51 protein-coding genes and 2 pseudogenes (1 of these 53 cut by a window edge) are annotated in these 56,452 nt (G+C 64.0%); 27 read left to right on the forward strand and 26 right to left on the reverse strand.

All coding sequences use genetic code 11. The features are described 5' to 3' along the window. Positions 1–1,115, forward strand: a 1,115-nt coding sequence (locus B3446_RS24315; RefSeq protein ID WP_291386256.1) for a PLP-dependent aminotransferase family protein, incomplete at its 5' end; no start/stop codon positions are given. Positions 1,116–1,136: 21 nt separating this feature from the next. On the opposite strand, the gene B3446_RS24320 is transcribed toward B3446_RS24315, so the two are convergent. Then, entirely contained in the window at positions 1,137–1,616 is a 480-nt protein-coding gene (locus B3446_RS24320) for a carboxymuconolactone decarboxylase family protein (RefSeq protein WP_191577135.1), read from the reverse strand. A gap of 241 nt (positions 1,617–1,857) precedes the next feature. Here B3446_RS24320 and chrA point away from each other — a divergent pair, with 241 nt between their 5' ends. Beyond that, positions 1,858–3,114, forward strand: a complete 1,257-nt coding sequence (gene chrA / locus B3446_RS24325; protein ID WP_191577136.1) for a chromate efflux transporter — start codon at positions 1,858–1,860, stop codon at positions 3,112–3,114. Here the strand turns inward: chrA and B3446_RS24330 are convergent. Then, complete coding sequence (locus tag B3446_RS24330; RefSeq protein ID WP_191577137.1) at positions 3,111–4,316, reverse strand: multidrug effflux MFS transporter; 1,206 nt, start codon at positions 4,314–4,316, stop codon at positions 3,111–3,113. The two genes, chrA and B3446_RS24330, sit on opposite strands and share 4 nt — an antisense overlap. Positions 4,317–4,403: 87 nt before the next feature. Between B3446_RS24330 and B3446_RS24335 the strand changes: the two genes are divergently transcribed. Together B3446_RS24335 and B3446_RS24340 are read left to right on the forward strand one after the other, a co-directional pair. Then, the gene (locus B3446_RS24335) at positions 4,404–4,724 is read left to right on the forward strand and encodes a SelT/SelW/SelH family protein (protein WP_191577138.1); all 321 of its coding nucleotides are present in this window, start codon (positions 4,404–4,406) and stop codon (positions 4,722–4,724) included. 150 nt (positions 4,725–4,874) lie between these two features. Then, a complete protein-coding gene (locus B3446_RS24340) occupies positions 4,875–5,321 on the forward strand; it encodes a carboxymuconolactone decarboxylase family protein (RefSeq protein ID WP_191577139.1) in 447 nt (148 codons plus the stop codon). A gap of 118 nt (positions 5,322–5,439) precedes the next feature. Here the strand turns inward: B3446_RS24340 and B3446_RS24345 are convergent, their stop codons facing one another. The 4 genes from B3446_RS24345 to B3446_RS24360 all read right to left on the reverse strand — a co-directional run bounded on the left by B3446_RS24345 (position 5,440) and on the right by B3446_RS24360 (position 8,788). Continuing rightward, on the reverse strand, positions 5,440–6,966 hold the full coding sequence (locus B3446_RS24345) for a tripartite tricarboxylate transporter permease (protein WP_191577140.1): 1,527 nt from the start codon (positions 6,964–6,966) through the stop codon (positions 5,440–5,442). Between the two features lie 3 nt (positions 6,967–6,969). Continuing rightward, positions 6,970–7,440 (reverse strand): tripartite tricarboxylate transporter TctB family protein, encoded by a 471-nt coding sequence (locus tag B3446_RS24350; RefSeq protein WP_291386262.1) that lies wholly within the window; start codon positions 7,438–7,440, stop codon positions 6,970–6,972. 236 nt (positions 7,441–7,676) lie between these two features. Continuing rightward, the gene (locus tag B3446_RS24355) at positions 7,677–8,156 is read right to left on the reverse strand and encodes a DUF1348 family protein (protein WP_291386264.1); all 480 of its coding nucleotides are present in this window, start codon (positions 8,154–8,156) and stop codon (positions 7,677–7,679) included. Positions 8,157–8,209: 53 nt separating this feature from the next. Beyond that, positions 8,210–8,788, reverse strand: coding sequence for a TetR/AcrR family transcriptional regulator (locus B3446_RS24360; protein WP_291386266.1), 579 nt, complete (start codon positions 8,786–8,788; stop codon positions 8,210–8,212). Between the two features lie 331 nt (positions 8,789–9,119). On the opposite strand from B3446_RS24360, the gene B3446_RS24365 reads away from it, so the two are divergent. Beyond that, positions 9,120–9,275, forward strand: coding sequence for a hypothetical protein (locus B3446_RS24365; RefSeq protein WP_175121543.1), 156 nt, complete (start codon positions 9,120–9,122; stop codon positions 9,273–9,275). A 173-nt stretch (positions 9,276–9,448) separates the two neighbouring features. Here the strand turns inward: B3446_RS24365 and B3446_RS24370 are convergent, their stop codons facing one another. The 3 genes from B3446_RS24370 to B3446_RS24380 all read right to left on the reverse strand — a co-directional run bounded on the left by B3446_RS24370 (position 9,449) and on the right by B3446_RS24380 (position 14,197). After that, on the reverse strand, positions 9,449–11,203 hold the full coding sequence (locus tag B3446_RS24370) for a GGDEF domain-containing protein (protein WP_291386269.1): 1,755 nt from the start codon (positions 11,201–11,203) through the stop codon (positions 9,449–9,451). Positions 11,204–11,415: 212 nt separating this feature from the next. Beyond that, on the reverse strand, positions 11,416–12,966 hold the full coding sequence (locus tag B3446_RS24375) for a sensor domain-containing diguanylate cyclase (RefSeq protein WP_191577145.1): 1,551 nt from the start codon (positions 12,964–12,966) through the stop codon (positions 11,416–11,418). 112 nt (positions 12,967–13,078) lie between these two features. After that, positions 13,079–14,197, reverse strand: coding sequence for a site-specific integrase (locus B3446_RS24380; RefSeq protein WP_291386272.1), 1,119 nt, complete (start codon positions 14,195–14,197; stop codon positions 13,079–13,081). A gap of 218 nt (positions 14,198–14,415) precedes the next feature. On the opposite strand from B3446_RS24380, the gene poxB reads away from it, so the two are divergent. Together poxB and B3446_RS24390 are read left to right on the forward strand one after the other, a co-directional pair. Then, on the forward strand, positions 14,416–16,143 hold the full coding sequence (gene poxB / locus B3446_RS24385; RefSeq protein WP_291386274.1) for a ubiquinone-dependent pyruvate dehydrogenase: 1,728 nt from the start codon (positions 14,416–14,418) through the stop codon (positions 16,141–16,143). A gap of 341 nt (positions 16,144–16,484) precedes the next feature. Then, entirely contained in the window at positions 16,485–17,543 is a 1,059-nt protein-coding gene (locus B3446_RS24390) for a DNA-binding protein (RefSeq protein WP_291386275.1), read from the forward strand. Between the two features lie 180 nt (positions 17,544–17,723). On the opposite strand, the gene B3446_RS24395 is transcribed toward B3446_RS24390, so the two are convergent. The 4 genes from B3446_RS24395 to B3446_RS24410 form a co-directional block, all read right to left on the reverse strand. Then, the gene (locus B3446_RS24395; RefSeq protein ID WP_224776799.1) at positions 17,724–18,392 is read right to left on the reverse strand and encodes a response regulator transcription factor; all 669 of its coding nucleotides are present in this window, start codon (positions 18,390–18,392) and stop codon (positions 17,724–17,726) included. Between the two features lie 336 nt (positions 18,393–18,728). Continuing rightward, entirely contained in the window at positions 18,729–21,998 is a 3,270-nt protein-coding gene (locus B3446_RS24400; protein WP_291386278.1) for a hybrid sensor histidine kinase/response regulator, read from the reverse strand. 9 nt (positions 21,999–22,007) lie between these two features. Continuing rightward, positions 22,008–23,243 (reverse strand): EAL domain-containing response regulator, encoded by a 1,236-nt coding sequence (locus B3446_RS24405; protein ID WP_291386280.1) that lies wholly within the window; start codon positions 23,241–23,243, stop codon positions 22,008–22,010. After that, positions 23,240–26,056 carry an ATP-binding protein gene (locus B3446_RS24410; protein ID WP_291386282.1) on the reverse strand — a complete coding sequence of 939 codons (2,817 nt, stop codon included), beginning with the start codon at positions 26,054–26,056 and terminating at the stop codon, positions 23,240–23,242. Before B3446_RS24410 ends, B3446_RS24405 begins: the two co-directional genes overlap by 4 nt. A 137-nt stretch (positions 26,057–26,193) precedes the next feature. Here B3446_RS24410 and B3446_RS24415 point away from each other — a divergent pair, with 137 nt between their 5' ends. Both B3446_RS24415 and B3446_RS24420 read left to right on the forward strand, forming a co-directional pair. Further along, positions 26,194–26,961, forward strand: coding sequence for a hypothetical protein (locus B3446_RS24415; RefSeq protein WP_191577150.1), 768 nt, complete (start codon positions 26,194–26,196; stop codon positions 26,959–26,961). Between the two features lie 37 nt (positions 26,962–26,998). Then, positions 26,999–27,355, forward strand: coding sequence for a hypothetical protein (locus B3446_RS24420; RefSeq protein WP_191577151.1), 357 nt, complete (start codon positions 26,999–27,001; stop codon positions 27,353–27,355). A 41-nt stretch (positions 27,356–27,396) separates the two neighbouring features. Here the strand turns inward: B3446_RS24420 and B3446_RS24425 are convergent, their stop codons facing one another. After that, positions 27,397–27,585, reverse strand: a complete 189-nt coding sequence (locus B3446_RS24425; RefSeq protein ID WP_191577152.1) for a hypothetical protein — start codon at positions 27,583–27,585, stop codon at positions 27,397–27,399. A 249-nt stretch (positions 27,586–27,834) separates the two neighbouring features. Between B3446_RS24425 and ydiK the strand changes: the two genes are divergently transcribed. The 5 genes from ydiK (at position 27,835) to B3446_RS24450 (ending at position 33,264) form a co-directional block, all read left to right on the forward strand. Next, positions 27,835–28,911, forward strand: coding sequence for an AI-2E family transporter YdiK (ydiK, locus tag B3446_RS24430; protein ID WP_191577153.1), 1,077 nt, complete (start codon positions 27,835–27,837; stop codon positions 28,909–28,911). A 626-nt stretch (positions 28,912–29,537) separates the two neighbouring features. Then, entirely contained in the window at positions 29,538–30,245 is a 708-nt protein-coding gene (locus B3446_RS24435; protein WP_291386351.1) for an RNA pseudouridine synthase, read from the forward strand. A gap of 269 nt (positions 30,246–30,514) precedes the next feature. Next, positions 30,515–31,456: a S66 peptidase family protein gene (locus tag B3446_RS24440; RefSeq protein ID WP_291386287.1), complete on the forward strand. Its 942-nt coding sequence runs from the start codon at positions 30,515–30,517 to the stop codon at positions 31,454–31,456. A gap of 139 nt (positions 31,457–31,595) precedes the next feature. Next, the gene (locus B3446_RS24445; RefSeq protein WP_291386289.1) at positions 31,596–31,940 is read left to right on the forward strand and encodes a helix-turn-helix transcriptional regulator; all 345 of its coding nucleotides are present in this window, start codon (positions 31,596–31,598) and stop codon (positions 31,938–31,940) included. Positions 31,941–31,956: 16 nt separating this feature from the next. Beyond that, positions 31,957–33,264: a type II toxin-antitoxin system HipA family toxin gene (locus B3446_RS24450; RefSeq protein WP_291386291.1), complete on the forward strand. Its 1,308-nt coding sequence runs from the start codon at positions 31,957–31,959 to the stop codon at positions 33,262–33,264. 7 nt (positions 33,265–33,271) lie between these two features. Here B3446_RS24450 and B3446_RS24455 read toward each other — a convergent pair whose 3' ends face one another. The 3 genes from B3446_RS24455 to B3446_RS24465 all read right to left on the reverse strand — a co-directional run bounded on the left by B3446_RS24455 (position 33,272) and on the right by B3446_RS24465 (position 36,100). Beyond that, positions 33,272–33,736, reverse strand: a complete 465-nt coding sequence (locus B3446_RS24455) for an Rrf2 family transcriptional regulator (protein ID WP_286896287.1) — start codon at positions 33,734–33,736, stop codon at positions 33,272–33,274. Between the two features lie 89 nt (positions 33,737–33,825). After that, positions 33,826–34,710 carry a methyltransferase domain-containing protein gene (locus tag B3446_RS24460; protein ID WP_291386294.1) on the reverse strand — a complete coding sequence of 295 codons (885 nt, stop codon included), beginning with the start codon at positions 34,708–34,710 and terminating at the stop codon, positions 33,826–33,828. A 40-nt stretch (positions 34,711–34,750) separates the two neighbouring features. Further along, positions 34,751–36,100 carry an APC family permease gene (locus tag B3446_RS24465; RefSeq protein WP_291386296.1) on the reverse strand — a complete coding sequence of 450 codons (1,350 nt, stop codon included), beginning with the start codon at positions 36,098–36,100 and terminating at the stop codon, positions 34,751–34,753. A 538-nt stretch (positions 36,101–36,638) separates the two neighbouring features. On the opposite strand from B3446_RS24465, the gene B3446_RS24470 reads away from it, so the two are divergent. Together B3446_RS24470 and B3446_RS24475 are read left to right on the forward strand one after the other, a co-directional pair. After that, positions 36,639–37,025, forward strand: a complete 387-nt coding sequence (locus tag B3446_RS24470; protein ID WP_291386298.1) for a DUF6152 family protein — start codon at positions 36,639–36,641, stop codon at positions 37,023–37,025. A 13-nt stretch (positions 37,026–37,038) separates the two neighbouring features. Further along, complete coding sequence (locus B3446_RS24475) at positions 37,039–37,524, forward strand: DUF6644 family protein (protein ID WP_291386300.1); 486 nt, start codon at positions 37,039–37,041, stop codon at positions 37,522–37,524. A gap of 9 nt (positions 37,525–37,533) precedes the next feature. On the opposite strand, the gene B3446_RS24480 is transcribed toward B3446_RS24475, so the two are convergent. Both B3446_RS24480 and B3446_RS24485 read right to left on the reverse strand, forming a co-directional pair. After that, positions 37,534–38,469 (reverse strand): SMP-30/gluconolactonase/LRE family protein, encoded by a 936-nt coding sequence (locus tag B3446_RS24480; protein WP_291386302.1) that lies wholly within the window; start codon positions 38,467–38,469, stop codon positions 37,534–37,536. A 154-nt stretch (positions 38,470–38,623) separates the two neighbouring features. Then, a complete protein-coding gene (locus B3446_RS24485; protein ID WP_291386304.1) occupies positions 38,624–40,285 on the reverse strand; it encodes an arylsulfatase in 1,662 nt (553 codons plus the stop codon). A 397-nt stretch (positions 40,286–40,682) separates the two neighbouring features. Here B3446_RS24485 and B3446_RS24490 point away from each other — a divergent pair, with 397 nt between their 5' ends. The 4 genes from B3446_RS24490 to B3446_RS24505 all read left to right on the forward strand — a co-directional run bounded on the left by B3446_RS24490 (position 40,683) and on the right by B3446_RS24505 (position 45,246). Further along, on the forward strand, positions 40,683–41,486 hold the full coding sequence (locus B3446_RS24490) for a hypothetical protein (RefSeq protein ID WP_291386305.1): 804 nt from the start codon (positions 40,683–40,685) through the stop codon (positions 41,484–41,486). A 127-nt stretch (positions 41,487–41,613) separates the two neighbouring features. Continuing rightward, on the forward strand, positions 41,614–42,936 hold the full coding sequence (locus tag B3446_RS24495; protein WP_291386307.1) for a tetratricopeptide repeat protein: 1,323 nt from the start codon (positions 41,614–41,616) through the stop codon (positions 42,934–42,936). Between the two features lie 55 nt (positions 42,937–42,991). After that, entirely contained in the window at positions 42,992–44,134 is a 1,143-nt protein-coding gene (locus B3446_RS24500; protein WP_291386310.1) for a formylglycine-generating enzyme family protein, read from the forward strand. Between the two features lie 113 nt (positions 44,135–44,247). Then, a complete protein-coding gene (locus B3446_RS24505) occupies positions 44,248–45,246 on the forward strand; it encodes an HAD family hydrolase (RefSeq protein WP_291386353.1) in 999 nt (332 codons plus the stop codon). A 51-nt stretch (positions 45,247–45,297) separates the two neighbouring features. Here B3446_RS24505 and B3446_RS24510 read toward each other — a convergent pair whose 3' ends face one another. Beyond that, positions 45,298–47,316, reverse strand: coding sequence for an alkyl/aryl-sulfatase (locus B3446_RS24510; protein ID WP_291386312.1), 2,019 nt, complete (start codon positions 47,314–47,316; stop codon positions 45,298–45,300). A gap of 335 nt (positions 47,317–47,651) precedes the next feature. On the opposite strand from B3446_RS24510, the pseudogene B3446_RS24515 reads away from it, so the two are divergent. Continuing rightward, positions 47,652–47,900 (forward strand): annotated as a pseudogene (locus B3446_RS24515) (sigma factor); the annotation flags it as partial. Here the strand turns inward: B3446_RS24515 and arsC are convergent. The 4 genes and pseudogenes from arsC to B3446_RS24535 form a co-directional block, all read right to left on the reverse strand. Then, positions 47,880–48,257: pseudogene (arsC, locus tag B3446_RS24520) on the reverse strand (arsenate reductase (glutaredoxin)); the annotation flags it as partial. The pseudogenes B3446_RS24515 and arsC sit on opposite strands and share 21 nt — an antisense overlap. Positions 48,258–48,329: 72 nt before the next feature. Further along, the gene (arsB, locus tag B3446_RS24525; protein WP_291386314.1) at positions 48,330–49,409 is read right to left on the reverse strand and encodes an ACR3 family arsenite efflux transporter; all 1,080 of its coding nucleotides are present in this window, start codon (positions 49,407–49,409) and stop codon (positions 48,330–48,332) included. Between the two features lie 83 nt (positions 49,410–49,492). Next, the gene (locus B3446_RS24530; RefSeq protein WP_291386316.1) at positions 49,493–49,819 is read right to left on the reverse strand and encodes an ArsR/SmtB family transcription factor; all 327 of its coding nucleotides are present in this window, start codon (positions 49,817–49,819) and stop codon (positions 49,493–49,495) included. Between the two features lie 67 nt (positions 49,820–49,886). Continuing rightward, positions 49,887–50,795, reverse strand: coding sequence for a LysR substrate-binding domain-containing protein (locus B3446_RS24535; RefSeq protein WP_291386318.1), 909 nt, complete (start codon positions 50,793–50,795; stop codon positions 49,887–49,889). Positions 50,796–51,073: 278 nt separating this feature from the next. On the opposite strand from B3446_RS24535, the gene B3446_RS24540 reads away from it, so the two are divergent. From B3446_RS24540 to B3446_RS24550, 3 genes are all read left to right on the forward strand, one after another. Further along, a complete protein-coding gene (locus tag B3446_RS24540; RefSeq protein ID WP_291386321.1) occupies positions 51,074–51,859 on the forward strand; it encodes an SDR family oxidoreductase in 786 nt (261 codons plus the stop codon). A gap of 37 nt (positions 51,860–51,896) precedes the next feature. After that, positions 51,897–52,832: a dihydrodipicolinate synthase family protein gene (locus B3446_RS24545; protein ID WP_291386323.1), complete on the forward strand. Its 936-nt coding sequence runs from the start codon at positions 51,897–51,899 to the stop codon at positions 52,830–52,832. A 65-nt stretch (positions 52,833–52,897) separates the two neighbouring features. Next, entirely contained in the window at positions 52,898–53,602 is a 705-nt protein-coding gene (locus B3446_RS24550) for a ribonuclease activity regulator RraA (RefSeq protein WP_175121516.1), read from the forward strand. Positions 53,603–53,675: 73 nt separating this feature from the next. Here the strand turns inward: B3446_RS24550 and B3446_RS24555 are convergent, their stop codons facing one another. After that, a complete protein-coding gene (locus tag B3446_RS24555; protein WP_291386325.1) occupies positions 53,676–54,401 on the reverse strand; it encodes a type 1 glutamine amidotransferase in 726 nt (241 codons plus the stop codon). A gap of 157 nt (positions 54,402–54,558) precedes the next feature. Beyond that, positions 54,559–55,053 carry a DUF2938 domain-containing protein gene (locus tag B3446_RS24560; RefSeq protein WP_291386327.1) on the reverse strand — a complete coding sequence of 165 codons (495 nt, stop codon included), beginning with the start codon at positions 55,051–55,053 and terminating at the stop codon, positions 54,559–54,561. 80 nt (positions 55,054–55,133) lie between these two features. Here B3446_RS24560 and B3446_RS24565 point away from each other — a divergent pair, with 80 nt between their 5' ends. From B3446_RS24565 to B3446_RS24575, 3 genes are all read left to right on the forward strand, one after another. Then, positions 55,134–55,544, forward strand: a complete 411-nt coding sequence (locus tag B3446_RS24565) for a helix-turn-helix domain-containing protein (RefSeq protein ID WP_291386329.1) — start codon at positions 55,134–55,136, stop codon at positions 55,542–55,544. Positions 55,545–55,732: 188 nt separating this feature from the next. Next, on the forward strand, positions 55,733–55,948 hold the full coding sequence (locus B3446_RS24570; protein ID WP_191577172.1) for a hypothetical protein: 216 nt from the start codon (positions 55,733–55,735) through the stop codon (positions 55,946–55,948). 194 nt (positions 55,949–56,142) lie between these two features. Then, positions 56,143–56,452, forward strand: partial view of a TonB-dependent siderophore receptor gene (locus B3446_RS24575; protein ID WP_291386331.1) — the 5' portion only. 1,856 nt of this gene lie beyond the right edge of the window; only the first 310 of its 2,166 coding nucleotides appear in the window; the start codon lies at positions 56,143–56,145; its stop codon lies beyond the right edge, outside the window.

The raw sequence follows: 56,452 nt of genomic DNA on the forward strand, positions 1-56,452 counted from the left end.
TGGTCGAAGATCGCTGGCCGCGGCCGGCCGCGCCGCTGCCATTCCAGATGGGGCTGCCCGCGCTAGACGCCTTTCCGCGCAAGATCTGGGCGCGGCTGGGCGCGCGGCATCTGCGCAGCATGCAGCCGCCCGACCTCGGCTACCCGGATCCCGCCGGCTTGCCTGGGCTGCGGACCGCCACGGCGGCTTACCTGCAGGTCGCGCGCGGCATCCAGTGCACGCCGCGCCAGGTGTTCATCACGTCGGGCTACAACAACACCATGCAGCTCATCATGCAGGCGCTCTTCAAGCCCGGCGATTCGGTCTGGGTGGAAGACCCCGGCTATCCGCCCACGCGGGTGCTGCTGGCGCAGGCCGGGATGCAGGCCGTGCCCGTGCGTGTGGACGCGGAAGGTTTGGTGGTGGAGGCGGGCATCGCGCAGGAGCCGCGGGCCCGGGCGGCCGTCGTGACGCCCGCGCATCAAAGTCCGCTGAGCCTGTCGCTGTCGCTGCCCCGGCGCCAGGCCTTGCTGGACTGGGCCGAACGCAATAGCGCGTGGATCGTGGAAGACGACTACGACGGCGAGTACCGCTACGTCGGCCGCCCGCTGCCCGCGCTGAAAAGTCTGGATCGGCAGGGCCGGGTGCTGTATTCGGGCACCTTCAGCAAGGTGCTGTTCCCGGGCATGCGGCTTGCCTATCTGGTTGTGCCCGATGAGCAGGTCCCGCGTTTCGAGCGCCTGTGCATGCTGCTGGCGGGCGGCGCGCCGGCATTGACGCAGGCGGTGTTGACGTCGTTCATCAACGAAGGCCATTTCGCGCGCCATATCCAGCGCATGCGCCGCCTGTACAGCGAACGGCGCCACGCCACGGCGGCAGCGTTGTCCGATGTGATGGGTTCCCGCTTGCGCATCGATTTGCAGCCGGGCGGCATGCACCTGGTGGCGCGCCTGGAAGGCCACCAGACCGATCGCGAGCTGGCGTCGCGCATGCTGCAGCACGGCCTGTATGCGCAAGCCTTGTCGCACTGGTCGGCGGCGCCCGATGCGCGCTCCGGCCTGCTCATGAGCTTCACCAACATCGTGTCGGCCGAGCAGGCGGAGCAACTGGCCCGCCGGATCCTGCAGCTCATGTGAACCGCAGACGCAAAACGCCGTTCAGTTCAGGCCGGCCTTATCCAGGCCATAAGCCTTGTCGGCAGATCCCGGCACCGTGCGGAAGGCAACATTAAGGCGGTTCCAGCCATTGATGCTGACCACCAGGAACGTCAGGTCCGACAGCTCGCTTTCCGAGAACTGCGCGCGCACCGATTCGTAGATGTCGTCCGGCACGCCATGCGGGGGCAGGGTGGTCAGGGCCTCGGTCCATGCCAGCGCAGCGCGTTCACGCGGCGAGAAAAGCGGCGATTCGCGCCAGATGGCGACGTGGTGCAGGCGCAGCGCGCGCTCGCCCTTGATCGTGGCTTCCTTCACATGCATATCCAGGCAGAATCCGCAGCCGTTGATCTGCGAGGCGCGGATATCGACCAGGTATCCCAGCTCCTGGACGATGGCCGTCTTCTTGAGCGCCATGCTGACGTCCAGGTATTTCTTGGACAGGACTTCGGACATCTGGAAGTAATTCAAACGTTGGCTCATGGACATACCTTTCTGATGCGATGGGGTTTGGGAGGTGACCGCTCCATGATGCGGCCGATTGGCCTACCGCTGAAGTGCCATGAATCCGCTTTTGGTATGGGCCATGATCCGCCGTGAGCAAGGTCCGGCAAGCGCCAATTCCTGACATTTATCCGATTGAATCCCGGCCGTGGCCCGGCTATAAGTTTGGAACTGGGGCCCGAAAGACATCGCCGCCCCGACCCCCAAGAAGCCCGAGCCGATGCCGCACCCATCCCCCCATGACGAACATGTCGACAGCAAGCCGGCCACCGGCGCGCGCGCCCAGACAGCCCGCGGATCCTGCCTTGAAGTGTTTCTGGTGTTCCTACGTCTGGGCTTGACGTCCTTTGGCGGTCCGGTCGCGCACCTGGGCTATTTCCGCACTGAGTTCGTCGACCGGCGACGCTGGCTCGACGACTACGCGTTTTCCGATCTGGTCGCGTTGTGCCAGTTTCTACCGGGTCCCGCCAGCAGCCAGGTCGGCATGGCGATCGGCCTGCGCCGGGCCGGCTGGGCCGGCATGCTGGCCGCGTGGATCGCATTCACGCTGCCGTCGGCGCTCGCGCTGATCGGCTTTGCCATGGGACTCGCCCACTATGGCTGGCTGTCCGAATCGGCCGCCATCCATGGCTTGAAGGTGGCGGCGGTCGCTATCGTGGCGCAGGCGGTCTGGGGCATGGGCAGATCGCTCTGTCCGGACAGGCCGCGCGCCGCGCTGGCTGTCGCCGCCGCATTGCTCACCGTGGTGCTGCCCACGGCGCTGGCCCAGATCGGGGCCGTCGTACTCGGCGCGGTGATAGGCGCTGCCTTCCTGCAATTGCCGCCCCGGCCCGTCCTGTCCAATGCATCGTCGGGCGTGCCGCGCGTGGCGGGTCTGGTGTCGCTGGGCCTGTTCGCCGCGTTGATGGCGGGGTTGCCATTGTGGGCGTTGCTGTCGGACGGGGCGCTGGCCAGCCAGATCGCCGGCTTCTACCGCGCCGGCGCCCTGGTCTTCGGCGGCGGGCACGTGGTGCTGCCGCTGCTCGAAACCGCGTCCGTCTCGTCCGGAATGGTCTCCAACGCGGAATTCCTGGCCGGATACGGCGCGGCGCAGGCCATGCCCGGCCCGTTGTTCACCTTCGCGGCGTTCCTGGGCGCCATGTCGTCCGGCCCCCTGTCCGGCTGGGCAGGCGGACTGACCCTGCTGTGCGTCATCTTCGTGCCCGGGGCCTTGTTGCTTGTGGCGGCACTCCCATTCTGGGATACGCTGCGCCGCCGGCCCGGCGTGCGCAACATGGTGGCCGGCGTGAATGCCAGCGTCGTCGGCATCCTGCTCGGCGCGCTGTACGACCCCGTCTGGACAAGCGCGATTCTCGGCAAGGCCGACTTCGGTCTGGCGTTGCTGCTGTTTGCGCTGCTGGTCTACGCCCGCTGGTCGCCGGTGTGGGTGGTGCTGCTGGCCGCCGTCAGCGGCTGGTCGCTGGGCTGGCTGGTCTAGCCATTGCGCACATCAAGCCGCCGGCCCAGGGCCGGCGACAACAGCAGCAATGGCGCCACAATCACCGCGCCAATCAAGGCCATGGCCGCCTGCGGCGCCATCCCGCTATCGAGCAAGACGGTCGCGATCACGGCCGACCCGCTCATCTGGAACAGCCCGTAGACCGCTGCAGCGGTGCCCGCCCGGTCCGCGAACGGTTCCAGCGCCAGACTCAACCCAGATCCCAACGCTAGCGAGAACCCCACAGTCAGCACCGCTACCGGGAGCATGAAGATCCAGGCGGAAAGCGGCGCCCACAGCCATGCCCCCAGATGCAGCGCCGACGCCAGCAGCAGTGCCGCCATGCCGACGCGCACCATGGTGTAGCGACCATACCGGGCGATGAACGCAGGCGCCAGGAAGAACGCGGCGATGTTGATGGCCGCATTGCCACCGAACCACGCCGAAAATCCCAGCTCTGAATAGCCGAGTTGCTGCACCAGCACGACCGGCGCGGCCGACACGAACACCAGGATCATGGCCATGCCCGCCATGCCGAAGCACGCGAAGTACAGGAACCTGCCGCTGGCAACGATGGGCGCATAGCGGGGCAGGCTGTACAGCGCGCCCGGGCGGTGGGCCGGCTTGGCCCGCGTCTCCTCGAAGCGCAGCGCAAGCAGCGCCGCCAACGCCAGCGCAAACACCGCCATGAACACGAACGTGCTGCGCCAGCCCGCATGGAGCGCCAGCATGCCGCCCACCATGGGCGCCAGGGCGGGCACCGTACACAGCGCGCCGTTCAGATAGCTATAGACGCGCGCGCCGACGGCCGGACTGAAGCAATCGCGGACGGCGGCAAACGCCACCAGCGACGCGGAACACGCGCCCAGTCCCTGCACAATGCGCGCGGCGTAGAACACTTCAAGCGAAGTCGCCGCGGCACCCAACGCGGAGCCCGCCAGATACGCCAGCGCGCCGCACAGCGCCACGGGCCGCCGGCCATACCGGTCGGCAAGCGGTCCGATCACGACCTGACCCAGACCGACCGCGAAGATGAACAGGGTGATGCTGGCCTGCAGCGCGCCGATGGACTCGTCAAACGCGTGCGCCATGGCGGGCAGGGAGGGCAGGTAGATGTCGATGGCCATCGGCGTAAGCGTGACCAGTCCCATCAAAAGACCGATCAGCCAGCGCTGGCCTCGGGGCGTCAAGGCAGACTTCATTGCAGGCTCTGGGCCCATTGCAGACCCGGGAAAACCCGACATTATCCATGATCGCGCACCACCGGGCTGGCGTAGAATGCCTTTCCCATGAACCCGCCCGCCTTGCGCCCTCGCATCGTCATCCTTTACTGCACGCAGTGCCAATGGCTGCTGCGCGCCGGGTGGATGGCGCAGGAACTGCTCTCCACCTTTTCGACCGATCTGGGCGAAGTGGCGCTGCAGCCCGGCACGGGCGGCATCTTCCAGATCACCTACAACGGCGATCTGATCTGGGACCGCAAGCGCGACGGTGGTTTTCCCGAAGCCAAAGTGCTGAAGCAGCGCGTGCGCGACCGCCTGGATCCAGGCCGCCCGCTCGGGCACATTGACGGGCACACCGCTGGCGACGCATCCGCAGCCCAACGCTGAAGCCGTCCACGGGACAAACTTGGGCCATGCGTTGGTGCTGGGGCGGCGCCCGCCATCTTGGATCAGTCAATACGTCAATTCTTGGACCTGTTGCACCGGCATCCGGAAGGGTAATGTTGCGGTCATCAACCACCGCAGCAAGGAACTGGAATGACCCGCCTGAACTGGCAAGAAACCGCACCCGATGGCGCGAAAGCACTCTTTGGCATTCACCACTACGTGACACAGCGCACCGCGCTTCCGGCGGAACTCGTGCATCTCGTATTCCTGCGCGTCTCGCAGATCAATGGCTGCGCGCACTGCATCGACCTGCACACCCGTGACCTGCGAAAAACCATGTCGGTCGACAAGATCACGTTGCTGCCCGTGTGGGACGAGGTGCACCACCTGTTCTCCGACCAGGAACGCGCCGCGTTGGCGTGGGCGGAGGAAGTGACCCGCGTCAGCGAAACGCACGCCTCAGACGAAGCCTACGCCGCCGCCTCGGCCGCGTTCGCACCCAAAGACCTGGTCGACCTCACGATCGCGATCGCTGCCATGAACGCATTCAATCGGTTGGGCGTTCCCTTCCGGGTTCCCGTCGCCGCCAAGGCGTAAAGGACCATAGGACGCCAGGCGCACGTGCGCGGCGTTCCAGGTCGTACAAGGCGAGCAAAAAAAGGCCGGTCCTTGAGAGACCGGCCAAAGCAGCACTACCCCGAAACTTGCCTTGTGGTTACGCAGCAGACTCCGCGTGCTTGAGCGCTTCGCGCGCCTTGCGTGCGCGCAGTGCCGACACCGCGAGCAACGCGATCAGTCCCACGCACGCCAGGATGAAGCCCAGGCTGATGGGCCGCGTCACGAAGATCGACAGCTCGCCACGCGACAGCAGCAGAGCGCGGCGGAAGTTTTCTTCCACCATCGGCCCGAGCACAAAGCCCAGCAGCAGCGGCGCCGGTTCGAACCGCAGCCGGATCAGCGCGTAACCCGCGGCGCCGAACAAGGTCACCATCCCCACGTCGAACAGGTTGTTGTTCGTGCTGTAGACCCCCACGCAGACAAAGAACAGCGCGGCAGGGAACAGATAACGGAAGGGAACGGTCAGCAGGCGCACCCACATGCCGATCAGCGGCAGGTTCAAGAGCAGCAGCAGCACGTTGCCGACCCAGAAGCTGGCGATCAGCCCCCAGAACATGTCGGCGTGCTCGATCATCATCTGCGGACCCGGCTGGATGCCGTGGATGATGAGCGCGCCCAGCATCAGCGCCATGACGGGGTCGCCAGGGATGCCGAGGCTCATCGTCGGAATGAAGCTGGTCTGCGTCGAGGCGCTGGTGGCCGCTTCCGGACCGGCGATGCCTTCGATGGCGCCGCGGCCGAAACGGCGCGGTTCCTTTGCAACCTTCTTTTCCGTCGCGTACGAAATGAACGACGCAATCGTCGGACCCGTACCGGGCAGGATGCCGAACGCCGCGCCGATCGCCGTGCCGCGCACCAGCGCGCCGCGCGATTGCTTGATGTCGCCGGCTTCCGGACGCATGGACTTCATGCTCACCTTCGCCGACGTGACCTTGCTGTCGCCGCCGATGCGGTTGATGTTCTTCAGGAAGTCGGCCACGCCGAACAGGCCCATGGCCAGCGCCACGATCTGCAGGCCGTCGGACAGTTCCAGGATGCCAAAGTGAAAGCGCATCGTGCCCGTGTTGACGTCCGTGCCCACCACGCCCAGCAGCAGGCCGACCACGACCATCGCCACACCCTTGATCGCCGATCCCTTGGCCAGCGTGGCGCCGGCCAGCAAGCCCAGCATCATCATCGAGAAGTACTCGGCCGGACCGAACTTGAACGCGACGTCAACCAGCAGCGGCGAGAACAGGATCATCGCCAGGATGCCGACGGACGCGCCGCAGAACGACGAGAACATCAGCATGAAAAGCGCCGAGCCGGCCTTGCCGTTGCGCGCCAGCGGATTGCCGTCCAGACACGCCACCGCATGCGACGCGGTGCCGGGCAGGTTCAACATGATCGACGTGATCCCGCCGCCGTATTGCGAGCCGTAGTAGATGCCGGACAGCATCACCAGCGCCGCGGTGGGCGTCATCGTGTAGGTCAGCGGCAGCAGGATGGAAATGGCGGCCAGCACGCCCATGCCCGGCAGCACGCCGATCAGGTTGCCCATGAACACGCCGAAGATGGCCCACATCAGGTTGTCCAGCGCGAACGCGACAGAGAACCCGTGCATCAGGTTATTGAAAATTTCCATGGATCAACCCCAGCGGAACAAAGGAAACTGGAGCTGCAGGGCCCAGGAAAAAACCGCCACGCCAAGCACCGTGACACCGGCGGCAAGGATGGCTGCACTGCGCCAGGTGTGCTGGCGATCGCCCATGGCAGAGATAAAGACCAGCACGAACGTCGCGGGCACCAGGCCGCCGAACTTGCCGATCAGAATGAAGGACAACAACCCGCCGATGATGCAGCCCCAGCCGCGCCACTCGGGCGGCGCCACTTCTTCGGCATCTTCCTCGGCAACCACGGGCGAGGTCGCCGTCTTGGCAATGACCAGTCCCAGAAGGACCAGCAGCACGCCCAGAATCGCGGGGAACATGCCAGGACCCATGCGATCAAGGCTGCCCAATGTGTAGGTTGACGCCTGCGCGATGGCGCCCAGGCCCAGCACGATCATCGTGCCCGCGGCCCACGCCTCGCGCCGTACGGCGCTGCTTTTTGATTGCATGGTCTTTTCCTCCCGTTGTTGTGCTTATGTCTGACTGCGGTCTGAACAAAAGCTGACACTGCAATGAATGCGGGAGTCTAAAAATCCAAACTTCCGTTCACCTTTCAAGGCTTGCGAAAGTTGCGCGAGGGTGTGCGTATCGCAACGAAACCGGGGGAAATCCCTAGGCTGTTTGCAGACGAAAAGCGGGCTTTGCACGCATGCGGATCACATGCGCGCATGAGCAATGATGGGCACTACAGGCCCAGCTCCGACAGTCCCGGATGATCGTCGGGACGCCGTCCCAGCGGCCAATGGAACTTGCGGTCCGCTTCCTTGATCGGCATGTCGTTGATGCACGCATAGCGGTTGAACATCAGGCCGTCTTCGTTGAACTCCCAGTTCTCGTTGCCATACGAACGGAACCAGTTGCCCGAATCGTCATGCCATTCGTAGGCATAGCGCACCGCAATGCGGTTGCCGTTGTAAGCCCACAGCTCCTTGATCAGGCGGTAGTCCAGCTCGCGCGCCCATTTGCGCGCCAGAAACGCACGCGCTTCCTCGCGGTTCGTTGCGAACTCGGCGCGGTTGCGCCAGTGCGTGTCCAGACTGTAGGCCAGCGAAACCTTGTCGGGATCGCGGCTGTTCCAGCCGTCTTCGGCCAGGCGGACCTTCTGGATGGCGCTTTCGTGCGTGAAGGGGGGGAGGGGCGGGCGGACTTCGGAGGTGGTCGTCATGGCAAGGGCCTCATGGACAGTGGGGTGGAAAAAAACGAGAGGAGGACGTGGACTCAACGGTCCGCGTCTAGTAGCGCCTGGGCGGCGCGTTCGGCGCTGTCGGTGATCGACGCATCGCCCGTGACCAAGGCCACGGCAATCGCGCCATCGATGAGCACGAGCAATTGCCGCGCGCGCTCATCGGCGTGCGGCAGGCCCGCGGCCTGCACTAGCGACAGCACGTGGGCAAGCAAACGTTCCTTGTGGCGCCGGGCAACCGCGAGGATCGGGCTGTCCGCGTCGCCGATTTCGCCGGCGGCGTTGATGAACGCGCAGCCGCGAAAGCCGTCCGACGCGAACCATTCGCGCAGCGCGTCGAAGATGGACAGAAGGCGCGCACGCGGCGAGGGCGCGCGGGTGGTGGCGTCGATGAACCACTGCATCCAGCGCTCGTCGCGGGCCGTCAGTGCAGCGGCAACCAGCGCTTCCTTCGTGCCGTAGTGGTTGTAGATGGTCTTGCGGGATACGCCAGAGGTCTTGACGATGAGGTCCATGCCGGTGGCATTGATGCCTCCGCCATAGATCAGATGTTCGGTGGCGCGCAGCAGCTTTTCATGCACGTCGGAAGCGGGGGTAAGGGCGGTGTCGGACATAAGGAGAATGATCGTTCTATCTGCGATGAGCAGATGGTAGAACGATCATTCTCCAAAGTCAATCACGTGCGGTCTTTCCTTCTTGCCAGCATCGTGCAGCTTCGCCTGCACGGCGCGAACGGCCAGCACTCGGTACTCCTGCTTGCTATTTCTGTCAACTTTGGGCTAAAATCTTTTATCTATCGGCAAAAAAACAATAAAACTGCTGATGCCTCTTCCCGGCGCCGCCTGCTTTCTGAATGCTCCCCCGCACCCGCGGCATTCATGGCCCGCCAGAATCTGTGCATGGTGCTCGGCGGGGGAAGCCATGTGCCTGTCCAGGAGCATGCTTATGACTCATCAATTGACTGCCAAGAAGGGAAGCTTCGAGATCCCCCCGCTGAATTGGAAAGCGCCCGAATCCAACAAGCAGTCCGACCGTCACGACGCGCCTTCCCGTAGCGCCGAGACCTCCAAGCAGGCCGACGTTTCACGCGTCAAGTCGTAATCCGGCAAGCGGGCAATCCGCTCTGCAGGTAGCAGTCGTCAGGTAATCCGCTGAGCGCATCGCCCATCGGCCCAGAAGTCGACCGGCCAATCCGCCGCCAAGCTTCTGGGCCGCTTAGCTTCTGGGCCGCTTAGCTTCTGGGCCACCGACTTTCCGGGCCGCCAGAAACGGTGTCATCCCAGCGTGCGTCGCTGGACCTGATTGCGCCCATTCAACTTCGCCAGATACAAGAGTTCGTCAGCGGCCCGGAAAAGGCCGCTGACGGATTCCGCATGGCTCCAGGATATGCATGCCACGCCGAAACTGGCCGTCAGACCAAACGTGGCGCCGCTTTCCGACGTGACGGTGCTCGCGCCGATGCTTGCACGCATCCGTTCCGCCATCTCCAGCGCCTGCTGCGCGCCGCGCGTGCGGCACAGCACGGCAAATTCCTCTCCGCCCACGCGCGCGACCACGTCCGACTGACGCCAGACTGTGCGGCATAGATCGGCCACGGCCTTCAGCGCCAAGTCGCCGCTCGCATGGCCGTACGTGTCATTGATGGTCTTGAAGTGGTCGATATCGAACAGGATGAAGGCCAGCATCGGCTGGCTTTCGTCCCAATGGGCGCACGCCGCCTCAAACCGCTTCTCGAAGGCGCGCCGGTTCAACAGTCCCGTCAGGTAGTCCGTCTCGGCGGTATGCGCCAGGTCTGCAATCAGCCGGTCGCGCTCCGTCTCCAGGCGCTTGCGCGCCGCGGCGTTTTCCTTCAACACGCGCAGCGCATTGAAGACCTCCTCGACTTCGCCGTGGTATTTACCCGGCGGAATCTTGGCCGGCGTCGACCCGCTGGCGATGGATCCGATGATGCGCGTGGCCAGTGCAAAAGGCTGGATCACGCGCTTGCGGAATTGCACCAGCGCCACGGCCAGCGCCGCCACGAGCAAGGCGGTCGCCGCCAGGGTCACGGCAAGCAACCGGGCCGCTGACATGCGGTGCGCGTCGATGTGACGTTCCATCTCGTCCAGCAGCACGTCGCGGAACTCGGTGATGGCGCCCATCATCGGCACATACGCCGCGGCCAGATCGCCAGTTGAGACAGAGGCTTCGTCCCACTGCCGCGATGCCTGCTCGCGCACATCGTCAAGGTAGGCCAGGCCTTCGCCAAAGTAGCGCGCTTCCATCCGCGCATACACCTCGGACGCCCGCACATCCGGATGTGTCGCCATCCGTGCCCTGATCAGCGCGTGCAACTCGTCGATCCTGCCGAGCACGCGTTCGATACGGAACTGTTCTTCGGCGGACAGCTGCCGGCGCCGGCTCAACGCGGGCGTGTAGGTGGAACCGAGCAGGCCGGCCTGTTCCCGCAGCTCGCTAGCCAGCAGCGCCAGCGTCAACAGGCTGGGCGCATTGGCTTCGCTGCGCATGACCAGCCCCGCGTTGGCGGCCAGGCTCGCCTGCCATTGCGGAATGATGCGCACCATGGCGCTGACCGCGTCCCACAGCATCTGGCCGGATCGCTGATCGCGCGAGGCGGCGATCAGTCGGTCGACGTCCTGGCGCGCTTCGGCGAGCGCCAGACGTATGCGTTGGATCTCGCCGCGCTTGGCTTTGCCGTGGGGGCCGCCATGCAGCGCCAGCAGCGCCTCGATCAGGCTGTCCGTGCGTGTCCGAGCCGCGGCCAGCGATGCCATGACCTCCGGCGGCACGGGCAGGGCAGATCCCAGCGCGGCGTTCATGGGACCGCGTTCGGCCGAGGCCCGCTCCATGACGCGGATCGTCGCGCGCACCGAGGCAAATGCCTGCCGCGCCTCCGACGCCGCGCCGTACGACTGCCAGTTCTGGTACAGCAGGATGCCGGCAAGCACCGACACCAGCAACAGCACGCCTACAGCCAGCGCGATGAAATGACGTTCCAGGGATTTTGGCGCGACGGCAGGGCGCAACATCTCGGCGTGCAGGTCCAGGCAAAGTCGAAGCTGCGCAGAATACTGTAATTGCCCCTGGCCATATTGGGGTTTTGGCAGATTCCGCCTGATTTCAATTTATGCTGGCAAGAATATTTCGCTGCAATGCGGTTAATTGCGGTTTTCTGCGAAACCTTGCGCCGGGCCATTCAACTGCGGCTTGGCGCCGACACGGCGGATTCCCCCGCCGAGGTTCACGCCTCGTGCATGACGACGCGATTGCGCCCCTGCTGCTTGGCCACGTACAACGCCGCGTCGGCCGCCCGGAACGTCTCATCCACGTCCGGCCCCGTCGACGGCCACTGGGCCACGCCCGCCGATACCGTCACGCGGTTGGCGCCGTGCAATGGCCGTTCTGCAATATGCGCCCGCAGCCGCTCGGCCACATTCACCGCCTCCCGCGCCGCCACGCCGGGCAACAGGATCAGGAACTCTTCTCCGCCATTGCGGCACAGCACGTCCGACGGCCGCGAACATTCACGCATGATCTGCGCCATATCGCGAATCACCTCGTCGCCAACGTTATGACCATAGGTGTCGTTGATGCGCTTGAAATGATCGATATCCAGCGCCACCACCGAAAACGGCGTGCTGCCGGCCTGCATCTGGTCCACCGCGTCCTGCGTGCCGCGTCGGTTGCGCAGCCCGGTCAGCGGGTCCGTGATGCTTGCCAGGTTCAGTTTGCCGATCTTGTCCTGCAGGCTCGTGAAGCTGGCCATCACGGCGCGCTTGAGCCGTTCTGCCTCGAAGTACCAGGCCTTCACCGACTGCACGCGCTGCATCGCCACGGATACGTCCTGATGCTCCACGTTCGTGGCCAGTTGCGACAGCGGCAGCGAAATCATGCGGGCGCACCACCAGATGGCCAGCAGGAACGCAACCGCCAGCGGCGCGGCATATCCCAGCAATGCCCAGATCAGGTCGTGGATCGGTTCCAGCGTGACCTGGGCGGGGCGCTGCGCCACCACGCCCCAGCCGCTGATGGGCACCGGCGCGTACCCGGCCAGCATGTCGACGCCCTTGGTATTGATGACGCGCATCGCGCCCGCATTGCCCTTAATCACCGAGGCGACCACCGGATTCGTCAGCACGGTTTCGCCGACACGTGCGGGATCGGTGTGATAGAGAAGCTGTCCGTCGCCGTCGACCACATACAGATACGATCCGTCGTGGTAGTGATGCTTGCCCAGCAGCTCGTTCAACGCGCTTTCGTTACGCAGGTAGATCGTGCCCCCGACGTACCCCATGTAGGCGCCGTCGTTCGAAAAGATCGGGTGCGTGACGTTGATCAGCAGATTGCCCGCGATGGACACGTACGGCTTGCTTATCATGGGCTGGCGTTTGCTCAAGGCGGCGCGGCTGCCGGGGCTGTCGACCTGCACGCCCAGAAAGTTTCGGAAGGACGCCGTGGTGGCCAGGATGGTGCCGTCCGCGCCCACCACGCCCACCGAGTTGAAACTGTCCGTCTGTTGCTGCACGCGCATCACTTCGGCGGCCAGGCGCTCAGGCGATTCCATCATGTCGGGCATGTGCCGGGCGCTGTATCCCAGCTGCTGCTGCGCCGATCGCAGAAAACTGGACGCGCCTTCGGCCAGCTTCGTCGCGTAGACGCGGTTCGATTCGAGCGTGTTCTCGATCAATTGCTCCCGTTGCACGCGATAGCTTGCATACAGGGCATTGGCCGTGGCGGCGATGGCGCTGAAGACGGTAAGCGCAAGCACAAGCCCGCGAAGATTGATTTGCATGGGATCGGAACGGGCAGGGGACGAGCCGGGCATCCGGGCGCTTGCCTTGGATTCGAAGGATATCGGTCGGGATGAGGGCCGGAGCGCGGTGATTGTAAGGTCACCGCCACCATTACGGCAGGTTGCGCGGATCCTGTAGGTCTGGGGCCGGCGGGTCGTCCAGCAGGCGTGCGGCGGGCGATTGCGCCGCCGCGCCGGCCCGGAAGTATCCCATCACCGTCGCCACACTGGCGTGGCCAGTCATGGCCATGGTGTCGCCCAGGGGCACGTTGCGCCGACCGGCTTCTGTCACAAACCCCGAGCGCAGGCTGTGCGCCGAAAACGCGCCGTCCAGCCCTGCCAGCCGGCTGCGTTCCAGCACGATATCGCGCACGGCCGCAGCCGCCAGCGGCTCGCCCACGACATCGCCGCGCCGGACCCGCCTGAAGATCGGCCCTTGCTGCAGGCCGCTGGCTGCCAGCCAGTCGGCCAGCGCCTCGGCGGCCTTGCCCAGGATCGGCTTCTGATCCTGCGCCCGGACGGCGCCCGTCTGGTTGGTTTTGGAATGCGCCATCGTATAAAGATAGCCATCGCCCGTGCGGCGGGTGTTTTCCATCGTGGCGCGCACCACCTCCGACCGGCGGCGGCCGCCGCTGGCCCAGGCGAACAACAGCAGCGCACGGTCCCGCTTGCCGCGCAACGAGTCGTCACAGGTGTCCAGCATGGCCTCAAGCGGTTCGCGCGTCAGCGCCTCCTTGCGGGCGGGCGCCACACCGCGGCGGGCATAGGCCCGACGGGTCTTGGACACCAGCTCCCGCACAGCGGCGCCGCGACAGGGGTTCGGATGCCCCAGCAATTCATGCGCCTTCGAGAGCACGGACAAGCGCTGCAGCAGCGTGTTCAGGCTCGGCGCGCCAAGCTTGCCTTTCGCCTTCAGCCGCACCAGTTCCCGGTCCAGCGCCAGCGGCAGCTCCCACTCCAGGCCGGTCCCGGAAGACCGTTGCGCATGGTCCACCACGAATTGAATGACCGCGGCCTCGGACACGGGCAAGGCGAAAGCCTGGCCATACCGCAACCCGAACCACGCCGACCAGTATCGGATCGCCGCGCGGTAACTTGATGCCGTGTTGGCTGAACTGCCTTCGCGCAGCAGGTCGCGCACGGCGGCGTCGGCGTGGCTGTCGAGCATATCCGGATCCAGCGGCGCCAAGACGGCTGTCAGCGCCGGGGCCATGCCAGGCAAATCATTCATGTTTCCGCGCGCACGGCAATTGGCCGTCCCTTTGGTTTTGGTAATAAAACAGTCGAACAATCCCGTCATGTTAGCCGGTGAGCGTCGCGCTACCGGCGTCCGGCCGTTGCGCATGGCGCCGGGCGCGGTGCTACGATTTCCGCACGCAAGTCAACTTCCGACGCTAGGGCAAACCGTAGCGGTAAGTGTCCCGGCGGCGTTCCTTCAAGGAGCATTCCATGGCCGCGACCGTCGCAGACTATCTTGTCAAAGTGCTTGCCGAAGTTGGCGTCCGCCGCATCTGGGGCGTGACGGGCGACAGCCTCAATGGACTGAACGACAGCCTTCGCAGGATGGGCCGGATCGAGTGGATGCACACCCGCCACGAAGAGACCGCGGCTTTTGCCGCCGGCGCCGAGGCTGCCATCACCGGCACGCTGGCGGTATGCGCCGGCAGTTGCGGACCCGGCAATCTGCACCTGATCAATGGCCTGTTCGACTGCCAGCGCAGCCGCGTCCCCGTGCTGGCCATCGCCGCCCACATTCCGTCGTCGGAAATCGGGTTGGGGTATTTCCAGGAAACCCATCCGCAGGACCTGTTCAAGGAATGCGCCGAATTCGTCGAGCTTGTCTCCAACCCGGCGCAACTTCCGGGCATACTGGCCCGCGCCATCAATACGGCGGTCGGCAGGCAAGGCGTGTCGGTCCTGGTGATACCCGGCGACGTGGCGCTCGCTGCAGCGCCTTCGGACGTGCCGGCCTCGTGGCCGCTGCCTCCCGCGCCTCCTCACATCCGCCCGGACGCGACGGCGGTGAAGGAGCTGGCCCAGTTGCTGAACGGGGCAGGGAAAGTGTCGATCCTGGCCGGTAGCGGCTGCGCCGGCAGCCACGATGCGGTGATCGCGCTGGCCCAGCGGCTCAAGGCTCCTGTGATCCATGCGTTGCGCGGCAAAGAGCACGTCGAATGGGACAACCCTTGCGACGTCGGCATGACCGGCTTCATCGGCTTTTCTTCCGGTTACCACGCAATGGAGAATGCCGACCTGCTGCTGATGCTGGGCACGGACTTTCCGTATCGCCCGTTCTATCCCAAACACGCAAAGATCGTGCAGGTCGATCGGGATCCGAGCGCCCTGGGCCGGCGCGCGCCGCTGACGTTGGGTATTGCTGGCGACGTGGGCGAGACCATCGCCGCGCTGCTCGAGCAACTGGATGAGCGCCAGGACAGCGCCTTCCTCGACGCCGCGCTTCGGCACTACAGGGACTCCCGCAAAGAGCTCGACAACCTGGCCGCTCCCGCGCCCGCCGGCCGTCCGCTGCATCCCCAATATCTGGCCCGGCGCATCAACGAATTGGCCGATGACGACGCCATCTTCGCGGCGGAAGTCGGTTCGCCCACCGTCTGGGCGGCAAGATATCTCACCATGAACGGCAAGCGCCGCTTGCTGGGTTCCTTCAACCACGGCTCCATGGCCAACGCGATGCTCCAGGCGATCGGCGCGCAGGCAGCGGCGCCCGGCCGGCAGGTGATTTCCATGTCCGGCGATGGCGGGTTCACGATGATGATGGGAGACTTTCTGTCGCTGTCGCAGTTGCAGCTCCCCGTGAAGATCGTCGTGTTCAACAACGGCTCGCTCGGCTTCGTCTCCATGGAAATGAAAGCGGCCGGGTTCCTGGATACCGGCACCGACCTGCAAAACCCCAATTTCGCCGCCATGGCCGAAGCGGTCGGCGTACGGGGCATCCGGGTGGAATCGTCTGAATTCCTGGATGCGGCGCTGCAGGAAGCGCTTGCCCATCCCGGCCCGGTGCTGGTGGATGTGTTGACCTCGTCGCAAGAATTGATCGTCCCGCCCAAGATAAAGCTCGAACAGGCAAAGGGATTTGGGCTGTACATGCTGAAGGCCATCATGAACGGCAGGGGTGACGAGGTAATCGAACTGGCGAGGACAAATCTGGGGCGTTGAGGTGAACCGAGCGGGTGACATTCTGGCGACGGGCGCGGCGCGCCAGCCGTTTGGGTCTTTTGCGGAGTCGTGAGGGAAGGGGGCAGCAGCCTCCTGCCCGCGTCTGTTTTTTGTTTTGCTCAGCGACTAACCGAATTCCACCGAATATTTGCGGCCGAAGCGTCTCGAAGAGCGCGGACGTCCTGCTGACTTGCGCGCTAGCGGCATGTACACATATCTTTCGACTTGAATGTACGAAATCATACGTACGATGTAAGATATACAACATCAGATACCGATAGCTCGCGATAAGGTTCCATTATCGTGACTAATTCGACCGCCTAACTCGACAAAACATCATCATGGCCACTGGAATCACCGAATCGGATGTCTGGACCGCGGCAGACGCGCTGTTGCTAGAAGGCGCCCGGCCCACGATCGAGCGGGTGCGGCAGAAGATCGGCCGGGGCTCTCCCAACACGGTCAGCCCGCATCTCGAAACCTGGTTTCGCGCCCTTGGCGCACGCATCCAGGATCCCGGCGCTTTCGCTGCACCGCCTGCCGTGCCGGATCCAATTGCACAAGCGGCGACGCATTTTTGGGAAGCGGCGCTGGCTGCGGCCAGGGCAGAACAGGCCCAGGCTTATCAGGAGCGATGGGAAGAGCTGGCACGGGAAGGGGAACGGTTTGCGGCGCAAGCCGAGCAGCTGGAACAGCGCGAAGCGCAATTGCTTGAGCGCGAGCGCGACCTGCAGGAAGCCTTAAAAGTCGCCACGGCCCAACTGGCAACCACGGAAGCCCGCCTGCAAGCGGCAGAAGCGCAATTGCGCCAGCGAGACAAGGCACTGGCCGTCTCGCAGGACAGCCTGGAGGACGCCCGTGGCGCCAACAAGGCGCTGTTGGCTGACGCCGAACAGGATCGCGACCGCCACGCACAGGCGATTGCGGCTCTAGAAGCGCGCCACGCCACCCACGAACGGCGATGGCTCAACGAACTGGATGCGGAGCGAGGGAGCGTAAAGCGCCTGCAAACGCGCCTGGATGCGTCGCTGTCCGCCGCCCAGCAACAGGCAGATCAACTGCGCGAATCGCTCGCTGCGTCCCAAGCGCAACTTCGCGCGTCCGAACAGCAGGCAGCCGCCTTGCAGGCGCAGGGGTTGGCCGACCAGCGCCTGCAACAAACCGAAGCCGTCGCCGCGGCCAATGCGCTACAGGCCAGTCAGGCGCGCGAATCCGAACTGGCGCAACGCCTGGCCACGGCATCCGCACAGGTGAATGATCTGTTGGCGCAATTGAAGTCGCGGGACGCCCAGTTCGGTGACTTGGCGAGCCGCTTGTTGGCAATCCAGGAAACGCCAAGGCCCGCGCAGTCTTTGCAGCAAGAGGATCCGGAAGTGGCGGCGCGTCCTGAAGGACGGTGATTCAACGCGTGGTGGATGGCGCGGGGGATCTCGTATTTTTCGATTAGAGCAGCGTGCTGAGCTGGATGCGACGACGGCGGCCATCGCCAAGCTCACGCGACGGAGATGCATGGCCGTGCGAAAGATCCCGAAAAAGATGCCCCGAAAGCCGAAACTTCCGGGGCACTGCGTTCTCAACTTTCAGGAAAAACCTTGCTCATCCGCGTACCGGAGCAGTTCGGCGTTGGTCTCGATGTTCAGCTTGCGCATCGCCGACTGTTTTTGCGTGCCAATCGTTGCCACTGAACGATGAAGGCGCCGCGCGATCTCGGTAACGGATAGGCCCTGCGCAAACATCCGGACCACCTCCAGCTCTTTCGGCGACAAGCCCTTTCCCTTTCCGGCACGTCCCATGGTCACGTCGTTCTGGCTGAGCCGCTGGCTGATGCTGTGCGACAGGATCGGCCCGCTTTCGCTCAGCGCGCGCACGCAGATGGACACCAGCTCATCGATCGGCTCTTCCTTGCTGACGATCCCCGCTACGCCTACCTGGCGAAGCTGGTTCAGGATGCCGCTGTTGGACAACATCGTGAAGACCACGATGGGAATTTCCGGGAACAGGCGCTGCAACCGCTCAATCAGCCGCAAGCCGTCTTCGTCCGCAGACCGGGCGGCCATTGAAAAGTCGGTGACGATGAGATGGCAGGGATGATCCTGCACGGCCGTGACGAGTTCGAGACCCGAGCGAGCCGTGGCCACCACCGTGAAGCCGGGCACTTCGTTCAGGGAATCCGCGAGCGCGAGGGAGATGATGGGATGGTCGTCGGCGACGATGATCCGAACATCCTGATCGGACGAAAGCTTCATCATGGTCCCGCCATCGCGTTGATGATCGACTGCGCCTGGTAATCCCGGGTGTCCGGATTGCGACACGGCACGGGGAAGCCGGTCCGTGGCTGGCCCCGCCAGGCTGAGAGCGCCAGGAATTTCGGTATGTCCGTCGGTGACCATTTTATGTTCAAACTCCACTGTAAAGGCGAGGAGAAACGGTTGGGCTGCAGGCAGAAAACGCGCGAAGCAGGCGGCCAGGGCTACTGAGAAAGCCGCTGAATCTACCGCCCGATACCCACTCAATACATAGACAAGCTTCGAAAGCCAGTCGCCTTCGGCGCAATAATCGGATTATTCGGTGCCCGAAATTGACCGCTATACCTGGGCCAGCGTATCGCGCAGCAGCTCGACCACCGCATGGCTTTCCGCCAGGGCAGCCGAGTCCAGCCCGGCGCTGCGCAACTGCTCCTCCAATGCCTCCAGGCGTTCGGTGATTGCGGTCATTTGCATGACGCTCAATGCGCCGCGCATCCGGTGCAGTGTGCGGCTCAAAAGGCGTTGGTCGTTCGTTTCGAGGGCCCGGACCATCTGCGCGATATCGGCTTCCATCGTATCGACGAACAATGCGCGGTACTTTTCCGGCACGGCCGGCGCGGGCTCGGGTTGGCGCGTCGCGCGCGGCGGGGCCGTGGCGTCAGCAATGTCACCCGACGGCGCACGGCTTCCCTGAAGATGCCGTCGCAATGTGGAAAGGCTGATGGGCTTGACCAGCCAGGAGGTCATGCCCGCCGCCAGACAGCGCTCTTCTTCTTCGCGCATGGCGTTGGCGGTGACGCCAATGACGGGAACGGTGGCGCCCTGGGCCCGCAATGCCTTCACGAGTTCATAGCCATTCATGCGCGGCATGTTCACGTCGGTCAGGACCACGTCGTAACGCGTAAGCCCCCACAACATCAGCGCTTCCGCGCCGTCGGACGCCAGGGTGACCTCGCAGCCGAGTTGTTCGAGTTGATGCTGCAGCGTCGCCTGATTGATCGGATTGTCCTCCGCGACGAGGATCGACAGGCCAAGTGGGGCTAAAGCGCCGGTATCGGATTCCGGGATTACGGTATGTTCTCCGCGAACCGCGGCCAGGATGCCGGCGGCAATGTGTTCGATGCTGGCAATGACCCGGACGGTGCGCGCGGTGGGTGGCTTGGCGCTTGCGCTGGCCAGCACATGGTGACCGGGCCAGTCGTGCAGGTTGCCGCTGCCCGGATTCACGACATCCACAAGGACGTCGTCTGGCGCGCCCGCAGGCAGGGGAGAGGGCGCCGGAGCTGCCTTGGCGCCCCAGCGTTTAAGCCACTGGCTGATGTTGTCTGACAGTTCGTGATGCGGGCTTCGAACGTATACGCTCAGACCGCTCAAGTCGGGCGGGTTGAACGGCTGGCCGGCTGCCTCTTGCAGCGGTAAGTCCAGTGAAAAGCTACTGCCCAGCCCGAGTTCGCTCGTGACATTGATGCTGGTGCCCATCAGTCCGGCCAGGCGTGCGCAGATGGATAAGCCGATGCCAGCGCCGCGCACCGTATGCGAGCCGCTGTCGATCTGATAGAACGGCACAAAAAGCTGCGCCTGTCCTTCCTTGGGGATGCCAATGCCGGTGTCGACCACCTGCAACCTCAGATGCGTGCGGTCGGCCAGCACTTGCGCCACTGTCAGCCTGACGATCACATGCCCGGAGTCGCTGAACTTGATGGCGTTGCTGAGCAGGTTGCTGAGGATCTGATGGATACGCACCGCGTCGCCCGTCATCCATTCGGGCACGGCGACGTCCACGCAGCAAAAGAGCAGCAGCCCCTTCTGTTCGGCCATCGCCGAGTAGGCGTTGGTGCATTCTTCAACCAGCTCGCGCGGGTTGAACTCCGAAAACTCCAGCGCCAGTTGCCCGGCTTCGATCTTGGTGATGTCCAGAACGTCGCTGATGAGCTGCAGCAGGATCGCCGACGAGCTTTGCATGCGCTCCAGGTGCTGGCGCTGTTCGGCGTCCAAGGTGGTAAGGCTCATGAGTTGCAATGTGCCCAGCACCCCGTAGAGGGGGGTACGGATCTCGTGGCTCATCGTGGCCAGGAAGGTCGACTTTGCTTCGTTGGCTTTGTCGGCCTCGCGCTTGGCGTCCGTCAGGGCCTGCTCGATGACAGCGCGGGCGCTGATATCCGAGAAGGCGCACAGCACCACGTCCTGGTGGTTGTAGCGGGTAGGCGCATAGGCCACGTACAACGGACGTCCATCCGTGGCCTGAAAACTGGCGATCGTACCCGGGCCGGCCGCCCCGAGCACCTGCCTCAGGAACAGGTTGGTCTGCGGCGAGTTGTCCAGTTCCCGGCCGGCCTCGGCGCCCAGCCATTGAAGCGCCAGGCTGTTGCCGAATACGACTTCGCCGCCGGGCCTCGCCAATACGCACAGCGCCACGGGTGCGGTCTCGATCAATGTCCGGCTGAATTCTTCTTTTTCGACGATGTCGCGTTGCGCATTCGAGGCCGGGGCAATGACGTGGCGGCTGTACCAGCGTGACGACATGATGCCGGTCCCCAGGCTGAGCAGAAGCAGCAGGCCCGCGATGGCGGGCAGCCAGAGGTTGTCCTGGAAGAACGCGCCATAACTGACGCGATACGTGCCGGTCCATACGCCCGAAGGGTCCGAGATGCGCAGCACGATCCCTTCTGCCGTGTACTCCAGGCCGTCCTTGGTTCCGGTCGGTCCGGGCGGATCTCCGAGCAGCAGCCCCTCGCTACGGTGCGTCAGCCAGAACCCGCCATGCAGCGGCTTGCGCAGGGTCTTTTCGAAGATGTTGATCCGCTGATGATTGAACTGCGTAGCCGCGTAGACGGCAGACGTTCCGCCTCGTGCCGTGGACCAGACAGATTGCGGCATGTCGGCGTAGAGCAGGCCCAGCATGCTGCCGGAAAGCGCTTCCAACCTGAACCAATGGACGCGTCCGGATCTGGGAGGGTCGCGATGCCCGGGAAGGTCCTGATCGATAAGGCGTTGGCGGACCGTCTGCAGACGACGCAACTCCGTTCTGATGGCATCGGTGACTGTCAGAAAAGCGGCGGGACTCAGGCGCTCGTACCCCGACACGGCGCCGACGGCGGGCACGCTCATGCTGATGCTGTCCGACTGGTTGACCAGGAAGATCGTGGAGGCGGGATAGTAGGACGCCGCCCAGTAGCTTGAATAGAAGTCCGCCACGAATTCGCCCAGGTTTGCGAGGCGGCGACCCGCGGTAGGGCAGTCAGAAGCCTGCTCACACGCCAGCGAGAAAGCCATTTCCGCATAGGAATGTTGGCCTTCGAAGATCTGCATGCCGAAACGCTCTGGCACGTCGGTCGCTTGCAGGGTGATCTCTGTCGAGAGGTTTTCGGCGGGCAGAGAGGGGCTGTGGGCGCGGAGCTTTCCCAGGAATTGCTCCTGGGCCTGGATGTAGCCGACCAGAATGGAGAAGTCGAGCTTCAGTCGATCGCTCTCTTGCTCGACGATGCGGTTCAGTCCCCAATAAAGCGCGCCGACCAGGACCAGGGCAAAGGGCAGGATGCCGAAGAGGGCGAAATTCAGCCAGCGAGAGGTACGGGTGATCCGGGCAAACGGGGTATCGGGCTTTCGCATGGCCGGTTCTTACCGATGCTTAGGATTTGCCGCCCGCCGCTCGCTGGCGAGCAATTCGCTGAAGCGGTCCGAGGTGACGGCGGGTGATATGAAATACCCCTGGACGCAGTCGCAACCGATGCGGCGGAGGAACGCGAGATCGTGGGCGGTTTCCACGCCTTCGGCGGTGACCTGCAAGCCCAATTGCCGCCCAAGCTGTACCGAAGACACCAATGCCGCCGCCCGGCTTTCGTCGTGGGCCGCACCGCTGACAAAGGCACGGTCGATTTTCAGTTCGGTGAACGGCGTCGAAATCAGGCTGTACATGGAGCTGTACCCTCGGCCAAAGTCGTCCTGCGCCAACCCGAAACCTTTCAATCGCAATCGGCTGGCCCCCATATAGTATTGGCCTTGTATGGTCGGTGTCTCGTCTTCGAGTAGTTCGAAGGTGATTTCGGACGCCGCCACGCGCTTGGCCGCCACGATTTCCTCGAGGTCGTCGGGCAGATTCGGGTCGTCCAGGCACTGGGTGGGCAAATTGACGGAGAGGGGTACCCGAAAGCCCATCTGGCGCCAGTGCATGTGCGCGTTCAGCGCGGCTTCCAGGATATGTCGCAGCAGCGCCGTTTCCAGCCCGTGCCCCCGCACCGCGGCGAGAAATGCGTCTGGAGGCAGGCAGCCGAACACCGGGTGCAGCCACCGCGCCAGCGCCTCAGCGCCGACGATCCGCCCGGTGGCAAGCGATTGCTTGGGCTGGAACCATGCTTGCAAGTGCCCCCGATGCAGCGCGTTGTCGATTGCGGCACGGTCCAATACGGGGCCCGTTTTGCGGCGCACGAGTTGTGGTTCCGCTGGTTCCGTTGATGCAGGCGGATTGCGGCTGAGCAGGCTGGCCAGTTGGGAGGCGTGGCGCGGGGTAAACGGCTTGGAGAACGAGCCCAGCACGGCAAGTCCCTTTTCCTTGGCCATCATGGCGACGCTGTTGATGATGCCTTTGAGGCAGGCCGACACGATCGCCAGCATGGGAGGTTGTTCCTGCCGGGACAACCGGTCGATGAATTGCACGCCATCCATGCCGGCCATGTTCAGGTCGATCAGCACCAGGTGATACGGCTGCCGCGCGGTCTTGGCCAGGGCGGTCTCGGCGCAAGACGCCACATCCGCCCGGCCGAATCCGGCCGAGGCGAGCTGGTCGGCCAGGTGAACGCATTGAAACGCATGATCGTCCACGATCAGGACCCTGTACTCCGACAGCTTTCTCGTCATGCGGCTTCCTTGAAGGGCATCAACGCCTGGAACAACGCGGCAATCGGCAACGGTTTGAGCAGCACGGTGTTCATGCCGGCTTCCGAGCTGCGCCGCAGGTCTTCGGTAAATGCGCTGGCGGTGATTCCCACGATCGGGCGGGTGTAGCCCTGGCTTCGGAGCGCGCGGGTGAGGGCGTAGCCGTCCAGCTCGGGCATGTGCAGGTCGGTCAGGATGGCGTGGAAATCGGGGAGTTCGGGCAGCGCCAACGCGTCGTTGCCGTCTGCCGCCACGACTACCGTGCATCCCAGGTGTTCAAGCTGTTCTCGCAGGATTTGCCGGCTGACCGGGTTGTCCTCGACGACCAGCAGGTGCATGTCGAGCGCGTCTCGCGACGGCTCCAGCGCGGGGAGCGTCTTGGTGGCGACGCTGTCCTGCGCCAGCCGGACCGCCGCGACGACACTTGCGAGACTATGACTGTCGGCCGTCCAGGTGTTGCGAGTCGGCCGCGGCTGGACGCCCGGGGGTTGCGCAAAAACCCGGGCGCCACTCCAGACGGCCGGCGTCAAATCGCGTGACCACGTCTCCACAAGGACGCTGCCCTCGCGCCGGCCGTGCTGGGTGGCCTTGTAGGGCATTGCCACGGCGCCGCAGTGGCGCAACCACTGGCACAGATTCGCGACCACCTCGTTGTTGGCCCCCCGCACGAAGACTGGCCTGGAGTCCAGCCGCACACCCAGGTCCGTGCGCACGCCGCCGACGCGCGGCAGGGTCAGGATGAGCGACATGCTGGTGCCCAGGCCGGGTTCGCTGACAGCGCTGAGCGTTCCGTTCATCATCTCGGACAGGCGGCGGCATATGGCAAGCCCGAGGCCAGTGCCAGGGACATTCTGGTTATCACCGGATTCAGCACGGAAGTAGGGTTCGAAAAGCCGCGCGTGGTGCTTTGCCGAGATGCCCATGCCGGTGTCCGCCACCTGGAATTTCAGGGTGGCGAAATGCGCGTCCTGGCTGAGTACCTGCAGGCGCAGCACCACCTGGCCGGAACCGGTGTATTTGATGGCGTTGTTGACGAGGTTGTTGAGGATCTGGCGGACGCGGGTCGAGTCGCCCAGAACTTGCGCCGGCGCGGCCACGTCGGCCAGTGCGTACAGGTGCAGTCCCTTGGCGTCGGCGCGCGCCGCATAGGTGCCAATGACGCTGTCCAGCAACTGGACCGGCGAGAACTCCGAGGTTTCGAGCTTCAGGTAGCCGGCCTCGATGCGGGACAGGTCCAGCGTGTCGTTGATGGAGCTGAGCAGGGTTGCCGAGGACTGCTGCATCGTTTGAAGGTATTGCTGCTGTTGGCCGTCCATGGCGGTCAGGCCCAGCAATTCAAGCGTGCCAAGGATGCCGAACAGCGGTGTCCGGATCTCGTGGCTCATGGTGGTCAGGAAGACCGTCTTGGCGTGGTTCGCGGCGTCGGCGTGCAACTTGGCCTGGGTGATGGAGTGCTCGACCCGCTTGAACGCAGTGATGTCGTTGATGCCGCAGAGGATGACTTCCTCGGCGCGATAGGTGATGGGCGCGAACGTGAGGTAGAGGCACCGGCCGTCGTCCAGCGGGTATTCGCGTTGAGCGCCATGACCGTCGTCGGCCAATAACCGAGCCAATAGTGCCGGGTCTTCCAGCAACCAATCCCTGGCGAGCTCGTTCGACAGCAGCGGCATGCCATCGGCACGGCGCAAGAGGCACAGGCCCACGGGCGCGACTTCGACCAGTCTTCGATTCAGGGACACGCTTTCTGCCAGGGCCTCGTACTGGCGCAGGGCGGGGGCGACGAGTTTCCGGCGGATGTGCCGAATGCCGACGATGACCGCAGCGCACAGCAGGAGCGCGCCGCCTAGTGTGGCCTGGATGGCGTAGGCGGCGTCATCCAGGATCCGGCTGATCGGCATGTAATAGACCAACCGCCAGCCGTCTTCGCCGACGGACTTGCTGAGCACGACGTAGCGGGGTAGCAGGCCGGGTCCCCACAAGCCGAACGAGTCCTCGCGTCCGGCGTAACGGCTTAGCCCCGCCAGGTTTTGCGCGTCGTCCGGGCTATGCAGGACGGGCGCGCCATCCTGATCATGCAGGAGGTAGCTGCCGCCCTGCAGCGAAGACGGGTCGATGGCCGCGTTGATGTCGCCGAGTTCCAGGCCGATCCATCCGGCGCTCGGCGCGGAAGCATCGACAGGCGTGTACAGATACAGGGGTTTGGCGTTATTCAGTGGTGGCTTGAGCCAGCTGATGGCATTTTGCCCGCCGTGCGAAGCGTTTGGATTGGCGACGGCGAGCTTACCCGCGAGCCAGGATTGCGCGGCGTGATCCGGACCAGCGGGGTGGCCGGGGCGGGGCGCGAGATAGGTGGTCTGCCCATTTCGGACGGAACTGAAGAGCAGTTGCGTCTGCGCGAACGCGATGTCGTTGAGGTCGCGCGGGGTGAGAATCAACGCCCATTCGTAGGCGTTGGGATCTTCGTGCAGGGGGAAGACGTTGATCTGCCCGGTGTTGCCAAAGTGACGCGGCGTTTCGGATGCCGGCGCGGAATCGCTATTGCGGACCAGGCTGGACGCCAGCGAGCGAAGCAGCGCCTCCCGCTGGTCGAAGAAGATCTGCGCGTTATACGCGGCCGCGTTCATCTGGCGCCGGTAGGTGGACACCGTGCCGGTGAAGGACCAGTAGAGCAGAAATGCAGCGGCCGCCGCGATGCAGGCGAGCAATGCGGCGGCGAGGAGATGCAGGAGCAGCGTGGGGGCTCGGGGGACTGGCTGGACGTCTGGCGAGAGGGTGTTGGATTCCTTGACAGGCATCCGCCCATCGTAGGTATGGCCCAACACGGCGGATATAAGAAAATTTTGAAAATGCGCCAACGAGGCGGGCAAATGGCAAGGCAAATCGTACTTTTACGATTGGTTTGTGAAATTGCGATCCATAAACTCGTCGCCTTATGAACGCTATCAACCAGGCCGAATCCGCCTCACTCGTCAGCGAGCCGTTACGAATCCAACCCGTGCTGGACGCCAAAGGGGTCGTCCGCGAAATGGCGCTGGTCGGCGGTCACAGCCGCCTCACTCCCGCTTTGCTTGCCAATGCCGCATCGGCAGACGCCTTGCGCCGCGCCGGGCGGATCTTCCGCGCGGCGGGCTGCATGGCAACGCTGTCGATGGACCATCCGCTCAACGTCCACTCCGACATCCTGCTTCCGCAGCAGCTATGCCAGGATCTGCGCATTGGCGCCGTGGCCGGCGACCAACTGCGTGACACGCTGCAAGAAGCGCATCTCAGCCAGCCCATCTATCCCTGCGCCAAAGTCACGTACAACGTCCCCCTCAGCGACCGCCTGGCGCAGGGCGCGACGCTTTTTCACAGCTACCAGGAACTGCAGCCCGCGCTACGCGTGCGGCTGCTGCCCTCGGCGCAAGTTCCATTCGGCACGCTTCGCGCCACGGGCCTGCGGGTCGGCATCCCGGAAGGCATCTGTACCCGCCGCCCCTTGCAAGAGCGCTTCTTCAGCCTGCTGGGGCAAGCGTCGCGCCAAGGCCTGAAGGTCTTGGCGCAAGACATCCGCCGGATCGACGACTTCAACTGGCTCCGCGCGCAGCCCGACGTCCTGTTTCAGGGCGAGGCCCTGTCAATCGCCCTGAGCCTTCAGTACGTCCAGGAGTGGCTGGCCAGCGCAGGCCCCAGCTGGCGCGCTTTTCAAATGGGGGCATAGGCCAAGGCAACACCGCGGATCCGATTAAAATCCGCGCATGCTTCCTACTCAAGTCATTTTGGCGCTGCTGGTGCTCCAGCTCGCGCTGCTAATTCCTCTGGTCGCCGTGGGCATTCAGCTCATGCGCTGGTTACATTGGCGCTTTCTTGCTTCCCCCCAGACGCGGGGCGAGCGCCCTCGGTTCACTGGTCCGGTGCTGGCCCTGATTTTCAGCACGCTGGCGGCCACCGATTTCATCGGCTTTGAACCTTTCCCGACCCTGTCCCAAATGAATCCCGTGCCGGAGGGCGCACGCGCCTACTTCACAGTGGCGATGCTGGCCCTCGCGGTCTGGTGCTGGGCGTATTCCGGCGCGATCCGCAGCCGGGTTCGCACGATGCTGGGCGTTTCGTAGCCGCTACGCCCATCGGTAGCGACGTTCGGCCCATCGGCGGGTTAGCGCCCCGGGTAGTTGCCCTGGAATGGTTCGTTGTTGGGCTCGCCAAAGTCGGACCGATGGTAATTGGCGGGATCGGAATGGGTTGCGCGCGCGGCGTGCGACCCGTCGGAGCGGTGGGAATCCATGTAACTGCAGCCGCTCAACACCATTGCCAGCAACACGCTGGCGAAAGCCATGTATTTCATGGCACACCTCCACAGGGTTTTCCTGCGCCCCGGACCGGCGAACCCGGCCGGTGGCAGCGGCAAGCCGAGCAAGTAATGTTCCCATTCAGCTTCGCGCGGATTTCGGATACATTCGATTGATCGCGATGGCTGGCAGGGCCGGCGCCGCCAGTCCGCATCCACCGCAACCTGGGGCGGCAGCCCCACCAGGAGCCGCGGGTGATACCACGCCAGTCCGTCGACATAGCCCGGGTTCTGCTTGTGATCGTCATGCTCTTGGCCTTGATGATCGGCAGCCTATATGTCCTGCGTCCCTTTCTGCCAGGGCTGATCTGGGCCACGACCATCGTGGTCGCCACCTGGCCGGTGCTGCTCTCGATTCAGCGGCACTGCGGCGGGCGGCGTTGGCTGGCCACCGTGGCAATGCTCCTCATCCTGCTGTTCGTGATCGTGCTGCCGTTGTATCAGGCGATCTCCACGTTGGCGCTGCACGGCGGCGCCATCATGGCGGCGGTCAAGAGCCTGCCCGACTATGCTCTGCTGGCGCCGCCGGCGTGGATCGGCAGCATTCCGCTGGCCGGTCCCCGCATCGCCCAGGAGTGGCAGACGTTGTCGGACGCAGGCGCTGGCGGGCTGCTGGCGCGGATCGAACCGTACCTGACCACCGCCGCGCACTGGCTGCTCGGTCACGCCGCCATCGTCGGCGTGTTCGTGATGCACATGCTGATCACCGTGATCATCGCCGGCATCCTCTATAGCAAAGGCGACATTGCGGCCGATTTTGCGCGGCGCTTTGCCAACCGGCTTGCAGGCCAGCGCGGCGTCGCCGCCATCAGGCTGGCCGCGTCCGCGATCCGCGCGGTGGCGCTAGGCATCGTTGTGACCGCCGTGGTGCAATCGGCGCTGGGCGGTATCGGGCTTTGGATTGCGGGCGTGCCGGCGGCGGGGATTCTGACCGCGCTCATGGTGATGCTGTGCCTGGCGCAGCTCGGCCCGTTTCTGCCCATGCTGGGCGGGGTCGCCTGGCTGTTCCAGAACGATATGAAGCTGGCGGCCGCCGTGCTGCTGGTCTGGGCCATTGTGGTGGGAACGCTGGACAACCTGCTGAGGCCTCTGCTGATCAAGCGCGGGGTGAACCTGTCGATGCTGCTGATACTTTCCGGCGTGTTGGGCGGCATGTTCGCCTTTGGCATCGTCGGATTGTTCATTGGTCCGGTGATTCTGGCGGTGACGTCGACGCTGCTCAAGGCCTGGATCGATGAAGTGCCGCCGCCCGCGGACGTCTACCCGGACGAAGCCGCCTTGAACCTGGACCCGCCCGACGGACCGCAGCAGAAAAGGGCGTAACATCCGTCTCAAGGTGCGGGCCATGTGGCCCGCTTTTCGCAATACCCGGCAACACCGATGACAATGCTTTTTTTCCTGGCGCCTGCAGGCGCGCCTGACCTTTTCCTTCACCGTTTCAATCCGCTGCATCAGGAGGGGGGAAGATGAGCAACACGATGCGGCCCACCAAGCCCGGCACGCTCACGCTGACCTCCCGTCCCGCCAAGCGCACCGCGGCAAACCGCAGTGCACGTCCGGCGAGATCAGACGAGTCCGCTGCGACGAGCAAACCGTTCCAGCGTGCCCCGGCAGGGCGAAACCCCGCGGGGTCCAACGCCGGGAAGTCTGAGGCGTCCGAGCGCACGGCCATCGAATCCAAGGGAATAGCACGTCGATCCACTGGGACGAAAACTGGCGGGTCGAAAACGACCGAACGCCAAAGCGGCGGACGCGCTGCCAGCGACCGCAAGCCCGATTTCCGCAAGCCCGGAGACCGCCAGCCTGGAGACCGCTATGGCGCTAAATCGCAAGCGGGCGGCCCCAAAGCCAGCGAGAAGGGCGCCGCCACCCGGCCCGTGCGAAACACTTCCGAACGCCGCGATCGCTCCACCCCCTCCGCACAAGCTGCGGCAAGCAACACCGATCGCCTGGCCAAGCGCCTGGCGGCCGAGCTGCCGTGTTCGCGCGGCGATGCCGAGCGCTACATCGAAGGCGGTTGGGTAACCGTCGACGGCAAAGTGCAGGAAGAGCCGGGTTTGCGTGTCGCGCCTTCCCAGGTTGTGAGCTTGATGCCAGGCGCACGGCTCGAAGAAGGCCGTCCGGTCACCGTGCTGGTCCACAAGCCGGCCGGCATGTATGCCGACGACCAGCCCGGCTCGGCGCGCGACCTCATCCTGCCCGAGAACCTGATGCCGGGTGACCGGTCCGGTCAGCGCTATCTGAAACGCATGTTCAATGGACTCAAGCTGGTGACGCCGCTGGAGCGTGCCGCGAGCGGCCTGGTGGTCTATTCCCAGGAGTACGCCGTGGCCCGCAAGCTGGTGGAGGAGGGCCGGCACGTGGAGCAGGAATATATCGCGCATGTCGAAGGCACGCTCAGCGAAGCGGACCTGGCCCGCATGCAGCGCGGCATGGCCTATGAAGGCCGCGCCGCCACGCCGATGAAGGTCAGCTGGCAGAACGAAAACCACCTGCGCTTTGCGCTGAAGTCGCCCCTGCCGGGGTTCATTGAAGCCGTGTGCGATGCGGCGGGTTTGCGCTTGCTGGCATTGCGGCGTCTGCGGATCGGGCGGTTGCCGATGGCAGGCCTTGCCGCCGGACAATGGCGCTACCGGCTGGACTACGAGCGATTCTGATGCGCGGACCAACCAGCTCCCAGATTGCCGATTCTGTGTTCGGGGCGCATCCGGAAACCGCGCCGCGCGTTGGTGCCGGCTCCCCGGACGCCGGACGTCGACGGATGTTGTTCAATGCCGGCGCGCTTTGCCTGGCCGGCTTTGGCCTGGCAGGTTGCGCAGGCGGGCGGCAAGGATCGCCGAATGCCACATCCAAGTCTGCCCAGAACGCCGCGGCACGGCGCGACACTACGCCGCCGCCTTCTCACGCGAAACCGGCGGCCGCGCCTGTGCCCGTCCTGCGGCCCGGCGCGAAGGTCGCGATCGTGGCGCCTGCGTCCGCAGCGCCAAACGCCAGCGATCTTGCCGCGGAATGGCTGGAAGACCGGGGCTTCGTGCCGGTGGTCATGCCGGCATCGCGCACGCGGCTCGACGCCCCCTATGAATACCTGGCCGGTACCGACGCGCAGCGTCTGGACGACTTGCACGCCGCGTTTGCGGCGCCGGATATCGGCGCGGTGTGGTGCCTGCAGGGCGGTTTCGGCTCATGGCGGCTGTTGGACAAGCTGGATTTCGCGTTGCTTCGCCAACATCCCAAGCCCTTCATCGGTTACAGCGACATCACGGCCCTGCATCTGGCTATGCAGCGCCACGCGGGTTTTGTGACGTTTCACGGGCCGATGCTGGCGCAGGATCTGGTCGCGGGCAAGCGCGAGCCCACTGAATCCCATCTGCTGGCCATGCTGGGCGGGCAGATCGGGCAGGGCGCCTGGATTCAACCTCCCCCGGATACACGCGCGGTGGAACTGGTTGCGGGGACGGCCAGTGGACGACTGGTCGGCGGCAATCTGGCGCTCATCGCCGCACTAATTGGCTCCCGCCACGAGATCGATACCCGCGACGCCATTCTGTTTTTTGAAGACGTCAACGAGGCGTTGCCTCGCGTGGACCGGCTATTGAGTCAATTGGCCGCGGCCGGCAAGTTTGACGGTCTGAAGGGCGTGATCGTGGGCAATTTCACCCGCATCATCGGTACGAATCTGGAGGATGCGCAGGCGCAAAGCCTGCTGTATCCGCTGCTGATCGAACAATTTGCGGCGCGCGGCATCCCGGTCCTGGCCGGCTGGCCCAGCGGTCACGGCGAACCCAATCTGACCCTGCCGCTTGGCGCGCGCGTCACGCTGGATACCGGGCGGGCGGCGTTGCGGCTGGATCAGCCCGTGACGCGGTAACGAAAGCGGTGCGGCGTCGCGATTTGCCTTATTAATAGCGCATAATTTTTCTTTATGCGTTATTAACATGGCTTTCTGTTTTTCAGAGATTTGACTTATTAATAGTGCATTAACGGCTTTAAAGCACTATTATTGCGTCATGAAAAAGAAGATCGAACCCAGTTTCGAAGCAGCCGAAGCATTGGCTCGTCTAGGTGCGCGCATCCGCACCGCGCGTCTGCGCCGCAACGAAACAGAAGCGATGCTGGCCATCCGCATGGGGGTTTCGCGAGCGACCATCAACCGGCTCGAGCGCGGCGATGGCGGCGTCTCCCTGGCGCTGGCATTTGAAGCTTTGCTGCAGTACGGCTTTGGCGACCAGCTGTTCGCGCTGGGTGATCCTGACCTCGATGGCGTCGGCAAGCGCCTGGATGCCATGCGCCGGCCCGCGCGGGGCAGCGGCAAGGCGCGGCATTCGCATCGCGCCGATCCTTCCAGCCTGTAACGCGCCGGTCGCCATCGTGCCAGCCAAAAAGCATAAAACCGTCGAAAGCGAGCTTTTCGTCTACGTGGATATCCGGGGCGAGGCCGTGTTGGCCGGAATCCTGACCCTGGACGACACCGACGAGAACCATTTTTTTGCCGAGTTCACGTATGTGCAGTCCTACGTGAACGATCCGCGCGCGTTCTCGTTGGACCCGCTCAATCTGCCCCTTACCGATTCGACGACCACATTCCGCACCGAAAGCCGCTATCAAACGCTGGGTGCCATTTTCGATGCAGCGCCCGATGCCTGGGGCCGCAATGTGATGCGCGTGGACAATGCGGGCGCCCGGGTGACCGAGAATGAAGTCCTGCTCAAGGGGCGCGGCATGGGTGTGGGAGCGCTTTTTTTCAGCGCCCGCCAGTTGACGCCCAACATGCGCAAGACCTATCGGCTGCCCGAAGTCAGCCAGCTCGAATCCCTGGCGGACCTGCTGACCGACATCGACCAGGGCATCAAGCCCAAGGGGCTGTATCGCGACATCCTGGGCAGTTCGTGGGATATCGGCGGCGCGCGTCCCAAAACGATCGTCCGGGATGCGGAAGGCGAGATGTGGATCGCGAAGTTTCCCCGCAAGGGCGAGTCCTACGACCGCCAGCGCGTGGAGTACGCCAACCTGCAGATGGCCCGCGCCATCGGGCTGAACGTGCCGGAGATCCGCCTGGCGCAGACCCATCTTGGCGCGGTGCTGCTGACGCACCGGTTCGACCGCGAGCTATTGCCTGTCCAGCAATGGGCGGATCCAGTCATTGCCCGGCGGCATTTCCTGAGCGGCGCGTCCCTGATCAGCCCGTCCGTGCACATCGGCAAGCGCGAACTGGACGGGCCGCGCGGTAAGGCCACGTATTCCTACGCACGCCTGGCCGACGTGGCGCGCCGCATCTCGTCGAATCCCGTACAGGATCTGTTGGAGCTGTATGCGCGGATGGTCCTGAACGTGGCCGTTCATAACACGGACGATCACCTGAAGAACGTCGGCTTCCTGAAGGACGAAGGCGCGCACACCTACCGGATATCGCCGCTGTTTGATGTCGTGACCCAGGAAGGGTCGGCGCGGCATTACCTGCACATCGGCGCCGAGGGCCGTGACAGCACCTTTGCCAATTGCCTGACCGAGTACCGGCGTTTCGGACTCCGGTCGGAAGCCGCCGCCCGATCGGTCATCGACCGCGTCCTGGATGTGGTGCGCGAACGCCAGCGATTCTACGAAGAAGCCGGCATGTCGCACGCCGAAGTTGCTCAGGTCGAGGCATCGTTGATGGCGTGGCGTCAGCCGTGGAAGTAGGGGGCGATCACCCCTCGTGGATGGCCTGCGGATCAAACGCTTGCCCGCGTTCCACCATGCGCGCGTGAAAATCGCGGCTCAGGGCGGCCAGCGTGACCTTGCCGAGCCGATCCAGAAGCAGCCGCTGGGCCTCTTCGAACGCGTCGTCCAGCGACGCATTCACCGCCTCTTCCACCAGGCATCCCGGCGACTCGCTGCGGTTGCCCATCGCAAAGATCTCCGGTGCGCCCAGGGCGTCGTAGATATCGCGCAGTGTCACTGCGTTGAAGTCACAGGAAATCGTCCATCCGCCGCCGTGGCCTTTTTCGGAGCGGACCAGACCTTGCTCTCGCAGGCCGGCCATGATGCGGCGGATCACCACGGGGTTGGTCTGCATGACGCGGCCCAGGTCGTCGGAGGTCATGGGACCGGGGTGCTCGGCCATATGCAGCAGAACGTGCAGGACGCCGGAAAGCTTGCTGTCTCTTCTCATGCAACAGATGCTATTGCATGACCCGGGACATGGTCAACGCGGCGCGGCCACGCAAGGCCGCGCCGCTTGCCACGTTTAAACCACGGGGATCAGCTCCGCTTGGCCTGCCAGTCCCCCTTGCCCGCGGCGGTGCCGCTCATGGTGCGGCCGTTCACCACGCCCGCATAACGCACGCCGTTGGCGGTGAAGGTGATCGACGTGCCGTCCAGGCGGGCGTCCGAGATCGGCACGGATCCCAGCTTGCCGGACAGCACCTGATAGTGCTGATCCAGCTGCAGCGTCTGTCCGCCCAGATCCCATTTGCCCTGAACCTTGGCCGGCACGATCCACAACAGCGCCGTGCAATACGTCTGGCAGTTCTCGGTGACGGTCTCGGAGGCGTCCGGCTCCCAGTCGCCCATGCGGAAGGTATTGGACACGACGCGCGTGCCGGCCGGCAGTTCCAGCAACTTGGGCCGCAGCTTTTCGTTGATGGTGGACAGCAGGAACATCGTGATCACGTCCGCCTTGGACAGATCGGTGGTGAAGAGGTCCTGTGCCACGAAGGTGGCCCGCTCGGCCACGCCGGCGCGCTTGGCGTTCTGGCGCGACAGCTCGACCAGGTCGGGGTTGTACTCGATGCCTTGCGCGGTCAGGCCGCGCTGCGCGGCCGTGATGACCGTGCGGCCATCGCCCGAGCCCAGGTCCATCAGCCGGTCCTTGGGCGTGACCTTGGCCATGTCGAGCATCTTGTCCACGAGGCTTTGCGGCGTCGGCACCCAGATGACGTCCTTGCCTTCCTGGCCGACGTCGGGCACATAGGCCTTTTGTTCCCCGGCCTTGGCGGGCGCCGCGGTGGTCTGCGCCATGGCGGCGCTTGCGCCCAACAGCGCGAACGCCATCGCCGAGGCCAGCATTGCGAGTCGCAGGCGCGGGGTGAACGTCTGAACCGCAGACTTGGAAGATACGTTGAAGCGTACGTTGGAGCGTTGCATGGTGAGGGTTCCTTGGACGAAGAGGACAGGGAAGAACCAATTAGCCGATGGCCTGGGCGGGCTTGAGCAGGCGCATGAGCGGCACGCCGGCTGCCAGCACGGCCAGCCCGATCAGCGCGCCGGCGCCGGCATACATGGCGCTGGAAACCACCAGCCCGGCGCAGGTCAGCGCTAGCAGCAAGGGAGGCAGCGGAAAGAGCGGTACGCGGAAGGGTCGCGGGCGATCAGGATCCAGGCGGCGCAGGCGCCAGACGGACGCGGCCACCAGCATCATGAACAGCCAGAACACGGGCGCGGTGTACGCCACCATCGTTTGCACGCTGTTCTGGCTGAAGGCGCCCAGCGCCACCAGCGCCAGCGTGATCACGCCCTGGGCCACCAACGCGCTGACCGGCGTTTCATTGCGATCGCTCCAGCCGGCCAGCGCCTGCAGGCGTGGCACGTCCCGGCCCAACGCGTAATACACCCGCGCGCCGGTGATGATTGTGCCGTTGATGGTGCTGAGCGCCGTGGCGCAGATGGTCAGGCTGAGCAGTGCCGCGGCATAGGGGCCGGCCGCAAGTTGCATGACCTCGGCGCCCAGCGCTGGCGTGTCGCGGAGCCCCTGCAAGCCAAAAATTTCCAGCAAGGCGATGTTGGTCAGCACATAAGCGCCGGTGACGACCGCCGTGCCGATCAGCAGCACCCGACTCATGTTGCGCCCAGGATCGCGCAGTTCCCCGCTGAGATACGCGGCTTCGTTCCATCCGCCATAGGTCAGCAGCACGAACACCATGCCCATGCCCAGCAGGCCTGCGGTGTTGCCCGACAGCGGCGCGGGGTCCGGCGTCTTGAGCGCCGCGCCACCCGAGGCTGTCAGGCAGGCGATCAGTACGGCGGCGAGGGCGATCACCGTCAGCATGGTAAAGACCCATTGCAGCCGCTTGGAATAACGTGTGCCGATCATGTTCAGGCCCGTCAGCAACACCACCGAAATGGCCGCGTGCACGGCCGGCCCCTGTGATCCCAGCGGCAACAGCCGGTTGGCATAGTCGCCGTAGATGAACGCCACGACCGCAATCGCGCCTGTCTGGATGACCGAGCAGCGCGCCCAGGCAAACATCAGCCCAACGCGCGCACCCCAGGCCCGGGTCAGATAAAGGTATTCGCCCCCGGCGCCGGGATACGCCGAACCGAGTTCCGCATAGCAAAGTGCGCCCACCAGCATGACGAGCCCGCCTGCGCACCAGAGGCCGATATACATGGCGTCTGAATGGGCATGTTGCGCGACAAGGGGAGGGAAACCGAAGATGCCGATGCCGATGACGACGCCGACCAGCACCATGGTCGCGTCCATGACCGACAGGCCGGTGGGCGCGCGGCTGTTCACGGTGTCAGGAACGGCGCTCATGGTTGCACGCGCCATGGACATGGGTCGGCACGCAGGGAAAGGCCGAGGGAGGAAGGGATGTCAGGGGGGCGCGCGGTGGAAGTGGAGGGCAGATTCGCGAGGAAACGCGAGCGGAGCAATGACATGCAATTCTCCCGGGGGGTGGACGCGCAGAAACGGCTTCAGGGCAAATGTCGGCATATGCTGACAATTGCCTGAACATAAAGCGACCGTTACCGAACAGGGAAAGTTCCGCAGGGTTTTCCTGGGTTAGCGCGGCAGACGAGAGCGGGAAGGGACACCTTTTAACATTAAAGCTTTATCTCAAGCGTAGTTAGTAAGTCATTGAGTAAAAAGCAATAAAGTTGCTGGAGATATCCAAGACTTAAAGTAAATTCTTAGAAGTGATATCTCAGGATTCGCCCGCTGATTTATCGCCTCCCGATCGCCAAATAAATTCACACCCGCCGCGAGAACCCGCTGCTATCCTGTTTTTTCGCTCTGACGCCTGCGCCTTCGCGCGGACGAACGGCAGCCACCGCACTTCAGGAGCATCGACATGAAGCTTTCCCATCGCGCGTTGATCGCCGCATTGGCGCTGTCCGCCATCGGCGGCGTTGCCCCCTCCGCCATGGCGCACCACGGCTGGTCGTGGGCGGAATCTGAACAAATGACATTGCAGGGCACGGTCGAACAGGTGCAGATCGCCCCGCCGCACCCCACGCTCAAGGTCCGCGCCAAGGACGGCGTGTGGACGGTCGAACTCGGTAACCCCAGCCAGACAAAGGAAGCGGGATTCGTGGAAGGTTCCGCCAAGCCCGGCGATGCGATCACCGCCGTCGGCAACCGTGACCAGGACGCGGCCGCCAAACGCATGAAGGCCGTGCAGGTGACCGTGGGCGGAAAGACCTACGACATTTACCCAAGCCGCATCAAGAAACCCTGAGCTCCCGCGCCGGATGCCTGAACTGCTGCGGCTTGCGCTCGAACACCTTGAATCCGTTCCGCCGGCGCTGTGGCTGCGCCGGTCCGGCGTTCTCTATCTTCTGGTGAACGCCGCGCACATTGGCGCCATTGGCCTGTTGATCGGGTCCATCGTGCCGCTGGATCTACGCCTGCTCGGCATCCTGAAGCCGAACGCGCTGGCCGTCCTGGCGCCGGTGCTGGCGCGCACTGCCGCAACGGGCCTTGCATTGGCGGTGCTGACGGGCGCGGTGCTGTTTTCGGTGCGTCCGCTCGAATATCTGGAGAATCCCGCGTTCCTGGTGAAGATGGCGCTGCTGGCCGCCGGTGCGATCAACGCCTGGCTCGTGCACCGGGGCCGCGCGTGGGCCGGCGTCGAGAACGGCGGCCGGCCAACCGGGATGCTTCGCGCGCAGGCTGGTGCGTCGCTGGCGCTTTGGCTGGGATGCCTGGTCGCGGGGCGCTGGATCGGGTTTCTGTAGCGGCCCGGATCAGCAAAAAGGGATACCCTGCGCATTCACATACAGCGCAAAAAGGCATTGCCCGGTCACCATGAACAGCCGGTTGCGCCGCGCGCCGCCAAAGCACAGATTGGCACAGCGGTCGGGCAGGGCGATGCGGCCGATGGCTGTGGCGTCGGGTGCAAAGACCATCACGCCGCTCAGTTCCGGACCCGGGCCCCAGCCGGCCCAAAGATTGCCCTCGGTATCGCAGCGGATGCCGTCCGGGATCGCTTCAAGGCTTGCCTCCACAAATGTGCGCCCTTCATCCAGCGTGCCGTCCTCTCCAACCCCGTAAACCAGGATGCGGTTAGGAGAAGAGCCGTTGTCCACGACGTACAGCAGCCGTTCGTCCGGCGAAAAACACAAACCGTTCGGATTGTGGATGCCCCGGACCACGACCTGTAGCCGTCCCGATCCGGGGTCCAGCCGATAGACGTGCGTCGGGAGTTCCGGGTCGGCCGTGAAACCTTCGTAGTTACTCAAAATGCCGAACACCGGATCGGAGAACCAGATCGATCCATCTCGCCGCACAACCACATCATTCGGCGCATTCAGGCGCTTGCCCTCGAACCGGTCGGCCAGCACCGTCACTGTGCCGTCGTACTCGGTCCGCACCACGCGCCGCTCGCCATGTTCGCAACTGACGAGCCGGCCCTGGCGGTCGCGTGTGTTGCCGTTCGCGTACCCGGAAGGCCGACGGTGCACCGATACCGCACCCGTTTCCTCGTCCCATCGCAAAAGGCGGTTGTTGGGGATGTCGCTCCAGATCAGGCACCTGCCGTCTCCGAACCACACCGGACCTTCGCCATACCGGACGCCCGTGGCCAGCCGTTCGATGCTGGCGTTCGTGAGCCGGATCTTGAGGAATCGGGGATCCAGCACCTCGACGGCCGGATCGGGATAGCGTTCGCTGGGTTCCCACATGGGACCTCCTGTAGCCAGGTCGCAAGCTGGCAGGCGGCTAGCTTGCCGGGATGGAATTGCCGCGTCCATCCGCCTGTAGCAGCAAGCCGCCTGCCCGGACGGGTCCCGCGTCCGTGCGGTTCACCTGAATCAGGTGAACCGCAGCGTGCCGGCATCAGTTTCCGGTAGGCAGGGAAAGCTTGAAGCCGTCCTTCGCCAGACTTTCGCGGACGTACTGGAACCGCTCGTAGCCGGACAAGGTCAGCGGTCCGTCATAGCCTTCGCTTTGCATCTTGCGGGGCGGGTAGTCGATGTACGTCTTCATCAGTGGCGCGACGGCGTCGTTGATCATGACCATCGTCCAGGTTCGCTCCGTGACGTTGCTCATGAAGATGTCGTAACGCTCCTGCGGGTCGGCCCACAGGTCGAACACCTGGGGCACCGTCGCAACATAGGACTCCGCGCCTTTCCACCCCAGGTTCGTATCCACGGCAAGCCCGCCCGTCACCGCGCCATCGTCGCCGCGCAGGTTGAACACCGCCTTGTAGTTGGCGACGCGCACGGCGCCCGGCGACAGCTCGTTCTCGGTGAAGTAGAACCACGACTTGCGGTCGCACTTGCCGGTGCCAAAGAGGACGGGCGACATGTCATAGCTGTCGAAGATGATCGGCTTGTCTTCGCGGTCGTTCGTGGGCAGCTTCACGCCAGCAATCGCGGCAAACGTCGCCATCAGATCAAGGCCACCCACCAGACTGTGATCTTTGGCGCCCGCGGCGATCTTGCCGGGCATCCACGCGATCGCCGGAACCCTGTTGCCGCCTTCGCGCACCGTGCCTTTGGTACCGCGCAGCGGGGTGTAGCCCGCATCGGGGTAGACGTCCTGCCAGGCGCCATTGTCCGTCGTGTAGAACACCAGCGTGTTCTTGTCCAGGCCCAACTCGCGGATCTTGTCCATGATGCGGCCGATCCGTGCGTCCAGTTCCACGACCGAATCCGCGTACTTGCTCTTGGACATGGACTTATGAACGTAGTCCGGATCAGGCATGTTGGGCTGGTGCACCTTCATGAAGTTGATACTCATGAAGAACGGCTGCTCGGATTTGGCGTTGCGGTCCAGATAGTCCAGCGAGGCCTTCTCGACGTAACGGTCAAAGAAGGGAATTCCGACGACGCCTTCACGGCCGTTGACCATCGGCGTGTCGACGTATTGACCATTGATCTTGAACTCCTCGCGCGGCTTTTCGCCGGCGTTGCCAGACAATGCGCCCTTGGTGACGCGCTGGAACATCTCGCGCACGTCGGCGGGCATGTCGGGGAACCACGTGGGATCCGCGTAGGTGTAGGCGTTCAGGTGATAGAGGCCCGCATACTTCATCTCGTCGTAGCCCTGGGCGTTCGGCAGGGCATAGTCGGCTTCGCCCAAGTGCCATTTGCCGGTGAAGAACGTCTTGTAGCCGGCCGTTTTCAGGACCGAACCAAGCGTCCATTCGGCCGCCGGCAGGCCGCCGCCCTGGCCTTGAAAGGCCACCGTGGTCATGCCGCTGCGATTGGGGATGCGGCCGGTCTGCATCGCGGCGCGGCCGGGGGTGCAACTGGGTTGCGCGTAGAACGAGAAGAAGGTCATGCCTTCGGAGGAAAGCCGGTCGATGTTGGGCGTTGGCATGCCGCGGCCGATGCCGCCGCCATACGGACCGAGATCGCCGAGGCCGGTGTCGTCGGAGACAAGCAGGATGATGTTGGGTTTGCGCTGATCCTGCGCGGAAGCGGGGGCACAGATGGCCGCTCCCGCCAGGAAAAGTGCTGCGGCACCGCAAGTGAGCGTTCGTTTGGTCGCCATTTTCAACTCCGTGATGTGAGAGTGAAATCAACCGCACGAAGCTGCAAACCGTGCGGTTCACATTGGCCTACGTACTTGGGAGTGTTCAATCCGGGACGCGTAGTCCGGGACGCGGAGTCCGGGACGCGGAGTCCGGGACGCGCAGTCCGGGACGCGGAGTCCGCGGGATTTGAACTGCAATAATTTTCATCTTCCTTTCCCGCCTGTCAACGAGATTCTGCGATGCGCTTGCATTCATGCGCCGCATTGGTCAACACGGACCGGCGCGGCAGTATCACGCGTTGACTGCGCTTGCGCGATTGCCAGTCAAAGCGGGTTGCTCTTATCGTTGTTGCGTTCCGGACGCGCCAGCGTACCGCTCGCACGTTCCTCCGGTAATCGCACACGCGAGGTTCCCATGGACTACTCGTTTCTCCTGGCAGGCTTGGCGGCGGCGTTCTTTGTGGCGCTGTTTGGCGCCATCGCATTGGGCAAGCGATTGGGCAGAAAACTTGAGGAGAACGGCGGGGCAGGGGTGGCGGCGATCGAGGCATCGGTGTTTGCGCTGCTGGGGCTGCTGGTCGCGTTTACGTTCTCGGGCGCCGCGCAGCGTATGGCGGACCGGCGCGATCTCTTGATCCAGGAAGTCAACGCCATCGGCACGGCATGGCTGCGGGTCGATCTGCTGCCTCCCGCCGCGCAGCCGGCGCTGCGGGCGCAATTTCGCCACTACGTCGATCAACGGATTCTTTATGAACGCCATGTCGCCGATCTGGATGCGCGGACGGGGATTGCAGCCAAGGCCAGCGCGCTGCAAATGGACATCTGGCGGGCCTCCGTCGGGGCGGCGCGGGACGATGTTGCGCCGCCGCTGGCGGCTTCGTACGTGCAGGCGGTGAATGACATGTTCGATGCGGCGACCGCGCTTGTCGCCGCCCAGAAGGTGCATCCGCCCATGGCGGCCTACGTTTTTCTGGGATTTCTTGCGCTGATCTGCGCCGGGCTGGTGGGCGTGAAGCTGGCTGCAACGCAACGGGGGACGCTACTGCACGAGCTGATCTACGCACTGGTCATGACCGCGGCGCTGTACATCATCATCGACTTTGAATTTCCCCGAATCGGCACAATACGCATCGACCAGAGCGACGCGTTGCTGGTGTCGCAACGCCAGGCCATGGTCGATCCCGCCGTCGTCCTGCCCGTAATGCCGCGGCTGCCGTAAGCGCAGGCGTATGCCCATACCCGCGAATCCGGTGCAGTCGCACTAGCGCAGTTGCGTTTTGCCGGCACACGGCATCCGTGCTTATATTTCCGAAGCCCGTCGCGGGCCGGCCCTTTGGGAGATCACCATGGCGCTGAGCGATGTGCGGGGCAATCCCGTTTCCAGCGATGAACCGGCGTCGATGGCCGCTTACGAACAGGCGCAAAGCCTGTTCCACGGCTATTACGGCGATCCCTTGGGCATCATCGACGGGGCGCTTTCCGAAGACCCCGTCTTCGTCATGGGCCACCTGCTGCGCGCGGGCATGATGATTACCGCCAGCGACAAGTGCGTCGAGCCGCTGCTGCGCGAAAGCGTGGAGGCCGCCGAAGCGCTCGTCGATATCGCCAATGATCGGGAACGTCGTCATACGGCGGCGGCGCGCGCCTGGCTCGAAGGGAATTTCTCTACCGCGCTGCGGCGCTATGCCGACATCCTTGCCGATTACCCGCACGACACGCTGGCGCTCCAGGTGGGCCACATCGGCGACTTCCTGCTTGGCCGCTCGGCGATGTTGCGCGACCGCGTGGCCGGCATTCTGCCCGCGTGGAACTGCAAGATGCCCGACTACGGTTACGTGCTGGGCATGCACGCCTTCGGGCTGGAAGAGACCAATCTCTATGCCGCAGCGGAAGCCCAGGGCCGCCGCGCGCTGGATCTGAATCCGCGCGACCCGTGGGCCGTGCACGCGGTGGCTCATGTGCTGGAAATGCAGGGCAGGGTGGACGAGGGCATTGCCTGGCTCAATGGCCGGCGCGACGACTGGTCCAGCGACAACATGCTGTCCATCCACAACTGGTGGCACCTGGCCTTGTTTCACCTGGACCGCGAGGACATGGCCGAAGTGCTTGCCCTGTACGATGACCGGCTGCGTGAAACGTCCACGGGGCAAGTGCTTGACCTGATCGACGCGTCGGCGATGCTGTGGCGCCTGTTGCTGCGCGGTGTCGATGTCGGGTGGCGGTGGCGGCAGCTTGCCGAAGTCTGGCAGGCGCGCGGCGGCACGGGCTACTACGCCTTCAACGATGTACATGCGTTGATGGCCTACCTGGGCGCCGGCGACGGGGCGGCGGCGCAGTCGCTGATCGAATCGATGGAAGCCGCCGCGCAGGGCGCCGGCACCAACGCCATGATGACGCGCGACGTGGGACTGCCGGTGGCGCACGCGCTGGTGGCGTTCACGCGCGAAGACTACGCGTTGGCCGCGAATCTGTTGCGCGACGTGCGCCTGATTGCGCACCGCTTCGGCGGCAGCCACGCTCAGCGTGACGTGCTGGCGCTGACGCTGGTCGAGGCGGCGCTGCGTGATGGCGCGCGGTCGCTCGCAAAGGTGCTGACCGCCGAACGCATGAGTCTCAAGCCGAACAGCGAGGGCAACCGCAAGCTGGCCTCGCGGGCCGCGGCGCTATAACGGCAGCAAAAGCTACGCCTGCATTGCGAAAGGATTCTCTTGAAGGAGAACGCGCATGAAAAAGCACGCGAAGGTCGGATTGGCGTTGGTGGCCATACTGGGCGCGACGGGCGCGATCGGCGCGTATGTCGTGGTCTCTACGCCGCGGGCAGGCCCGCCCGTCGTCACGCTGGGAGACGGCAAGCAGGGCCCAGCAGCGATGGCCTGGATACCCGGCAACGAATTCCTGATGGGCAACGACCACCAGATGTCGCAACCGAACGAGCGCCCGGCGCACAAGGTGCGCGTCAGCGGGTTCTGGATGGACGTGCACGACGTCACCAACGCGCAGTTCCGACGTTTTGTCGAGGCGACCGGCTACGTGACGACTGCCGAGCAGAAGCCGCGCTGGGAAGACTTGCGCGTCCAGCTTCCGGCTGGCACGCCGCGTCCCGACGACAGCGCCTTGCAGGCGGGCGCCTTGGTGTTCACCGGGACAGAGACCGAGGTGTCGTTGCGCGACTATTCCCGCTGGTGGCGCTTCGTTCCGGGCGCAAACTGGCGGCATCCCGAGGGGCCGGACAGCAACATCGATGGCAAGGACGATCACCCGGTCGTGCAGGTGTCTTACGAGGACGCGCAAGCCTACGCCAAATGGGCGGGCAAGCGGCTGCCGACGGAGGCCGAGTGGGAGTTCGCCGCCCGGGGCGGCCTGGAGCAAGCCACCTATACGTGGGGCAACGAGTTGCTTCCGCAGGGCAAGGCGATGGCCAACATCTGGGACACCCGGCAGCCCCAGCCGTTTCCCGTCGTCATGGATGAAAAGGTGCAGGTCGGCACCACGCCGGTGGGCAGCTTCCCCCCCAACGGCTATGGCCTGTACGACATGGCGGGGAACGTCTGGCAATGGACGTCGGACTGGTATCGCGCGGATGCCTTCAAGTTTCAGGCGCAGTACCGCCAGCCGCCGCAGGACCCGGCCGGACCCGCCGACAGCTTTGATCCCGACGACGGCGGCACGCCCGTGTCGGCGCCCAAGCGCGTGACCCGCGGCGGATCCTTTCTTTGCAGCGACACGTATTGCATCAGCTACCGCGCCAGCGCGCGGCGCGGCACGGATCCGCTCAACCCCATGTCGCATATCGGCTTTCGTACCGTCATGACACCGCAGCAGTGGAAGGCGGCGCAGGTGTCTCAAGGCAGCATCGCCAGCCGTTGATGCCTGTTTGCCGTGCGGGGCGCGGACAGGGGAAATCGTTCAAAAGGGTGTCACCACCGCGCCATGCGCGCGCTCGGGAGATCGTCATGCACGCTTCGATTCAACATCGCTCCATGCGGCGGCTGGCCTGGATGTGGCTCTGCATCGTGTGCCTGCTGGCCGGCTGCGCCGCGTCCGACCGCCAGAAGCAGGCGGAGCTGGCGTCCTGGACCGACGGGCCATCCCGTGTGGCCATCGTCGCGTTCGTGAAGGCAGTCACCGAACCAGGCAGCCCGGACTTCGTGCCCGAGGAAGATCGCATCGCCGTGTTCGACAACGACGGCACGCTGTGGAGCGAAAAGCCGATCTACTTCCAGGTGATGTTCTCGATGGACGAGGTCCACGCGCTGGCGCCGTCGCATCCGGACTGGGCCACCCGCCAGCCTTTCATGGCGGTGCTGCAGAACGATCATGCCGCGGTGGCCAAGTCCGGCGAGCGCGGCATGATGGAAATAGTAATGGCGACCAACACCGGCATGCCCGTCGCGCAGTACACGCAGCGCGTCGATCAGTGGCTGCAAACCGCGCGCCATCCGCGCACCAAACTGCCGTACGACAGCATGACGTACGTGCCGATGCGGGAGCTGCTGGATTACCTTCGCGCGCGCGGCTTCAAGACCTACATCGTGTCGGGCGGCGAAACCGAGTTCATGCGGGTCTGGACGCAGAAGGCCTACGGCATCCCGCCGGAACAGGTCATCGGCACGGCGTTCGGCAGCGAGTTCGTGGCAAGCGGCAACGGGTACGCGCTGATGCGGTTGCCGAAGCTGGACTTCAACGACGACGGCCCCGGCAAACCCGTCGCCATCCAGCGTCACATCGGCAAGCGTCCCATACTGGCCTTCGGCAACTCCGACGGTGACCTGCAGATGCTGCAATGGACCACCGCCGGGCCGGGCAAGCGGTTCGGCGGCATCGTTCACCACACCGACGCCAAGCGCGAATGGGCCTACGACCGCGATTCGAGCGTCGGTCGTTTAGACAAGGCCCTGGACGCGGCGCAGGCCAATGGATGGACGGTCGTCGATATGGAGAAGGAGTGGAAGCGGATCTATGCGCAGGATTGGCAGTGATGCGCACCGGAGAGCGGCGCCGCTCGCTCTCCGGGTCAGGCTTCAGAGGCCTCAGGGCGTCACGATGTTGAACCAGAACTCGAAGTTGTCCAGCGACGCAAACATGTCGGTAATTTTCTGCTGATCGCCGCTGACCTTGACGTCTCCCTTTTCCAGCGCCTCCTTGAGCGTCATTTCCTTGAGCATCATGCGGTTCAGCGACTCTCGGCTGAGCGACATGCTCGCTGTCGGTTCCTTGGCCTGCTTGCCCTCGGTGTGATTCAGCACGCTGTTCACCATTTCCAGTGTGTACTTCTCGTTGGTGTCGGTGAAATCCAGATTCAGCACCACATGCTTGCCGGCGGCTTTCTCGCGGTTAAGGCGCACCGCGAAATAGTCGAACAGCATGTCCAGCGTCATCGCGCGCACGGTATCGGGGCTGGCGGTGTCCGGCACCGGCAGCTTTTGCACGCCTTCGCGCAATTCCTTGGCGCCGGTCAGGTAGAAATTGCGCCACGGGCCGCTTTCGGCCTGATAGCCCATCTGCTCCAGAGCATCGGCCTGCAGGTTCTTGGCTTCCTGGTTGTCGGGCTCGGCAAAGACCGCATAGTTCACGACCTCGGCGACCCAGCGGTAGTCGCCCTTCTTGTAGTAATCGCGCGCTTTGGAAAGAATGGCGGGGACGCCGCCCATCATGTCCACGTAGCGCTTGGACGCCTCCTGGATGGGCAGCGTGTGCAACGTGGCCGGATTTCCATTGAACCAGCCCAGATACAGGACGTACGTCGCGCGCACGTTGTGGTTCAGCGAGCCGTAGTAGCCGCGGTTTGAAAACTTGGTGGCGATTGCCTCCGGCAGCTTGACCTGTTCAGCAATTTCTTCCTTGTTGAAACCCATGTTGGCCAGCCGCAGGGTTTCGTCGTTGATGTAGCGGTACATGTCGCGCTGCAGCCCCAACTGCTCCTGAACCTCTTTCTGGCCCCAGACCGGCCAATGGTGCATGGCGTACATCACCTCGACGTCGTCACCCCACATGGCCAGTGCCTCATTCAGGTATTTGGACCACGCCAGCGGATCGCGTATCTTCGCGCCGCGCAGCGAATAGGTGTTGTGCAGGGTGTGGGTGGAATCCTCTGCCGTATTGAGCGCCTTTTTCTCCTTGATGTAATACAGCATCTCCGCCGGCGCTTCGCTGCCCGGGGCGTACAGGAATTCGTAGGTCAGTCCGTCGATGGTGCGCGTTTCGCCCGTCTTCTCGATGATGTCCGTAGGCGGAATGAGGGTTACCGTGCCCGCCGAGGTTGTCGTGCCCAGCCCGGCGCCGACTTGCCCGGTGGCGCTGGGCGGCAGCAGGTTGCCGTACATGTAGCTGGCGCGGCGGCTCATCGCGGTGCCCGCCATGACGTTCTCGGCGACTGCGTGCTCCAGGAACCCGAGGGGTGCGTAGATTTTTACCGAGCCTGCCTTGACGTTCACCTCGTCCACCACGCCGCGCACGCCGCCGTAGTGGTCGACGTGGCTGTGCGTGTAGATCACTGCAACCACAGGCTTTTTGGGCCGGTGCTCGAAATAGAGGTCCAGCGCCGCCTTGGCCGTTTCGGTGGAGATGAGCGGATCCATGATCGTCAGGCCTTCCTTGCCCTCGACGATGGTCATGTTGGACAGGTCGTAATTGCGGACTTGGTAAATCCCATCTGCCACCTTGAACAAGCCCGAAATGTTCAGCAGTTGCGACTGCCGCCACAAGCTGGGGTTGACCGTGTCGGGGGCCGGCGCGCCTTCCTTGATGAAGTCGTACTTGGTCGGATCCCAGACCAGGTTGCCTTGCTCGCCCTTGATCATTGCGGAGGGCAGGGGAGCGATGAACCCCTTGTGGGCAAGTTCAAACGACGTCTTGTCGGAAAAGGGCAATTCCTTGAGCAAGGCTGCGTTGGCGTCTTTGGTGGCGGCCTCTGCCGGCTTGGGCGCGTTCTGGGCCCCGGCCGGCAGCGGCACGGCCATCGCCAGCGTAAGCGTGGTCAGTACTGGCGCCAGGCGACGGCGCTTGGACAGCAGATCTACGGAAAGGCGTGCAGGTGCAGCTTGCATCATGGTGTCGACTCCAGACAGAAACGTGAAAGGCCGGCTGCGGTGAGCAGCGGGTCGCCAGAATTGCTGTGGTCCAACTTATGTGCAGCGTGGTGGGTCGCGATGTGCTGATAGGCGCGACGTGGAGCGAGAAGGGAGACTTGCGGTTGATCTGAGAAAAAGCCAAGACAGGTTGCGGGAAAGGATGGGGACGCGTCAACGCCTACGTTGCAACCAGAAATCGTTCAACCCCCCACTGCGAACAAGTCTTGGTATCATTTGGCGGTTCTCGCCGCTTGACCGCTTTCCCGGCAGGCGGCTTTTCCGTGTCATCGCGCTGCTTGCCGGGGCGTTTGAGCTTGTCCAACCCCCTCCAGCCGATCCAGCTTTTCTGCGAAACCCATTACGAATGGCTTTGCCAATGGTGGCGGCGCCAGCTCGGCCACGGCGATCATGCATCGGATTTCGCGCATGACACCTTTCTGCGCGTGTTGCGCTATCCCGAAGAAGTCCGCACCCTGCGGCAGCCTCGCGCCTACCTGACCACCATCGCACGAGGCCTGCTGAACGAGCATTGGCGCCGCCGTTCGCTCGACCGCGCCGCATTGGCGTTGCGGCAGGATATCCAGGACTGCTTCGGACGGCCGGCAAAGGCGGGTGCCCAGCGGCGTCACCACGATGGGGCGATTGATCAAGATCGGATGCTGGAGCATGAAGCCGATAAGGTGCTCGTCCGTCCATTTCGGATCCGCCAACCCCAGCTCGTCGTAAGGCGAGCCCTTTTGCCGGAGCGCCTCGCGCACGGGCATTTCCATGGAGGCGATCAACGACTTCAGCGTAGCGGCATCGGGAGGCGTCTTCAGGTACTCGATGATCTGGGGCTATTCGCCGCTATTGCGGATAAGCGCGAGGACGTTACGTGAAGTCCCGCAAGCAGGGTTGTGATAGATCGTGATCGAAGTCATGACATGCCTCGGTGAGAGCCAAACAAAAAATCCACGCCGCCGAAAGTTGCGACTGCGCTTGCCATCGCAGCGTCAGTTGCGCGCGGCGCCGGCTTCGTACCAGCCCTTGCTCTGATTCACGATCCGCACGACGAGCAGCATGACGGGAACTTCGATCAGTACGCCGACCACTGTGGCCAGCGCCGCCCCGGACTGAAAGCCGAACAGGCTGATCGCAGCCGCGACCGCGAGTTCGAAGAAATTGGACGCGCCGATCAGCGCGGACGGGCACGCGATGCTGTGCTTTTCGCCGACCCGGCGATTGAGCCAGTACGCCAGGCCGGAATTGAAGAACACCTGGATCAGAATGGGCACCGCCAACATCGCAATCACCAAAGGCTGCCCGATGATGGCTTCGCCCTGAAACGCGAACAGCAGCACCAGCGTCAGCAGCAGGGCGGCCATCGAGAACGGACCGATCCGCGCCAATGCGGCATCGAAGGCCGCCTGACTGCGCCGCAGCAAAGCGCGGCGCCACACCTGCGCCAGGATGACCGGCGCCACAATGTACAGTCCCACGGAAACGAGCAAGGTGTCCCACGGCACGCTGATGGCCGACAGGCCGAGCAGCAGGCCAACCACGGGAGCGAATGCAAACACCATGATCGTGTCGTTCAGCGCCACTTGAGACAGCGTGAAAACCGGATCCCCGCCGGTCAACCGGCTCCAGACGAACACCATTGCCGTGCACGGGGCGGCGGCAAGCAGGATCAGACCCGCGATGTAGCTGTCGAGCTGGTCGGCCGGCAGCCAGGCGGCGAAAACGTGGCGGATGAACAGCCAGCCCAGAAAGGCCATGGAGAACGGCTTGACCGCCCAATTGATGAACAGCGTGACGCCGATGCCGCGCCAGTGCTGCTTGACCTGACCGAGTGCGCCAAAGTCCACCTTAAGCAGCATCGGGATGATCATCACCCAGATCAGAATGCCGACCGGCAAATTGACCTGGGCGACCTCCAGGCTACCGATGGCCTGGAAAACGCCCGGGGCCGCCTGGCCCAATGTCACGCCCAGGACGATGCAGAGAACGACCCACAAGGTGAGATAGCGCTCGAAGACGTTCATGGGAGGGCGCTGGGGCGCCAGGGGTGCGGCGGGTGCAGTGGAAGGCATGGGTTTCATTCAGGGAAGGCGGGCTCGGCGGATCTGTCTCCGCCGACGCTGGGACGTGGGTTGCAGGAGAGGGTGGGGCTCAGTCAGCAGGATTCGCAGGCGCCGCGATCGGTGACTGCGCAAGGCGCACCCGCGCAGCAGTGTTCGGTCAAATAGCCCAGCAGACCGTTCATCCGGGAAAAGTCGGCGCGGTAGATCAGGTTGCGGCCCTGCTGTTCGACGGAGACCAGGCCAGCATGCGCCAGCTCTTTCAGGTGGAATGACAACGTATTGCGCGCCACGGCGAGCTGGTCGGCAAGTACGCTGGGGGTCAGGCCTTCTGGACCGGCGACGACCAGGGCGCGAAACACGCGCAGGCGTTGCGTATGCGCCAAGGCGGCGAGGGCGAGCACGGCATGTTCTTCATTCATGCGCCGAATAATACAACGATTGTTGAACTATCGAATAGTTAGAAATGCGGATGCAGGTCGCCTTAAATCAACGCTGGAAATCTCCCCCCGCGCTCTCATCCAGCAACCAATCCCGAAACGCCGCGACCGCAGGGATGGCCAACTTGTCCGGCGACGCCAGGAAAAAGTACCCAGCGCCCGTGCTGAATTCCTCGTCCAATGCCGGCGCCAGCACGCCTTGCCGTAACTCATCCTCCACTAGGAACGTCGGCAAAAGCCCAACGCCCAAGCCTGACGCCACCGCCTGGATCAGGTGCGTGGTCAGTTCAAACTGCGCGCCCCAGCGCATCGAGCGCACGGGTAGTCCGTGGGATTCGAACCAGCGTTGCCACACGGCCGGCCGGGCCGCGACTTGCAGCAGCACGTGCTGGACGAGGTCCGCGGGCCCGCGGATGGTCTGCCGCGCGGCGATGTCGGGGCTGATGACCGGGATGACGTGTTCATTCATAAGCCGATGCGGGACCAATCCCGGCCAGTCGCCATCGCCCACGGCGATCACGGCGTCGATGCCGGCCAGATCCAGGTCGAAGCGCGTCACGCGGGAATGCAGGTGAACCAGAATGCCGGGATGGCGCGCATAGAAGCGGTGCAGCCTGGGCATCAGCCACTTCGCCGTAAATGTGGGCAACGCGGCCAGGTGGAAGGCGCCTCGGCCGGTGCGGTGCGAAATGGCCTGAAGCGATGCGCTGCGGATGCGCTGCAGGGCGGCGGCCAGTTCCTTCTGGTATCCCGTGCCCGCTTCGGTAAGCACAATCCGCCGCTTCTCCCGGCGAAAGAGCGCGACTTCCAGCAGATCCTCCAGCGCCTGCACCTGCCGGCTGACGGCGCTTTGCGTCAGCGCAAGCTCGGTCGCCGCTCGCGTAAAGCTCAGATGGCGGGCGCTGGCTTCGAAGGCCAACAGCAGGGACATGGAGGGGGTGAGGCGGCGCGGGTTCATTCAATTCGTGCATGAAAATGGTGGCCCCAATATAGCGGAATTGCCCGCGCCGACAGCTTTCACACTGGTAGACCCATGCCGTGCACCTGGCGAATCATTCATAAACCGAATGATCTATCCAACAATTTTCCGTTTTTCCGCCACGCGCTTTGGCAAGAGAATGAGGTCTACAGGGCGCACCTTGCGATCCATCAGGCGCAGGGTGGCGCGACGCGGTCAAGATAGGTCGGCCAGAGTTCAGCTCTGACTGATCAAGCTTTTTTCGTACGGAGGTAAAGATGGATTTGGGTATCAAAGACAAGACGGCGCTGGTGTTGGGCGGCGGCGGTGGTCTGGGCAGCGCCATTGCACAGTCGCTGGCGCGCGAAGGCGCCAAGGTGGTCGTCGCCGATCTGAACCTTGACGCCGCAACGGCCACCGCCGACGGCCTCAAGGCCCAGGGCCTGTCTGCCTTTGCCCTGCAATGGGATCTGCGCGCGTTGGACGCCTTTGAGAGCCAGGTGGCGTGGATCGAGGCCAACGTTGGTCCTGTCGATATCCTGGTCAACAACACCGGCGGCCCGCCGCCCACGCCGTCTTTCGGGCAGCAGGCTGACCTTTGGCGCGAGCATTTTGAAGGGATGGTGCTGTCCGTCATCAAGCTGACTGATCGCATCCTGCCCGGCATGCGGGAACGGCAGTGGGGCCGCATCATCACCAGCACCTCGTCGGGCGTGATTGCGCCGATTCCGAATCTGGGCATCTCCAACGCGCTGCGCATGTCGCTGGTGGGGTGGTCCAAGACGCTGGCGCGCGAAGTGGGCAAGGACGGCATCACGTCGAACATCGTGCTGCCGGGGCGTATTGCGACGGCGCGCATCTCTTTCCTGGACGAAGCCCGGGCCAAGCGCGAAGGGCGCAGCGTGGAGGACGTCAGCCGCGAAAGCACCAGCGCGATTCCGGTGGGCCGTTATGGTGACCCGCAGGAGTACGGCGACGCGGTTGCGTTCCTGGCCAGCGCGCGGGCCAGCTACATCACCGGATCGACGATCCGCGTGGACGGCGGGCTCATCGCCAGCATCTAGGGCCTGGCGCCTGAATCAAATCATTGGAAAAATAGACATGAAACTGACTGCTGACGCGAAAGGCGTTTATCCCATCGCCCCGACGCCGTTCTTCGACGATGGTTCCGTCGATCACGCCTCGATCGACCGCATGATGGAGTTCTATCTGGCTTGCGGCTCGACCGGCCTGACCGTATTGGGCCAACTGGGCGAAGCGCCCAAACTGGACTTCACTGAATCCCTGGATATCGCCTCGCAAGTGATCGGAAAATCGCAGGGCATTCCCATCGTGGTGGGGGTGTCGGCGCCCGGCTTCGCCTCCATGCGTTCGCTCACGCGCGAGGTGATGGACCGCGGCGCGGCCGGCGTCATGATCGCGCCGCCCAACACCTTGCGCACCGATGATCAGATCGTCAACTACTACCATCAGGCGGTGGAGGCCATTGGGGACGACGTTCCGTTTGTACTGCAGGACTATCCGCTGACGTTCTCGGTGCAGATGGCGCCCACGGTCATCCGGCGGATCGTGACCGATCTGGCTTCGTGCGTCATGCTCAAGCACGAAGACTGGCCGGGCCTGGAGAAGATCTCGGCGCTGCGCCGCTTTGAAGCCGAAGGCGCCATGCGGCATATCTCGATCCTGTGCGGCAACAACGGCCTGTTCCTGGACTACGAAATGGCGCGCGGCGCCGACGGCGCCAACACCGGATACTGCTTTCCGGACATGCTGTGCGACTTCGTCAAATGGGTGGGCGAGGGCAGGACCGAAGAGGCGCATGATCTGTTCGATGCGCACCTGCCGCTGCTGCGCTACGAACAGCAGCCGGGTGTCGGCCTGGCCGTGCGCAAGTACGTGATGATGCGCCGGGGCATTCTGACCAGTGCGGCGCAACGCCGGCCCGGTGCTGCGCTGACCACCCAGGCGCGGACTGAGGTTGATCATCTGTTGGCGCGCCTGGGCAAGCGCGACGCGCGCGCGCGGGATCTGGTTTAAGGCATCTGCCGCATCGAGCTCGGGCGCGCTGAGCGCCCATTCTGATTTCACAGGGAGAAAAACCCATGACCGTTTCGGACGAGGTTCATTTCAAGGCGCTGTCCGGCGTCACAACGGCAACGTTGACCACCATTTTGTTGAAGAAAGGGCTGCGCAACGTCTGGATCCGCGGCGCCTTCCCGTTGGCGCAAGGTCTCGAACGCATCGTCGGCCGCGCGTTCACGGTGCGCTTCGTGCCTGCCCGCGAAGACCTGGCCACACCGGAATCCTGGTCTTCGCCCAAATCCAGCCGCGGCGCCATCGAACAGATGCCCTCTGGCTGCATCGCGGTGGTTGACGCCATGGGCGTCAAAGACGCCGGCATCTGGGGCGACATCCTGTGCGCCCGCATGGCCAAACGGGGCGTCGCGGGCCTGGTGACCGACGGCGTGGTACGCGACCTGGCCGGTGTGCTGGGGACCAAGCTGCCAGTCTGGGCGAGCGGTGCTGCGGCGCCTCCGTCGGTGGCCGGCCTGACGTTCGTGGATTGGCAGCAGCCGGTCGCCTGCGGCGGCGTGGCCGTTTTTCCGGATGACGTGATCGTTGCCGACCAGGATGGCGCCGTCGTCATCCCGGCCGCGCTGCTGGCCGACGTGGTTGACGCCGCCGTCGAGCAGGAACGGTTTGAAGGCTGGATCATGGATGAAGTCAACAATGGCGCGGTGCTGCCGGGCTTGTACCCGCCGAATGAAGCCAACAAGGCGAAGTACGAGGCGTCCAAGAAGCGCTGACCCTTGGTGAAAGCAAAAAGGCGATGCCGGGAAACCTGGCATCGCCTTTTTTTATGTTCGAACTCGGTGTCGATCAGGCCCGCGCGCGCTCGCCGATGGTGGCCACGAATGCGCGGGCGATCCGCGCGCCAGCTTCGTCGGCGTCGACGGCAAAGCGGGCCCGGTCCTCGTCCGCCTGGGTCTCCAGCCATCCCGGCGCAATGCGATTGACCCGCTCAGGATTGCCCCGCGTCCAGTCATGAACGACGTCGCCACTGGCTTCAAAGTGGAACTGCATGCCGTAGGTTGCCCGTCCCACGCGGAAACACTGATTCTGGACGGTTTGGGATCGAGCCAGAAGGAGGGCATTTTGGGGCAGGGTGTAGGTGTCGACGTGCCACTGGAAACTGGTAAAGCCGTCCTGCAATTCGGCAAACAGCGGATCGACGCGCCCATCGTCCGTCACGGTCAGCGGCGTCCAGGAGAATTCCCGCGCCACACCCAACAGGTTGTCGGCGCCGTAAGCGCGGGCCAGCACCTGCGCACCTAAGCAGATGCCCAGCACGGACTTGCCGGCGTCGCCAAATGTGCGCATCACCGCGACCAGTTTGGGCAGGTAAGGATAAAGATCATCGTCCTGCGCACTCGGCCAGCCGCCGGGAACGATCAGGGCGTCGAAGTCGTCAAGCGCAATGTCGCCAAGACCGTCGCGATAGACGCGGAACCAGGTGATGTCGGCCTGGGCTTCGTTCAGCGCGCTCAGCAGAAGGCCGAGCTGCGTGTTCTCCATGGTTTCGATGATGGCGACGCGCGGGGTCATGGGGTCTGGATGGGGATGGGTTGGGGAGGCTTGGCGCGCATCTTATCCGATGGCGGCGTGGCGGCGGGATAAAAACGGCCATCCCTTACTTTACATAATACACATTATGCGTAATTCGTCAGTGTGCGTCTTGGGGAGCGCCCGGTCGTTAATTCAATCACGCCCACCACTGCCGGATGACCACCCCAGAAACATAAAGACCGCTTCCAAACACCCCATGGGTCACCAGGCTACGCAAACAGTTTTTCGCCGGCGTCGGTGTGCGCGACGCTGCAAATCCCGCTCCCATCGCGGGCTGCAGCACAAACAAGGGAATCACGACCGTTGCCACGCCTACCGCCAGTGCGGGCATCCATGTAGGGTCATGCAGCCAATCCGCGCCTTGCACTGTTATCAACAGAAAGGCGAACGCGATGCCGACGGCATAGTGAATCGCCCAGCCCAGCGGCCGTTCGCCGTGAATCGGCGCCGCCTTGCCGATGCTGGCGTGCGCAAACCTGCCCTGGCTCAGATGTCCGGCCAACCGCCCAACCATCGCATAGTCGAGTGTGGGAACGCCCAGCCTTTTCAGAATCATCGTCCACACATCCATCACGACGGTGGCGCCAACGCCGACTGCAACCACCTTTACCACCTCGTCCATCGACATCATTCCTGGCCCTCCCAATTGAAGCAATCACTGTTGACGGGCATGATAGAAGTTAAAGTCAACTTCAAGTCAAGGGCGGCTCTATGGATATTTCGGAAGTCGCGCGGCGCACTGGCGTCCCCGCTTCAGCGCTGCGGTTTTACGAGAAAAAGGGGTTGATCTCTGCGGTCAGCCTCGCGGGCGAACGGCGGCGGTTTGCGCCCGACGTGCTTGATCAACTGGCATTGATCGCGCTCGGGCAGGCAGGCGGCCTTTCGCTGGACGAGATTCGCGCCATGCTTTCAATCGATGGCTCCCCGCAAGTGGACCGGGAAGTCCTGTTGGCCAAGGCCGATGAGATCGATGCAACCATCAAACGTCTGAAGGCCATGAGCGAAGGCCTGCGCCACGCGGCGCAGTGCCCTGCTCCCAGCCATGCGCAATGTCCGACCTTTCAGCGCCTGCTGAAGGTTGCCGCGGCGGCACGATTGAAGGAAAGCAGGATGACGAGATGACAGGACCCGGCGGCTGAGCATTGAACGCCGGTGATCGACCAAACCAAACGGCCGCTCAGCACGCGCGCCAGTCCAGGCATACCACCGCCATTAGCTCTTCTTGGACCGTGGCTCCGCCGATAACATGCATGCGGATCAGCGCAGTTCAGTAGCCAAATCTTGCCCAGAAGCCAACCAGGAATCCGGATATGACCACCACCTACTTTGGCCTGACCGTCGTGAAAGACCGCCTGGTGCGGCTGGACGACATTCGCCGCCTGCCCTTTTTCTCGTTTTGGGAAGAAAGCAGCCGCGGCTCGGCGATTTGTGAAGGCGACGAGGGAGAGAAGTTCGTCTACCTACACGATTGGGAAAGTTTCTCGGATCTCTTCATCAAGACGGGCAAGCACCGCTACAGCGCGTAGTTGACGCAGCAAGGCCGCCACTTAGGAGGCACCGCCCTTCACTCTCCGCCTTTCCAAAATCTAATGTTACGTTATAACATTCGATTTTAGAACAAGACGCCCGTGCTTCTGCTGAGACAACGGGCCGTCAGATGCGCCCGGCCAGGCATCCAGGGGGATCGCCGCAACGCCCGCGCATCCATCCGGAGAAGTTCATGCGTTTTGATCTGTCGGGCCCCTCTGCCCACAGCAACCGCCGGCAGCGGGCCTGCCTTACCCTGATCTCGTTGGCCATTGCTCCGTTACCGGCCCTCTCGGCCGAATCGACGGAATCGACGGAGGATTCGACCCAGAATCTGGAAACCATCACCGTCATCGGAACGCGCGAACGTCCTTACCGCGCCTTTGTGGCGCCCACCGCCAACAAGAGCGACACGCTGGTCAAGGAGACGCCCTTCTCCATCCAGACGGTGACGCGGGAGTTGATCGAAGACCGCGGTGTCACCACGTTGGGCGGCGCGGTCA

Origin of the sequence: Achromobacter sp. UBA5777 (assembly GCF_002418565.1) — a bacterium.
In the GTDB taxonomy this organism is placed as follows: Bacteria; Pseudomonadota; Gammaproteobacteria; order Burkholderiales; family Burkholderiaceae_B; genus Achromobacter; species Achromobacter animicus.

Excerpts from the sequence above, each read along its gene's own strand:
- B3446_RS24320 (WP_191577135.1), bottom strand. The coding sequence starts at position 1,616 with ATGAGCCAACGTTTGAATTACTTCCAGATGTCCGAAGTCCTGTCCAAG.
- chrA (WP_191577136.1), top strand. The coding sequence starts at position 1,858 with ATGCCGCACCCATCCCCCCATGACGAACATGTCGACAGCAAGCCGGCC.
- B3446_RS24330 (WP_191577137.1), bottom strand. The coding sequence starts at position 4,316 with ATGAAGTCTGCCTTGACGCCCCGAGGCCAGCGCTGGCTGATCGGTCTT.
- B3446_RS24335 (WP_191577138.1), top strand. The coding sequence starts at position 4,404 with ATGAACCCGCCCGCCTTGCGCCCTCGCATCGTCATCCTTTACTGCACG.
- B3446_RS24340 (WP_191577139.1), top strand. The coding sequence starts at position 4,875 with ATGACCCGCCTGAACTGGCAAGAAACCGCACCCGATGGCGCGAAAGCA.
- B3446_RS24345 (WP_191577140.1), bottom strand. The coding sequence starts at position 6,966 with ATGGAAATTTTCAATAACCTGATGCACGGGTTCTCTGTCGCGTTCGCG.
- B3446_RS24350 (WP_291386262.1), bottom strand. The coding sequence starts at position 7,440 with ATGCAATCAAAAAGCAGCGCCGTACGGCGCGAGGCGTGGGCCGCGGGC.
- B3446_RS24355 (WP_291386264.1), bottom strand. The coding sequence starts at position 8,156 with ATGACGACCACCTCCGAAGTCCGCCCGCCCCTCCCCCCCTTCACGCAC.
- B3446_RS24360 (WP_291386266.1), bottom strand. The coding sequence starts at position 8,788 with ATGTCCGACACCGCCCTTACCCCCGCTTCCGACGTGCATGAAAAGCTG.
- B3446_RS24365 (WP_175121543.1), top strand. The coding sequence starts at position 9,120 with ATGACTCATCAATTGACTGCCAAGAAGGGAAGCTTCGAGATCCCCCCG.
- B3446_RS24370 (WP_291386269.1), bottom strand. The coding sequence starts at position 11,203 with ATGTTGCGCCCTGCCGTCGCGCCAAAATCCCTGGAACGTCATTTCATC.
- B3446_RS24375 (WP_191577145.1), bottom strand. The coding sequence starts at position 12,966 with ATGCAAATCAATCTTCGCGGGCTTGTGCTTGCGCTTACCGTCTTCAGC.
- B3446_RS24380 (WP_291386272.1), bottom strand. The coding sequence starts at position 14,197 with ATGAATGATTTGCCTGGCATGGCCCCGGCGCTGACAGCCGTCTTGGCG.
- poxB (WP_291386274.1), top strand. The coding sequence starts at position 14,416 with ATGGCCGCGACCGTCGCAGACTATCTTGTCAAAGTGCTTGCCGAAGTT.
- B3446_RS24390 (WP_291386275.1), top strand. The coding sequence starts at position 16,485 with ATGGCCACTGGAATCACCGAATCGGATGTCTGGACCGCGGCAGACGCG.
- B3446_RS24395 (WP_224776799.1), bottom strand. The coding sequence starts at position 18,392 with ATGATGAAGCTTTCGTCCGATCAGGATGTTCGGATCATCGTCGCCGAC.
- B3446_RS24400 (WP_291386278.1), bottom strand. The coding sequence starts at position 21,998 with ATGCGAAAGCCCGATACCCCGTTTGCCCGGATCACCCGTACCTCTCGC.
- B3446_RS24405 (WP_291386280.1), bottom strand. The coding sequence starts at position 23,243 with ATGACGAGAAAGCTGTCGGAGTACAGGGTCCTGATCGTGGACGATCAT.
- B3446_RS24410 (WP_291386282.1), bottom strand. The coding sequence starts at position 26,056 with ATGCCTGTCAAGGAATCCAACACCCTCTCGCCAGACGTCCAGCCAGTC.
- B3446_RS24415 (WP_191577150.1), top strand. The coding sequence starts at position 26,194 with ATGAACGCTATCAACCAGGCCGAATCCGCCTCACTCGTCAGCGAGCCG.
- B3446_RS24420 (WP_191577151.1), top strand. The coding sequence starts at position 26,999 with ATGCTTCCTACTCAAGTCATTTTGGCGCTGCTGGTGCTCCAGCTCGCG.
- B3446_RS24425 (WP_191577152.1), bottom strand. The coding sequence starts at position 27,585 with ATGAAATACATGGCTTTCGCCAGCGTGTTGCTGGCAATGGTGTTGAGC.
- ydiK (WP_191577153.1), top strand. The coding sequence starts at position 27,835 with ATGCTCTTGGCCTTGATGATCGGCAGCCTATATGTCCTGCGTCCCTTT.
- B3446_RS24445 (WP_291386289.1), top strand. The coding sequence starts at position 31,596 with ATGAAAAAGAAGATCGAACCCAGTTTCGAAGCAGCCGAAGCATTGGCT.
- B3446_RS24455 (WP_286896287.1), bottom strand. The coding sequence starts at position 33,736 with ATGAGAAGAGACAGCAAGCTTTCCGGCGTCCTGCACGTTCTGCTGCAT.
- B3446_RS24460 (WP_291386294.1), bottom strand. The coding sequence starts at position 34,710 with ATGCAACGCTCCAACGTACGCTTCAACGTATCTTCCAAGTCTGCGGTT.
- B3446_RS24465 (WP_291386296.1), bottom strand. The coding sequence starts at position 36,100 with ATGAGCGCCGTTCCTGACACCGTGAACAGCCGCGCGCCCACCGGCCTG.
- B3446_RS24470 (WP_291386298.1), top strand. The coding sequence starts at position 36,639 with ATGAAGCTTTCCCATCGCGCGTTGATCGCCGCATTGGCGCTGTCCGCC.
- B3446_RS24475 (WP_291386300.1), top strand. The coding sequence starts at position 37,039 with ATGCCTGAACTGCTGCGGCTTGCGCTCGAACACCTTGAATCCGTTCCG.
- B3446_RS24480 (WP_291386302.1), bottom strand. The coding sequence starts at position 38,469 with ATGTGGGAACCCAGCGAACGCTATCCCGATCCGGCCGTCGAGGTGCTG.
- B3446_RS24485 (WP_291386304.1), bottom strand. The coding sequence starts at position 40,285 with ATGGCGACCAAACGAACGCTCACTTGCGGTGCCGCAGCACTTTTCCTG.
- B3446_RS24490 (WP_291386305.1), top strand. The coding sequence starts at position 40,683 with ATGGACTACTCGTTTCTCCTGGCAGGCTTGGCGGCGGCGTTCTTTGTG.
- B3446_RS24495 (WP_291386307.1), top strand. The coding sequence starts at position 41,614 with ATGGCGCTGAGCGATGTGCGGGGCAATCCCGTTTCCAGCGATGAACCG.
- B3446_RS24500 (WP_291386310.1), top strand. The coding sequence starts at position 42,992 with ATGAAAAAGCACGCGAAGGTCGGATTGGCGTTGGTGGCCATACTGGGC.
- B3446_RS24505 (WP_291386353.1), top strand. The coding sequence starts at position 44,248 with ATGCGGCGGCTGGCCTGGATGTGGCTCTGCATCGTGTGCCTGCTGGCC.
- B3446_RS24510 (WP_291386312.1), bottom strand. The coding sequence starts at position 47,316 with ATGATGCAAGCTGCACCTGCACGCCTTTCCGTAGATCTGCTGTCCAAG.
- arsB (WP_291386314.1), bottom strand. The coding sequence starts at position 49,409 with ATGCCTTCCACTGCACCCGCCGCACCCCTGGCGCCCCAGCGCCCTCCC.
- B3446_RS24530 (WP_291386316.1), bottom strand. The coding sequence starts at position 49,819 with ATGAATGAAGAACATGCCGTGCTCGCCCTCGCCGCCTTGGCGCATACG.
- B3446_RS24535 (WP_291386318.1), bottom strand. The coding sequence starts at position 50,795 with ATGAACCCGCGCCGCCTCACCCCCTCCATGTCCCTGCTGTTGGCCTTC.
- B3446_RS24540 (WP_291386321.1), top strand. The coding sequence starts at position 51,074 with ATGGATTTGGGTATCAAAGACAAGACGGCGCTGGTGTTGGGCGGCGGC.
- B3446_RS24545 (WP_291386323.1), top strand. The coding sequence starts at position 51,897 with ATGAAACTGACTGCTGACGCGAAAGGCGTTTATCCCATCGCCCCGACG.
- B3446_RS24550 (WP_175121516.1), top strand. The coding sequence starts at position 52,898 with ATGACCGTTTCGGACGAGGTTCATTTCAAGGCGCTGTCCGGCGTCACA.
- B3446_RS24555 (WP_291386325.1), bottom strand. The coding sequence starts at position 54,401 with ATGACCCCGCGCGTCGCCATCATCGAAACCATGGAGAACACGCAGCTC.
- B3446_RS24560 (WP_291386327.1), bottom strand. The coding sequence starts at position 55,053 with ATGATGTCGATGGACGAGGTGGTAAAGGTGGTTGCAGTCGGCGTTGGC.
- B3446_RS24565 (WP_291386329.1), top strand. The coding sequence starts at position 55,134 with ATGGATATTTCGGAAGTCGCGCGGCGCACTGGCGTCCCCGCTTCAGCG.
- B3446_RS24570 (WP_191577172.1), top strand. The coding sequence starts at position 55,733 with ATGACCACCACCTACTTTGGCCTGACCGTCGTGAAAGACCGCCTGGTG.